Origin of the sequence: Asaia platycodi JCM 25414 (genome assembly GCF_000614545.1) — a bacterium.
GTDB lineage: Bacteria > Pseudomonadota > Alphaproteobacteria > Acetobacterales > Acetobacteraceae > Asaia > Asaia platycodi.
In genome coordinates this window covers 1-56,751 of record NZ_BAKW01000001.1, presented here as the reverse complement: position 1 = coordinate 56,751, position 56,751 = coordinate 1, and the positions used below count along the sequence as shown (strand labels likewise).

The window sequence follows — 56,751 nt, the reverse complement described above, 5'->3', positions numbered from 1 at the left end:
AAGGCTGCTGCCTCGTCCGGCCCCTCGGAACCGGCCTTGTAGAAATATGGTGCTTCAGGAGTCACGATGGCGTCGATTGCCGCCCAGGCCGCCTCGATGGTCTCGGCACTCTGGAAGAGCATCTGATTGCCGCCCATACAATCATGCAGCAGCGCCTCGTAACCGACATTGGGAGCCTTACTGAAGAAATCGTCATAAAGAAACCGACTACTCACCGGCGCAATCTCCTCTGACAGACCGGGCCGCTTGGCGTCGAAATCGATCGAAACACCCCGCACCGGGTCGAGCAGAAAACGGATAACATTGCCGGTACGCGGGTCGTCCATATCCTGATTGAACAGGGCATAAGGTGGCTTTTTAAAGACGACATTGATTTCAGTACGTCGCCCGGACATGCGTTTACCGGTGCGCAGATAGAAAGGTACGCCACCCCAACGCCAGTTATCGATGTAGAGCTTCAGAGCAGCGAAGGTCTCGGTCTGACTCTCTGGCGCGACACCGGGCTCACTGCGATAGCCAGGCACCGATACGCCTTCGATCTGCCCCGCAGCATATTGCCCCGGCACGTAATCCTCTTTCCTTATAGGGCGTATGGCTTGCAGAAGGCGCGTCTTTTCCTGTCGCACGGCGTCAGCCGAGAGCGACGACGGTGGCTCCATCGCGATCAGGCTCAGCAGCACAAACAGATGATTGGGCACCATATCTCGAAGCGCACCCGTATGCTCGTAAAACGCCCCGCGTTGTTCGACGCCGATTGTTTCCGCAGCGGTGATCTGCACATGATCGATATATTCGCGGCGCCAGATCGGCTCGAACAGCACGTTCGAGAAACGGGCGATCATGATGCCCTGATTGGCTTCCTTGCCCAGAAAATGATCGATCCGGTAAATCTGGCTTTCATCGGCCTGAGCACGCAGCACAGCATCCAGCTCGCGCGCCGAGGCAAAATCATGACCGAAGGGCTTCTCGATCACGAGACGTCGAAAACCGCGCCCTTCTTTAAGCAATCCCCCCTGCCCCAGCCCCGTGGCAATGCGGGCGAAAAACCGCGATGCGACAGCAAGATAGAAAATGACATTACCCGCGCCGAGTGCCTCTCTGAGCGTCGTGTAGATATCGGGCTGTGTGAAATCGCCTGAAAGATACTGCGCCTTGGCCGTCACCCGATCCCAGACCGTTCGATCAAGCTGAGGACAGGAGAATTCGGCGGAAGGGTCTTTCGCATCCTGCTCAGCCAGGGAGAACAGGCGCGCCGCCCAATCCTGTCCGGTCTGCTCGGCGCGATCAACCGCGATGATCTGGAAGTCGTCGGGCAACGCTCCCGCCACGGCGAGATCGTAGAGCGAGGGGAGAAGCAGGCGTCGGGTCAGATCGCCGCCCGCGCCGAAAACAACCAGCTTGCAAGGCTGTTGTTCGGCGACGCTTCCCAGAGCATCGCGTAGCTGTTCAGTGGCGATCGACATGATGGTCCTCCCTCTTGCTCAATGAGCAAGAGAGAAAAAGCCTAACACGTCAAATAGATCATCCGATTATTTTATAAAGCTTAAACAATAACGTGATCAGGCGTGACGGGGACTGTCCCCGCCAAGCTGCCGGATTGTTGCATCTTCGGGTTTGTCTTGCGGGAACTGCGTCTCCCATCCACCACCCAGCGCGTTATACAGATGCGCCAGATTGCTCGCGAGTGTTGTGGTGCTATCGGCGAGCTGCAGCTCGGCAGAAAGCAGATCACGCTGCGCTGAAAGTACGTTCAGATAAGTGGTCAGACCGCTGCGATACTGATCCTGCGCCAGATGAAGCGCACGTTGCCCCGAAACCACCGCAGCCTGCAACCCGTCACGACGACGCTGCTCGTCGCGATAGGCGATAAGCGCGTTATCGACATCACGCCAGGCACCCAGCACCGTCTGGCGATAGGTGATGGCGGCAGCTTTCTGAGCATAACGGTTGAGCATCAACTGACCGCGCAGACGCCCGCCCTGAAAGATCGGCAGAGAGATGGACGGGCCGATATTCCATGCACGCGCATTCCAGAAGCCAAGATCGCGGAACGAGAGCGATTGCAGCCCGAAATCGGCGTTGAGCGTGATCTTTGGATAGAACTCGGCCTCGGCCTCACCCACATTGGCCACGGCCGCATGGAGCTGCGCCTCGGCCTGACGGATATCCGGGCGACGCTGCGCCAGTTCGGAAGGCACACCCACCGGCACGCGCGGCGGCACAACCGGGATGCCCGCCGTGCGTGTCAGCTCCTCGTTGAGCGTGCCCGGAGGCGCTCCGAGCAACAGGCTGATGGCGTTGATCTGTTGTTCGATTCGCTGCTCGACCTGAGCGATCTGGGCGGTCGTCGAATCGAGCTGCGTCTCGGCGCTTGTCACGTCGAGTTCGGTCACGAGCCCGGTTTTCTGGCGCTCTCTGGCCAGAGAGAGTGTCTGGGCCTGCGTGTCACGATTGGCCCGAGTGATGCGCAACTGCTCCTGAAGCCCGCGCAGGGTCAGATAGTCATTTGCCATATCGGCCTGCTGCGCGATCAGCACGCCGCGGCGCTCCTCATCGCTCGCCTGCAGGTCGGCCTTGGCTGCCTCATACTGGCGCGCCACGCGTCCCCAGATATCGACTTCATATTGAGCGTCGATCGAATATTTCCACTGGTTCAGCAGAGGAATGGTCGCATCGCCCACGCTCTGGTCGAGCAGCGTGGCGTTCTGCTGCCCCAGTGCCGTGACGTTATCCTTGGCCACGCCGGAAAGGATACGCTGCAGCGACTTGGTGCTGTATTGCGAGCGCGTATAGGACCCACTGGCCGAAAGCCCGGGGAAGCGCTCGGCACCGGCCATCAGCAGCTGCGCACGACTTTGCGCCAGCTGCGCCGCAGCACGCTGGATATCGAGATTCTGCGTTGCCAGACGGGTTTCGAGCGAGGTCAGCGTCGGATCGTTGAAGATCTTCCACCAGTTCGGATCGGGAGCATCCGTCGTGGTCTGGCTGCCAGCCTGACCCGAACGGGCATGCATATCATACTGGCTGGGCGACCAGAGATCGGGCTTCTGATATTTCGGCCCGACACAGCCTGGCAGGGAAAGAGCCATAGCGAGCGAGGCGCCGCTCAGCATCAGAGCGCGCGGGGAACGGCCTGTCTTCAAGGCGTGGCTCCAGAAAGTCGTGAAATTAGTCATTAATGGGCACCTCCGGCCGGGCCCTTCTTGGCCACCGGGGAGAGCAGGAAACAGAATGGCACGACGCAGAACGCCATGATTCCGATCACCATGAAGGTCTGATTATAGGCCACCATGGAGACCTGCTGAAGAAAGCTCTGATAGTAGCTATGCACGGCAAATTGCTGAGCCGCCGCCGAGGTCATGCCGTTATCGACCGCCACCTTGTGCACGGTGTGCAGATAATCCTGCCCGTTGGCTGATAATCCGAAGTCCAATGAGCCATCAGACTTTGTCGAACCTGCTTGGTTTCGGTGATGGCCGCTGTGGCGAGTGAAATCGCGAGCGACCCGATATAATTGCGCGACATGCTGAACATCGCCGACGCGTCAGAATTCAGCTCTTTCGGCAGCGTCGAATAGGCAATCGTCGAAATCGGCACGAAGAGGAAGGCCAGCGCAGAGGTCTGGAAAATACGATACTCGACCAGATGGGCGTAACTGGTGGTCGGCACAAGCTGCGCCGAATAGAACATGGCGAGGCCCATCAGGAAGAATCCGAAAGCAATCAGATTGCGTACCTGCACGAACCCCATGAGTTTGCCGACAAGCGGGATCAGACAGATGATGACGCACCGCCCGGCGCGAGAACCTCGCCGGAAATCGTCGCCGTATAACCCAGAACCTGCTGTGCGAACTGCGGCACGATGATCGCGGAAGCGTAGAGCAGTCCGCCGACCATTGCCATGAGGAACGTGCCGACCGCAAAATTGCGATCCTTGAAGATGGCGAGGTTCAGAAGCGGATTTTTGGCCTTGAGCAGCCAGATAACCGCACCGACCACGCCAGCCACGCCGAGCACGGCCATCGTCACGATAAAGGGCGACCCGAACCAGTCATCATCCTCGCCGCGATCGGCCATGATTTCGAGACAGCCGAGACCGAGCGAAATCAGGCAGATGCCGATCACATCGACCTTCTCGCGCTTCTGCTTCTCCCATGGCGGATCTTCCACCAGAGCGGACACACCGATGAGAGTCAGAATGCCGAACGGCACATTGACGTAAAAAATCCACCGCCAGGAATAGTTATCGACCAGATACCCACCGAGAAGCGGACCGAGAATCGGCGCCACGATGGTCGCAATAGCCGTCAGGCCGAAAGCTGCACCACGTTTTTCCGGCGGGAAGGTGTCAAGAATGATCGATTGCTGATTCGGTTGCAGACCACCACCGAAGAAGCCCTGCATCAAGCGGAAAACAATCAGCATGGGCAGGCTCGTCGACAATCCGCAAAGGAAGGACGAGACCGTGAACATGGCGATGCAGATCAGGAAGTAGCGCTTGCGCCCCAGCAATTTGCCGAACCATGCGGAAATGGTCAGCACGATGCCGTTCGCCACCAGATAGGAGGTGAGCGCCAGGTGGAGTCATCGTAGGAGCTGCCGAGCGCACCCGAAATATGCGGGAGCGCCACGTTGATGATGGTGGTGTCGAGCACCTCCATGAAAGCGCCCAGCGTCACCACCACAGCAATCAGCCAGGGGTTCGCTTTGGGCTTCCAACTGGAGTGGTTTTGATTTTCGCCGGACGCGTCGCTCATGGAATGGTCACCGTCGGCACGACGGACACGCCGAGCGGCAGAGGGACATTTGGATCCAGCCCGCTATCGATCAGGATCTTGACCGGCACGCGCTGGACGATCTTGACGAAATTACCCGTCGCATTTTCGGGCGGGAAGGCACTGAATGCGGCACCGGCCCCTAGCTGGATCGAATCGACATGGCCATGGAGCGTGAGATTTGGGTAGGCATCGACCTCGATCTCGACCTTCTGGCCCGGACGCATCTTGTTGATCTGCGTTTCCTTGTAGTTCGCGACTACCCAGACTTCGGGCTCGACGACGGAAAACAGTTTCTGTCCGGTCTGAACGAAATCGCCCTGCTCGACATTACGCTGCGAAATCCAGCCGTCATGCGGTGCGCGCACTTCTGTCCAGCCAAGATTGAGTTGTGCCTGAACCAGATCTGCCTCGGCAGCCTTGAGCGCAGCATTCTGCTGCTTCATCGTGGCTTCCTGATTTTCGATATTCGGCTGGACAGGTGTCGCCTGCTGCAATTCGCCTTCGGCGCGCATGACTTCGGCATGAGCCTGATCGAGGGCAGCCTTGGAATAATCGATATCCTGCTGCGTTGTCGCAGCACGGGAAACGCTATGCTGGCGGCGGTAATCGGTTTCGGCCTTGAAGAGCTGCGCCTGTGCCGAAGCCAGGGCGCCCTTTGCTGCATTCAGACGACCCGGGAAGTTCTGCTTGGCAACCATGACCATTTGCGTGGCTGCAGCAAAATTTGCCTGCGCCTGAGCGATGCTGGCCTCTGCCTTGTGCAGTGAAGCGAGATAGTCGCGATCATCGATCTTGACCAGTAACTGGCCTGCATGAACGAACTGGTTGTCATTAACCAGAAGCTGCGTGACATAGCCGTTTACATGCGGCGCCACGGCAATTTTGCGCCCTGTCGTATAGGCGTCATCCGTCTCGATCTGATTGCGTGTCAGCAACCAGTATCCCAGCCAGGCAAGCGCAATGACGACGACGACCGCAATGAGAATGAGGCGCTTGAGGGGACTGGCCTTCTTGCCGCCCTTCTTGCTGCCCTGATCGTTCTGCTGTTCGTCATCACCCTGCGATGCGCGATTATCCTGATCGTCGCCCTGCGCCATGTGCATCCTCTCGCCGTCACTCCCTCTCTGCGGGAGCAACTCGGTTTCTGGGTCTCTGAACCCGACGTCTCACTCGCCTGATCTGAAAATGACCGTTCGGTTCGGTCACGGACTAGCATAGCTCTCTGAGTGCTTCAATCATCTGTTTCAGAGAATGTCTGCCCTCTTGAAACCTGCCCGGACGTGCAAATGCTGCCAGGCCTTCAACCGGAAGCTGCCCTTCTCGGTTGCGTGAAAATACGCCTGCCCGAAACCCGTCTGACGGCTGTTACGAAAAAGCCACAACCCGACGCGCTTCAGAACAAATACCCGCTTGATGACAGTCGCATGCCTCTGAAAGACTCCAAAGGCATCGAAGCGGGTCATACATACTCAACCGACCTGCGCCTCGCCCTGCGCGTTCCAGCGGCTGAACCGGGCAAACTTGCCTTTGCGGGCACATATTCAGTTGCCTTGGCATCCTTGCCTCGCCAACAAAGGGTCTCATGAACGAGCTTCTGACCATCGACGCCGCCGAGACCCTGATCGGGGAGGCATTGATTCCTTTTCCAGGCGAGGCGATCCCGCTCGATCAGGCGGCCAATCGCATCCTGCGCCAGAATGTCACCGCAGAGCGGGCTCTACCGCCTTACGATCGCGTCATTCTCGACGGTATCGCAGTGGCCTGGCGTGAGGGCCAGCGTGACTTCCGTGTTGTCGCCACTCAGCCAGCCGGTCGGCCCCCACTTAACATGCAAGGCGGATCCGATCAGGCGATTGCCGTCATGACTGGCTCGGTGTTACCGACCGGCACCGATACGATCATTCCGCGAGAAGATTTCGACACGCAGGACGATCTTGTTACGCTGCACGCTGGCGTCACGCCGCGAAAGGGTCAGCATATCCATCCCAAGGGAGCAGATTGCGCACGCGGTGCAACGCTGCTTACCCCTGGTTTGAGGCTCACACCGCCGGAAATGGCTATTCTGGCGGCCAACGGAATCTCTCATCCCCAGGTCTCGGTCATTCCCTCGATTGCCGTCGTTTCGACTGGCGACGAGCTGGTGGCGCCTGACGCGCCCGTTCAGGAATGGCAAATTCGCCGCTCGAACGAATTCGCGATTGCCGCCTCTCTCTCACGCAAGGGGTTTACCCGTCAGGCCTTTGCCGTGCTGCCAGACGATCTGGCGCTGACAACCGAACATCTTGCGACGCTGCTGGAACGGCACGATGTGCTGGTTCTCAGTGGCGGGGTGTCGATGGGACAATTCGATTTCGTACCTCAGGCGCTCGCGGCACTCGGGATACAGAAAATTTTTCATAAAATCGCCCAGCGTCCCGGCAAACCCTTCTGGTTCGGCCTCTCCCCCAAAGGCCAGCCGGTTTTCGCCCTGCCCGGCAATCCCGTCTCGGCGCTCGCCTGTTGCAGTCGGCATGTCGTGCCCGCACTTTTGCGCGCTCAGGGTCTCAAGCAAGGCGTCGTCTCGGTGCAGCTTGGCGAGACCTTTTCTCCCCTGCCTTCGATGACCCGCCTCGTACCGGTGCAACTCGTGCATGACGCCGATGGCGTCGCCCGGGCAATGCCTCATCCGATGCCTACTTCGGGCGATTTCAACCGCCTCGGCGTCACACAGGGGCTCGTTACCCTCCCTCCTGGCACGACGCCCCTTCCCCCCGGTACGAGCGTTCCCTTCCATGAATGGTGACGATACTGCGCCTCAACGGCCGAAAGATCTGCTGGCGCGGCCCTGGCATGATCTGCGCATTTCGGTCATGGATCGATGCAATTTTCGCTGCCCCTATTGCATGCCGCTATCGGTGTTTCACGACGATTTCGCCTTTCTCGAACCGGCGCAGCGCCTCGACTTCACGACAATCGAGCGTATCGCCCGCATTTCGGCGCGACTTGGCGTCAGCAAGCTGCGCCTGACAGGCGGCGAGCCCTTGTTGCGGCCCCGCCTCGATACGCTCGTGACGCGGCTCGCCTCGCTGCCGGGCATCGACGATGTGGCGCTGACCACTAATGGTGTGCTGCTCGACCGCCATCTGGAGTCGCTCTACCACGCAGGTCTTTCTCGCCTGACGATCAGTCTCGACAGTCTCGACCCCACTGTTTTCAGCCGCATGAGCGGTGGTCGCGACGAACTCGGCACGGTGCTGACCGCCATCGACAACGCTGCCTCACGCGGCTTTCCCGGCGGGATCAAGATCAACACTGTTGTGCAGCGTGGCTTCAACGAGCAGGATATCCTGCCTCTCGTGAGCCGTTTTCGCCACACAGGCATTACCCTTCGCTTCATCGAATATATGGATGTCGGCACACGCAATCACTGGTCCGAAAGTGCTGTCGTGCCTTCTGCCGTGCTTTTGGAACGCATCAACGCCATCTATCCGCTCGAACCGCTTGCCCCCCTCTATCGTGGCGAGGTCGCACAGCGTTACCGCTTTGCCGATGGTGGTGGCGAGATCGGTTTCATTTCCTCGGTCACGGCCCCGTTCTGCGGCGACTGCTCGCGTGCGCGCCTGTCTTCAGAGGGGCAGATTTATACCTGCCTTTTCGCCAAAACCGGCACCGATCTGCGCCCAGCGCTCGCTGATTCCGATGACGCCGCGCTCGAAACGCAGCTCCGTCGCATCTGGCGAGGCCGCGCAGATCGTTATAGTGAAATACGCAATCCCGATCCCCAGCCCGCCTCGGGCGAGCGGATCGAAATGTATTATATCGGAGGCTGAAATGGTGTCGCTGACCCATGTGGATGAAACCGGACAACGCCCCCATATGGTCGAGATCGGCGATAAAAATGTCACCCGTCGCGAAGCCCATGCCCGAGCCACGCTCCGTTTCCCACCCGAAGTTGCCAAAACACTGGCCGATTCGGGCTACATGACCAGCAAGGGCGCCGTGCTGACCGTGGCGCAACTCGCGGGCATCATGGGCACCAAGGCCACCGCACAGCTCATTCCGCTCTGCCATCCATTGTCTCTCACCGGCTGCAAGGTCGAGATTGCCATTGAAGGATGCGACGCGCTCATCGATTGCCGCGTCAAATGCGAAGGCAAAACCGGTGTCGAGATGGAAGCCCTGACCGGCGCTACCGTGGCGGCCCTCACGCTTTATGACATGTGCAAGGCGCTCAGCCATGACATGGTCATTCAGGACGTACGCCTGATGGGCAAGACGGGCGGCAAACGCGATTTCGGCGCGCCCTGACATGCCGCGCCTGACCCTCGAATATTTCGCCCTTCTGCGTGACGAAGCTGGTTGCGTGCAGGAGGAAATCGATACGACAGCAGCCAGCCTTGCCGCGCTTTATCAGGAACTGACAACGCGCCACGGCTTCACCCTGCCCGCATCCCGCCTGCGCGTCGCCGTCAACGCTGCCTTTACCCATTGGGACCGTCGCCCCGCAGAGGGCGATCATGTCGTATTCATCCCTCCGGTATCTGGCGGATGAGCGCTTTCCTTCTGACAGAAGCGTCGATCGACCCGACCGGTTTCGCTACGACCCTGCGTCGTGATGAAGCGGGCGGCTATTGCAGTTTCGAAGGCTGGGTGCGCAACCACAGCGACGGGCAGGCGGTGCTCGGCCTCGATTACCAGGCCTATCCCCCCCTCGCCGAAGCCGAAGCCCTTGCCGTGCTCGCAGAGGCAGAAGATCGCTTCGATATTCTCGCCGCCTCCTGCATTCATCGCATAGGCACGCTCGCCATCGGCGAGATGGCGGTATGGATCGGCGTGTCAGCTCCGCATCGCGACGCCGCCTTTACCGCCTGCCGCTTTGTCATCGACGAAATCAAGCGGCGCGTACCGATCTGGAAACGCGAACGCTATGCCGATGGGCATTCGGAATGGATCGCCTGCCATGAAGTAGCCGAAGACTCCTGAGGGCGTGCAGGGGCTCCGCCCCAAACCCCGCAAAAGGCCGTCGCCCTTTGGAAACCCTTTGCCGGGATGAAAGGGGTAAGCCCCTTTCCGGGGAGCGGGGCAGCGCCCCGCAGCACTTTCAGACCAGACGCCAGCCAACGATGAACAACACAGCGGCCAGAACCGTACGCTGTACGCGCTCATTGACCTGACCGACGCACAGACTACCGAGAATGATGCCGGGGATGGAGCCGCAAAGCAGCGAAACCAGCATCGGAATCTTCACCGCACCAAGATACCAGTGCCCCATACCTGCAATCAGCGTCAGCGGAACGGCATGGGCAATATCCGAGCCGACCAGACGCGCTGTGCTAAGCGAGGGATAGAGCAGGATCAGGACGGTCATACCGATCGCGCCTGCACCTACGGAAGAGAGCGTCACCATTACGCCCAGAACGGCGCCCAGAACGACGGTCAGAATGGCGGCGACACGGGGAGAAAGCTCTCCGGCATGGCGGTGAGACCAAGCTTGCAGTTCTTTACGGAAAAAAACGCTGGGCGCGGTGATCAGAAGGGCAACACCGAGTGCGGTAGAGACCAGTCTGGTCGTGTCATGCGACGGGCTGCCGTACCAGTGCAGGAACAAAAGTGCGATCAGAGTGGCGGGCAGACTGCCTGTCAGCATACGCAGCACCACACGCCATTCAACAGCACCGCGATGACCATGCACCAGCGTACCGACCGATTTGGTGATGGCGGCATAGAGCAGGTCCGTACCGACAGCAGCCTGAGGGTGCACCTTGAACAAAAGGATCAGCAGAGGGGTCATCAGCGACCCGCCACCAACGCCGGTCATGCCGACCAGAAATCCGACTCCGAGACCAGAGAGAACGAACAGCCAATTCAGATCGGCAAGCAGTGACATGTCGGAGCTTGATGCGCTTCTTGGGGAACGAGGCGCGACTAGGCCATACTTCCTAGCACTAATCAACGTTCATAGTGGTTTGAATTAAATGAACGATCATTCGTCGTTATTAATTCTGCCCCGCCTTGCCATCTTCCGACACGATGACGATAGTGTCGCACATTCATAGAATTGACCGGAAAGATCATGCTCGACATCCAGATCCAGGCACCGTTTCCCCTCCTGCAAGGCAAGGGAGCGCCGGAATCGGAGCAGACCCTCGTCCTGCTGACCGGACCGGATTTCGATGTCGCCAACGGCCCGTTTGCTCATCTTGACGCGGCGACAGGCGGGGCGCTGCGCCGCGCCGCCGCCATTTCGCGCTTCAAGGGCCAGCGCGACCAGAGCTGTGTGCTGCTGGCCCCCTGTGCTGCCTTCGCGCGGATTGTCCTGATCGGCTGTGGCCCGGCTGACGAGCTGGACATCCCGACCATGGAAGCCGCTGGCGGACAAGCGGCCAAGGCCGTGCGTGACACGACCCATGCCGATCTCGCCTTTGCCGGACGTTGTGCCGAGTTCGCCGCGCATGCGGCTTATGGGGCGGCCCTCGGTCGCTATAGCTTCGACCTGTATCACACAGACGAACCGGAAAACGCGCCCCAGCTTCAACGCCTGCATCTCGGGGTCGAGAACCCGGACGCTGTGCGATCGGCGTGGGAAGATCTGCGCGCCGTGGCGCAGGGCGTGTTCCGGGCACGCGATCTGGTCAGCGAGCCGCCCAACGTACTGACTCCGCCCGAATTTGCGCGTCGCATCGAGGGACTGCGCGATCTGGGTGTCGAGGTCGAAATTCTCGATGCCGTCAAGTTGACAGAGCTGGGCTTTGGCGCATTGCTCGGCGTGGCGCAGGGCAGCGATCAGGAAGCCCGCGTGGCGATCATGCGCTATCGCGGTTCGGAAGAGGCGCCTCTCGCCTTTATCGGCAAGGGCGTGACATTCGACTCCGGCGGCATCTCCATCAAGCCTGCTGCTGGCATGGATGAAATGAAAACCGATATGGGCGGTGCCGCTGCCGTTGTCGGTGCGATGGAAGCCGTGGCTCGTCGCAAGGCGAAAACCCATGTCATCGGCGTGGTCGGCCTCGTCGAGAACATGCTCTCTGGCAATGCCCAGCGCCCCGGCGACGTGGTGCGCAGCTATGCAGGCAAGACCATCGAGGTGCTGAACACCGATGCGGAGGGACGTCTCGTTCTGGCGGATGTGCTGGCTTATGCCAAGGAGCGTTTCCAGCCCCGTTTGATGGTCGATCTGGCGACGCTGACAGGCGCGATCGTGGTAAGCCTCGGTCATGTACGCGCGGGCCTTTTCAGCAATGACGATGTTCTTGCCGCTGCGCTTTTCGAAGCCGGCGAGCAGACGGGCGAAGCGGTCTGGCGCATGCCCATGGGCAAGGCTTATGACCGTCAACTCCGTTCGGACATTGCCGATATGAAGAATATCACGGGCCGTCCCGGCAGCTCAATCACGGCGGCGCAGTTTCTGGCGCGTTTCGTGGGCGACACACCCTGGGCCCATCTCGATATCGCAGGCGTTGCCTGGCGCTCGGATGCCTCACCGCAATGCCCGAAGGGCGCGACCGGGTTCGGCGTACGACTGCTCGACGCCCTAGTGCGTCATCACGAGCCGGAAAACACCCGCGCCTGATGAGCGAAATCGGCTTCTATCACCTGACGCGCACCACGCTGGAAGACGCCCTGCCCGCACTTCTGGGCCGTACGCTCGATGCGGGGCAGCGCGCCGTCATTCGCTGCCGCGACGCCGCGCAGGTCAAGCAGCTCGACGAGGCGCTCTGGAAGGCAAAAACCCCGCTCTGGCTTCCTCATGGCAGCCAGACCATGGGGCATGGCCCTCGTCAGCCCATCTGGCTGACGAAGGGCGACGACGTACCCAATGGAGCCCGTTTTTTATTCCTGCTCGATGGTGGTGTCGAGCAGGGGCTGGAAGAGTTCGACCGCGTCTTTACCCTGTTCGATGGCAATGATCCGCAGGCCGTCTCACGCGCCCGCACATTCTGGACAACTGTGAAACAGGCAGGGCACAGCCTCGCCTATTGGCAACAGCAGGAACGCGGCTGGAAGAAAGCCGGGTAAAATCCTGCCTTTCGACATAGTATATCGCTCTTATCACAAAACGATCATCCGATAGATCCGGCTCTTTACTGCGACGTTTACTGATCACGCATCAGAACCGCAGCACCTCTAAAAGAAAAGGTGCCGGCTCTCTTCAGGAAAGAGCGATCATGTCACTCAGCGGAAAAGTCATTCTCGTTACTGGCGCGGCACAGGGAATCGGTCGCGGCATCGCACACCGTCTGGCGAAAGACGGCGCTGATATCGCCCTTGTCGATCTCAAGACGGACAAGCTGCACAGCGTGAAGAACGAAATCGAAGCGCTCGGTCGCAAGGCCAGCGTCTTTGCCGCCGATGTGAGCGACCGCGATGCCGTCTATGCCGCGATCGATCATGCCGAGGCCGAACTGGGCGGCTTCGATGTCATGATCAACAATGCGGGTATCGCGCAGGTCAACCCGATTGCCGATGTCATGCCCGAGGAGGTCGAACGCATTCTGCGTATCAATATCCAGAGTGTGCTCTGGGGGATTCAGGCCGCTGCTGCCAAATTCAAGGCGCGCAAGCAGAAGGGCAAGATCATCAACGCCTCTTCCATTGCAGGTCATGACGGGTTTGCGATGCTCGGCGTCTATTCAGCCACGAAATTCGCTGTGCGCGCGCTCACCCAGCTGCTGCCAAGGAATATGCAAGCGCGGGCATTACCGTGAATGCCTACTGCCCCGGCATTGTGGGCACGGATATGTGGGTCGAAATCGATGAGCGCTTTGCCGAGGTGACCGGCTCGAAAAAGGGCGAGACCTACAAGAAATTCGTTGAGGGTATCGCGCTCGGCCGTGCCCAGACGCCCGATGACGTGGCAGCGCTCGTCGCTTTCCTGTCAGGACCCGATTCGGACTACATCACCGGTCAGGCCATCCTGACCGATGGCGGCGTCGTCTATCGCTGATCTTTTACCAAATGCCGCGCAATGGACTTTTCAACATTCCGGTCAGCGCGTTGCTCAGCACTCTGGCAGATTGACAGCAAGGCCACCCAGAGACGTCTCCTTGTAGCGATGGTTCATGTCGCGCCCCGTCTCGGCCATGGTCCGAATGACCTGATCGAGCGAGACCATATGGGCACCATCGCCATTCAGGGCGAGCGATGCGGCATTGATCGCTTTCACAGCCCCGAAAGCATTGCGCTCGATGCAGGGAATCTGCACCAGCCCCGCCACCGGATCGCAGGTCATGCCCAGATGATGCTCCATGCCGATCTCGGCAGCGTCCTCGATCTGCTCCGGCGTGCCGCCCAGAGCCGCTGCCAACCCTGCTGCGGCCATCGAAGAGGCGACGCCCACCTCGCCCTGACAGCCCACTTCGGCCCCGGAAATCGAGGCATTAAGCTTGAAGAGCCCCCCAATGGCGCCAGCGGTAAGCAGAAAATCGCGCATGCCTTGCTGCGCTGTGGCTGGCGGCAAAGGCGGACAATAATCGCGATAATAGCGCAAGACCGAGGGAATGATTCCGGCGGCACCATTGGTAGGAGCCGTCACCACGCGGCCACCGGCGGCATTTTCCTCATTCACCGCGATGGCGAAAAGGCTGATCCAGTCCATGATGCCATGAGCAGAGCGTGTATTCGCGCGCTCTCTCTCCCTGAGTTTCTCATGCAGGGCCTGCGCCCTGCGGCGTACTTTCAAACGCCCCGGCAGGATGCCGCTTTGTTCCATCCCGCGCGCGATGCAGGCCATCATCACGGCGATGATCTCATCCAGATAGGCGACGATCTCGTCTCTGGGGCGAAGGGCGCATTCATTTTCCATGACAAGCGCCGCAATACTCAGATCGTGCAATCTGGCCTGATGCAGCAATTCGGCGCCACTGGTGAATGGATAAGGCACGCTGGGCTGGGCATAGCCTGCCGTCTCGGTCGCTTTCTCAGGCACGATGAAGCCACCGCCCACCGAGCAGAAACGCGCCACCTCCAATGGCTCGCCTTCTGCGTTCAACGCCTCGAATTGCAGTGTGTTGGGATGAACGGGAGGCACACTCTGCTTGTCGAGAACCAGATCGTGAACCGGGTCGAAGGGCAGTACTTTCCCGTCGAAAACGATATGTCTGTTCGCTTCGACCTGCGCCACGATCCCGTCAGCCGCATCCGGGTCGATACTCTGCGGCAATTCTCCGCACAGGCCGAGAATGACCGCCTTGTCCGTGGCATGACCCTGCGCCGTCCATGCCAGAGACCCGTAAAGCGTGACGCGAAGACGCATGATGCTGTCGAAATCGGTGAGCGACGTCATGAAACGCTGCGCCGCGCGCATCGGCCCCACCGTATGCGATGATGACGGACCGATACCGATTTTGAAAAGATCGAACAGGCTGATCATACGCGTCTCGTCGTCACACTCGGGCAGAACCTGAACAGCCCGCCCCTGCCATGGCAGGAAGATTAAAAACTGGTCTCAGAGATCTGAAACGTTTACAACCCGAAAGCAACTCTCACGCGCCTCCATCAGGTAGTGTCGAGAGATCACGAGCGAGAGCGCCTTACAGGCCGGGCACCAGTCTGATGATGGCGCCAACCCTTGCAATTTCGCATAGATCCTTTCCGAATTGGCGGAATTTATGCCGGAATGCGATCACCGCTTCTCGATAACAGATTTTGATCGACCGTCTTCCGGCGCATGGCCAGCTACGTCGTCAGCGCCCGTCGGCGCAACTCAGAGGCTTTCTTCCTCGAATATTTTCTTCACGATCGGCAGCGCCGTCATGGCAGGCGGCCAGCCTGCATAAAAAGCGATCTGGGTAATCGCTTCGACGATCTCCTCTTTCCTGAGGCCGTTCGCGAGCCCTTTTCGAATGTGAAAGGCGAGTTCGTTATGCCGATATCCGGCGATCAGGCAGGTGATGGTGGTGAGGCTGCGATCACGCGGCGAAAGGGCCGTATTCTGCCACACATCACCGAACAGCACCTTGTCGGTAATTTCGGCAAGATGAGAGGCAATATCGCCAAAGGCCTTTCGGGCGTCGGTAGGGTCACTCGACATGGTCTTTTCTCCAGCAACGGAAGGAGACCAGGGTGCTGAGGCAGCCAGCGCCCCAATCACCATGGCCCGTCTGTTTATCGGCAGCATTCCCGCCTCAATGAGCCGTAAAGCCCCCATCGACCGGCAGGGCAACGCCGGTCACGAAGCTGGCGCCGGGGCTGCATAGCCACAGCACAGATTGCGCAATTTCCTCTGCTGTCCCAAGACGGCCTATCGGCTGCTGCTTCAGGAAATCGTCCATGGCCTGTTTTTGCGTCTTGAGCATATCGGCCACCATCGGCGTCTCGATCACGCCAGGGCAGATCGCATTGATACGCACACCACGCGGCGCGTAGTCGAGGGCGGCGCTTTTTGTGAGTCCGATAACGCCATGTTTCGAGGCGTGATACGCGGCACGCTCGGGAAGGCCGACTAGTCCACCCAAAGAAGAGCAATTGACGATCGCGCCGAAACCCTGCTGTCGCATCTGCCTGAGCTCATGCTTCATGCAGGTCCAGATTCCCCGCAGATTAACGGCCTGAACCCTGTCGAAGGCCTCAGCTGTTTCATCGGCGGCATCTGTAGGCGGGGCCTGGATACCGGCGTTGTTATAGGCGAAATCGAGCCGACCGAAGCGTGAAACGGCAAGCGCCACAAGGCCTGCCGCCTGTGCTTCGTCCGACACGTCACACGCCATACCCACCGCCCGATATCCTGCCGCGTTTAGCCGGGCTGCCGCTTCCTGAATCGCGACTTCATCGAGATCGCCCAAAACAATTGCTGCGCCGCTTCTGGCAAAGGCCTCTGCCGTAGCGAAGCCCATGCCGCCCTTGGCACCTGTTACGACAGCGACCTTGTCTGCGAAATCATAGCTTGGGTTCATGTCCCTCTCTCCAGATCGTGCCACGAGGCGCATGGCGTTTGATGAGGCAGGAAATGCGCGGATTATTTACCGACAGAAATGTCTCATTGACCCCGCGCGCCGCTCACAGCGTCATGGTGCCGGCCAGATGAAATGGCAGGCTTTTTCACGACCTGTGATTTCCAGAAATTTGCCTCGATTACACGACGGCCCGTGCCGCCTTCAAAAATTACTTTAGGCCTGCCAGAGCGATCGTAATATCCGGCTTCGTGTTGATACCCTGTTGAGTGACGCTCAACATCGAGCTGACTGTACTCAGAGTCCCAGCGGCTTAAGTTCACGCAGCAGCGCGATCAGAAGGCGCAGCCCTGTCGGCACCTGACGTCGACTGGCGTAATAGATGTAAAACCCGTCTCCCATCGGCGCCCAGTCTTCCAGGACGGAGCGAACCCTGCCTTCGGCAATCAGCGGTGCGACCAGAGGTTCGGGCGCATACATCAGGCCTGCGCCCCCCAGAAGAGCGGAGAGGATGGCCCGGCTGTCATCGAAAGTGAGCGATCCCGGCACTGCAACCGCCATGTTCTCCGATTGGCGTTCGAACTCCCAGCGATAGAGCGTGTCGTCGCCAAGGCGGAAGCGCAGGCAGCGATGCGCTGCGAGATCGTGCGGGTGCAGTGGGACACCATGACGTTCGAGATAGGCGACAGACCCCACGACCACCCCAGCGTATATCGGCCGACAGACGTTGGGCGATCATATCCTCGGGAACAGTGCCGCCATAACGGATACCAGCGTCGAACCCGCCATCGATCACATCCACGAGCTGATTACTGACCGCCAGATCGAGTGCGATATCCGGGTAGCGTTCGACGAAATGGGGAAGTGCCGGACCAAGCAGCAAACTCGCGGCGTCGCTGGGCACGTTCAGCCTGATACGCCCTTTGGGCACGTCGCGGAAACGGTTGAGGCTGTCGACAGCCTGCTCGATACGGTCGAACGGATCGCTGATCGCCGCCTGCAATTCCTCACCGGCAGCGGTGAGCGTGACACTGCGGTTGGTACGATTGATCAGCCTGATGCCAATACGGGTCTCCAGCCCCTTGAGCGAATGGCTCAGGGCAGAAGTGCTCACGCCCAGCTCGACACCCGCGCGCCTGAAGTTGCGGTGGCGGGCGATAGCCAGAAAATAGCTGTAATCGGCGAGATCGATCCGGTTAACGGGCATGGCCGAGCATGACTCACTCTTTTTCGAAGGGCAATCGGCCGCTCTTATTCGGAAGGCCCCTTGAACTGGACATCAGAGACTTTTTCCGCCCAGTCGACAGCATGGCCGCCGAGCGTTTCGGTGACCGACAGATGGGTCATTGATGTCGTATCCGTTGCGCCGTGCCAGTGACGAATGCCGGGCGGCACATAGACTGTGTCGCCTTTGCAGATACGCTGCACGGGGCCGCCTTCGCGCTGCGTCCAGCCACATCCTTGCGTCACATACAAAGTCTGTCCGGCAGGATGCGTATGCCAGTGGCTGCGTGCCCCGGCCTGAAAGGTTACCAGCCCCACGCCGGCACGCCCCGATGATACCGGTCTGACAAGCTCCAAAACCGTCACCTTGCCGGTGAAGAATGTCGCTGGGCCGGGTTTGGCGGCAATCGCTCCCGGTTTGATGACGTCCGATTGCTGATTGGGCAGCTGATGAACGAGCGCTGTCTGCGCAAAAGCGAGGCCGGTCCCGCACCACAGAAGCATAATGACACCGGCATATCTGGAAAAGAGCATCGTCGTTTTCTTTCGTTAGCGGGAGAATTCTTTCGGCAACGCATAGGCAACGAGCCGCGCACCTTGTGTTGTCTTGAGCGTTGGCTTGCCCCCTGTGGCAATGACCACGATCTGTCGACCGCTATGCGGCGCCCGATAGGTCATGGGCGTCGCCTGCCCTCCGGCAGGGAGGCGGACTTTCCACAACTCCTTGCCATTGAACAGGTCATAGGCACGGATAGCCTGCTCCATCGACGCCGCGATGAAAATCAGACCGCCGCGCGTCGTGATGCCCCCGCCTGAAAAAGGCACACCCATGGTAGAGGAACATGCGTGTGAAACCCAAGTGGTCCCGTATCGGCGCTCGTGCCGAACGGCTTTGTCCAGATCAGCCGCCCAGTGTGAAGATCGACGGCAGCCAGAGAGCCGTAAGGCGGCGATGTGCAGGGCACGCCGAGAAAAGACTGAAAAGGCCCGTTGATCGCACCATAGGGCGTGTTTGCCATGGGATTTTGGGTGTTGACCGGACCATGTGTCGGCCCGAGCACATTGCCAATCCGATTGGCCTGCTCGCGCGGAATGAGCTGCGACCGTGTCGGCAGGTTCATCCATGGCACAACCATGATGCCGCGCTCGGGATCGAGAGAAACGCTCCCCCAATTGACCCCGCCGCCATAACCCGGATGCACGATGGTCGGTCGATCGAGACCGATAGGTGTCAGGGGGCCTTCATAGCGCGCCTGTCTGAACCTGATGCGACAGAACATCTGGTCGATAGGCGTCAGCCCCCACATGTCGCGCTCTCGCAGCGTGGCGCCACGAAACGATGGCATCGCGACCGAAAACGGCTGGGTCGCCGACAGCCGGTCACCGGGGCCGCCGCCACCCTGAGGCACAGCCAACTCGCGTACCTCCCTGATCGGCTCGCCCGTGGCGCGGTCGAGCACGAAGATCTCACCGCGTTTGGTCGGCATGATCAGCCCGGCCCTCAGCCCTTTCGCGGTAGGTATATTGGCAAGGCTCGGCTGCGAAGGAATATCGTAATCCCACAAATCATGATGGGTCGTCTGAAATTTCCAGCGCGGGGTGCCTGTCTCAGCATCGATCGCGATCACAGCGCTGCTATTCTCGTCGTCGAAGGAGCGACGCTGCGCGCCATAAAGATCGGGCGTCGAATTGCCCATAGGCAGATAGACGAGACCGAGCTTCTCATCGGCACTGAGAGGCGCCCAGCTATTGGGCGTCGAGCGTGTATAGCTCTGGCCCGGAGGCGGCTCCCCCTTGCGGTCGGGATGACCCACATCGAACGCCCAGGAAAGCTTGCCCGAAATGGCATCGAAGGCGCGCACGACGCCCGACGGTGCCCCCCAGAACTGGTTGTCCAGAATGCTGCCCCCCACGACGAGCTTTCCACGTATGAGCTGGGGCGCAGAACTGACGTAATAGATGCCAAAAGGCGCAGCACTCATGCCCCGTCTGAGATCATAGCGACCCGCAACCGCAAAATCGTGACAGAGCTGCCCCGTATGCGCATCCAGTGCCACGAGATCGGGAAGCTGGCTGACTGCATAGAGACGCTCCGCGCAGGGCCCTGTTGCACCGGGAACGCGATAATAGGTAACGCCCCGGCAGGGCTTGCCGGAGCGGGAATCGCTCATCTGAAACGTCCAGCGTCGCTTGCCCGTCTCGGCGTCATACGCGACGACCGCATCATAATTATTGCAGATATAAAGACTATCACCGATCATGATCGGCGTTACTTCAAGTCCCGCCGTATAGGCATTATCCGGCCTGGGGCCGGTGTCGGCTTCCCAGATTTTTTCGAGCTTGCCTACATTGCCGGTATTGATCTGATCGAGCGGACTGAAGCGTGAACCGCCCTGATCGTTACCATAGACTGGCCATTGGTCAGTCGCCTCTGACTTTACTTGCGCCAGACGACCGGGAGCCTCGATGGGGCTGCCCGTCTGCCAGGCAGGATCTGGTGGAGCGCTCGAACCTGTTACATGCAACAAAACCCCGAATAGTGCGAAGGCCACCAGAACCAGGCCAAAACGAGACAGGCCCCACAAAGAGTGTCGTGCCGGTCCAGGCATGACGCCTGGCAGGAACAGCCCCAGACCAAGCACGCATGGCGCCACCAGACGCGGGACGAGTTGCCAGACATGTCCGCCGACCTCCCAGATCGACCAGGCAAGCGTGAGCGCGAGCATCGCAGCGTATACCCCCGCGCCACGCCGATCTGCCCGCCAGATCATGGCCGCACTTGAAAGCATCATCACCCCGGCAATGAGGTAGTAATACGAACCGCCTGCCTGAATGAGGATCGCCCCCCCTGCTATCAGGGTCGCGCCAAGAAGTGCCAGCAACGTGGCATAGAGACAGGCGAGCCAGCCATTCCGGCGCATGATCCTCTTTGAGATAGCCATGAGTTACCTTTTGCTGCCGCAATACCGTCACTGAAAATAATATGACGGAGATAACCCATCGAGCGCCCTTTTGATGTTGAGCGTCTTTCAATGCGGGTAGAGGAAAATTTCAGCACTCCTACGGCGGTCTTTTCCCCCGCTCGTCGAGGGGAACGCCCAACTGCACGCGGCCATCCGTGACGATCGCGGTTCACAAGCCGGGTTCGTTCCTGATCGCACCTTCTTCGGGTTCATTCAGAGAGGAAAAAGCCCCCCTCGATGGGCGCTCCTGCTTCCCGATCAAATACCAGGCCCGGAGCCCTGCATCAGAGCAGACACCTACTTGTCCGGAAGGTCAGAATAATGACGCATCGACCTGACTCAAACCTCAGGAATGACCAGTTTTCAGAGGCGGGAGAGGCTCGAAATCATGGCCACATCCACACACAGATGAGCGGCAATGAGCTCTGGAGACGATGCGGCGAGCCACTGAGAGAGGGATAGGTCGTGATAATGGTCCGACCTGAAGATCTCGAGCATCCTCAGCGGCGCATTGCCGTCATTGCGGATGAAATAGCCTTCTGCCCTAGGCACATGGCCGATCATGCCGGTGCAGAGCCTCTTCTCCTGCTGGGCTGCGCCCGCCGGAACACAGGTGACAGCGCCTGCACCGTCGAGGCATATCTGCCAGACAGAAGTATTGAGATGCCAGTGAAGATCGGTGCAGCAGCCGGGGCTGATCTCGACGAGTGCGGCAGAGAGCGCCTCGGGGTCACCAAAGGCGTCGGCTTCGAGCACGCGTATACTGCCCCACTGCGTCGTCTCGGCGGTCTGATCGAATAGTGCGTGGTGAAACGGGCCGTGCGCGGGTTGCGTATCGACCAGCACCAGTCGTCGCCCGTCTCGCCAGATCCGTTCTCTCTGCCACCCAAAAACATTACGACGCTGGCACGCTCATTATCACAGCAATGCAGCCAGGCTGAGGCGGAGGAAGGCACACTCCACACATCCCCTTCGCGCAGGACATCATGATAGAGCGTCGCGCCTGTTTCAGAGCACATTTCAAGTCTGGCGCACCCCGAAACGACCATGCCCCAGCCTGTGGCATCGCAGCGTACAACGCCGCCGCGTGACCCTTCGCCGAGATCATGGCGCCTGACCTCCACCTCTCTGCAATGCCGAGCCCCGCGCCGCGCCGGCCATGCGTCATCGGCTTCGTACGCGCCGGGCGCCCGTCGGGCCCGCAATCTTGAGGCCCAGCCGGAAGCCCCTTCGCGCCGCCTCATAGAAGACCCGGACGTTCCCGTTCCGCCGAAAAGGCGCTGGAAAACGCGATGATCAAAAGACACCATTTTCGGCCTCCTCTTTGAAAGCAGAAGCTGCCCCGAAAGCTCGTGCGACCAGCCTAACGCCGCACAGTCCATAGGGAGTCACTTCTCACGTATTCGTGATTAACGACTTGCCATCCTTATCGAACGCAAACCCAGATCTGACGCTTCGGCCTGAAGATTGAAAAGGAAGTTTCATGAAAAAGGTCAGTTTTCGTGACGGCACGTCCGTTCCGGCATTGGGCATGGGAAGCTGGAATATCGGAGATTCAACGGCGACACGTGCGAGGAGATCGCCAGTCTTCGGGCTGGACTCGATGCCGGCCTCAGCGTGATCGACACGGCGGAAATGTACGGCAGCGGTCGCTCCGAACGTCTCGTCGGTGAGGCTATACGCGGTCGACGCGACGAGGTCTTCCTGATCAGCAAGGTGCTCCCGTCGAATGCCAGCTATGAAAAGACCCTGCGCAGTTGCGAAGCCTCTCTAGACAGGCTCGGCACGGATCGGCTCGATCTTTATTTGCTCCACTGGCGCGGCGGCGTTCCGTTGGAGGAAACGGTCGAGGCGCTCACCCATCTGCAAACTCAGGGTATGATCCGTCGCTGGGGTGTTTCCAATTTCGATACCGAAGACATGCAGGAACTGGACGTACTGGGCGCTGACTGTGCCGCTAATCAGATTCTGTACAATCTCGAAGCACGCGGCGTGGAATTCGACCTGCTGGCGCATGACAGAGCCGAAGGCATCGTCTCCATTGCCTATTCACCCCTTGGCCAGGGCGGCGCGCTGCTGGGTGACGATATTCTGGCCGATATCGCCAAAAACCATGAAACGTCCAGCGGTCCCGCTAGCCCGGCCAGATCGCCCTTGCCTGGACACTTCGCCAGCCCAACCTGCTCGCCATTCCCAAGGCTGGCTCCCGGGCTCACATGTGCGAAAATATCGCCGCCCTCGATCTGGTCCTGCGTGACGAAGATCAGGCGCGTCTCGATGCGCGTTTTGCACCACCACACCGCAAAACCCCACTCGAAATGATTTGAGAACTGGCGCGCATTGAGGGGAACAGCCACAGCCCCCTAGTATCATCTCTCCTATACGCGGAGCCTACACGCTGAAATAACCACAGAACTTTCCAGAAAATAATGTTGAATTGGTAAGAAATACCATTTTTGTGTCAATATAAATCAACAGTCATACAAGTTATAATTTTACCGATAACTGGATCTATCATGACCCGTGCCGAGTTCGAGCGCTATCTCGCCGATCACCCGCATCTGTTGACCTCTTTCGCCCAGGAGCGCCAGATCTGGGTCTCGCATCTTCCGAGCGTCCAGATAAGAAGCTTCACCGCTCATCTGAGCGAGGCTGTCGGATGTTTTCTGGTCTGCACCCAGATGGAGCCGGAACTCGAACTCGTTTTCTACGACCCGCAAGCCCAGGGTAACAGCGAAAACGAGCTGGTCGAACTGGCCCTTGAACGCGCCGGAAACCTGGACCGCCATCGCCAGTCACCGACAATATAAAGATTCCTGCACTCATTCGGGCCCAAAAGCCCGGCAAGGGGAATTGGGCCGGGCCTGAAACTGCGGTAAGGAAAAAGCCTTAGCCGCTTACGCCATGTCAGGATGACTCCCTGTTTTCAGCTCTTCCCCTTGCCCTGCTGCTGAGCTGCCTCGTGCTGCGCCTTGCGACATCCTGGCGCTGCGGGCCGATCATGCCCTTGCTGCGCGTGGCCTTGCTGGGAATTCAGGGCGCGCTGGCTGCTGGGGTGCATTGGGGGCACATGAATCCCGGCTTGGTCCGATAGTGCTTGACCCGCTCAGCGCGTGCTGGATCGTGCTCTGGACCCTGTCGCTCGTCACGCCTCGTCGCCATCCGGGGCCGGTAGGTGAGGCACTGGGCGGCCTTGGCCTTCTCTGTCATGACGCGGCGCTTGCCCTGTTCTGTTTTCTCCCCTGCCTGGCCGAGGCCGCCCAGCACGCAAAGGCAAGCCGCGACGGGCAAACGCGTCAAGCCTGGCGACTGGGTCTTCTCGCCCCAGCGGGGTGCGCGCTCGCCATTCTGCCCGGTTTCCCCGCGCTCTCCTTTCTCGCGCCTGCGGCAGGTCTGGCAACCCTGCCCGCCTTTGCGGAGATGCCGCTCCTCGCCTATGCGCTTTTCGTGCCATCACTCCTGCAGGCGCAAGGCTCTTTCTGGCCGGTCGGCCTCGTTCTGCTGGGGGCGGCGCTCTGTCTTTGCCTGCGCATCGAAAAGGCCCTGAACTACTGGCCGCTCCTGTTGCTTGGGCTGACCCTCTGCGCCAGGCAAGGCGGACTGGCCGATACGGCTCTGGCGGGCAGTGAGGCGACAATCCTTGCCCTGGCCCTGCAAGGGCTCGGCAGCAGGGCCTTTCTGTTTCAGACACCTTTGCCGCCTCTGGCCGGGTTCCTGCCTTTCTGGCTCGGACTGCATGTGGTCAACGGCCTCAGCGGCTTTCACCCGCCTGGACTGCGGGCGCCGTGATGCTGAGCCTACTGATCGGCGTGCTGATGGTGCGAGGCTGGCTGGCCTCCTGGCGTTCCCTGGCCGGGGCTTTCGCATTCCATCATCGCGGGTTGGCGACTGCGCTCACCCTTGGCCTCTGTCTGTCGATATGCCCGGGCCTGCTGCTTGGTCTCCTGCATGTTTCTGCGCTTGATCTGGCGGGGGCGGGTCAGGAGATCTGGCGCACCTGGCCGATCTGGTCCGTTGCAGGCGGGGATGGCGCCTTCTGGTATCCGGCGCTGATTTTCCTGATCCCGGCGCTCATCATTCCCGCAGTCATGACCCATCTGCCGTCGATGGCAAACGCCTTGCCGAACTGGCCATCGCCCGAACTCAGGCTGCGCCTGCCCTGGGGGGCGAGGCGGACTCTCGCCCTGCTGCGCGCACGCTGGCATGCACTGCGCGGCGGATGGCATCATCTCACGACAGAGACTTCCTGGAACCGGACACCCCTCTCCCGCAGAGCTGGCTCTGCCTTGGCACGCCAGACATTGTCTCTCTGGCTGTTTCTGCTTGCCGCCGCTCTGGTCTGGCTTGGCTGGTCCGCATGATCGGGTTATTCGCCATTGCCCTGGCCGTAACCTTCGGCCAGATGCTCTGCCTCGCCGTGATCGCCCCTTTTCTGACCGATCTCGAACGGGGATTGCAGGGTCTTGGCGCAGGGTGCAGCGGCATCGCTCCCGGATGGCGCTGGAGCCAGATCCGCCGTGGCTGGGCGCAGCGCCGCCCCGTCCCTGCCCTGTGCTGGCTTGGCCTGTGCGCTGTCTTTCTTGCCATGACCGGCATTCCCTATGCCAATGCACGATCGCTGTTCGGTTTTCTCTCCGAGCCGCTCGCCTGCGGAGTGCTATTGATCCTCTCCTGCATGCCCGCCTGGGTACAGGCCCTGCAAAAACCGCCTACCCGGTTGATCGCCCTGCGCCTGCGCGCTTCTCTGGGCAGGCTTGGGCGCGATTTGCTGTTTCTGGTGCCACTACTCGCCCTGACAGGCACACTTATCACCATTGGCCTTCCCGGTGCCGGAACGCTTGTCGGCCTGTTGCAACAGCGGCTCCTGCAACCGGCCCCGACATTGATTGGCGGGCTGGTTTTCATTGCAGCCGCCCTGTTGCTGGTGCTGAACCGGCGCTTTCTGTCCGATAGCTGGCATGAGGAACTGATCGCCTCGGCTGAGGGTCGCCACCGCGCCCTGCTGCGCTACAGCCACGATCTTTCTGCCTGTTGCTGGTATCTGCTGATTGCCGATCTGGTATGGCCGGATTCCATTGCAGCGGGGACACGCCCTTTGGGCACATTGATCGTGCTCTGGTGTATCGCAGCGCCTGCCAAGCTGGCCCTGATGGTGACACTGGCAGCAGGATGGCGCGCCTGCCGGCCTATGCCTGCGGCTCGCCTCGCTCTGGTCCTGAGCGGGGCGGCAATCCTGCTCGTTCTTGCGGGGAGATTGGCGGCATGACCGTATTGCTTGGCCTTGCCCTGCTGATCGCTCTCGGTGCGATCGGGCGTGACGGACGTATCCTGCCTTTTCACGGCACCTGTGCCGCCGCCTGCGTGTCGGTCATTGGCCATGGCGCGCCTGCCATGGCCACGCTCATCCTGCTCCCCGTGCTCAATGGCGCAGGATGGATCGTGCTGCGCGCCCATGTTGCCTGGCGATCGGGCGATCTCCGCGAGCGGCGCGCCACCCAACAGGCTACAGGCTTGCGCTGTGCGCCGCTATCGGGCTCCTGCTACTCACAGCGCTCGCCGCCACACCGGGTCTGCCAGTGCTGATCTGTATCGGTATCGTTCTTTCGGGACTCTGCGCCGCCGCCTTGCCAGTGCCGCTGCTCCAGCTGGTCGGGTTACTCTGTGCGCTGAACGGCCTGCTGCTGCTCGGCGGCTATAGCGGAAGCTGGCCCCTCCTTCTGGGGGCGGCGCTTGTCTGGGTCGGCTTGCTTGCTCTGGGAGGCTGGCTGATGCCGAGACTCGCCTGGCTCCGTCTGGAAGGGCCGCGCAATGGCTGAGACCCTGCACCAGATTGCCAGATTTCTGGTTCCGACATGGCCGCTTCTGGCAGCCTGCCTTATCGCCCTCATGCCCGAGGCGCAGGCCGGGCGTTCCGCTCGGCTCTTCGCGATGGCAGGGCTCGTGCTGACTGCCATACTGGACCCTTTTCTCTCCGGGCAGGATATTCTGGCGCGCTGGGCCTGTCTTCTGGCTGGCTGTGTGCCTTTTCTCTCCTGGCAGGCGCGCGAAAAACGCCTTGCCTCTGTCTCAGTTTTCTGGCGAGTTCCGCGATCATGCTGGCCCTCAGCGTGCATACGCTGCTGCCCGTCACATGCCTGACCGCCAGCGGCACGCTGATTCTCGCGCTGCGCGAACCCTGGTCACGCCGCGCGCAAAACAGGCCTGGGAGTCGATGCGCCTGCGGCTTGCGGGGGTGGTTCTGGCCCTGCTCGGCACGAGCCTGACGACATTGACCCCTGACCCCGCCACGCTCCGCCTCGGCGACCTGTTTCTTTCTGTCGGATTGTGCCTCATGGCCGGTCTCGGCCCCCCCCTGACGACATACGCCCATGACACAACGGAAGGGCAGGGCACGGCTCTTCTGGACATGCTCCTCTGTCTGAGTGTCGTCACACTGATGCTTCGGCTGCCCGAACGCGACATTACCCATATGGTGCTGATTCTCGCCGGTCTGGCCGGGCTCTGGTTTTGCGTACTGACCCGACAGGACAATCCCCGCCCGATGGTGGCGCTGGCAATTCTTGCTGCCGCCCTGCCCCATGGCGTTGTACCGGCGCTGCTTCTTCTGAGTAGTGGACTGGCTCTGGCTACCGCTCCGGCGATCGACAGATCTGCTCGTTTCTGGATTTTTGGCAGCCTGCCGCCCTGGCCGGGCTTCGCAGCCGGTTTCGGCATCGTGGCCGGGCTGGCGACAATCGGCGCAATTCCAGCCGCGCTATGCCTTCTGGCCTTGGCCTGATGGCGAGCCGCGCGCGTCTGGGCCTGATCCTGCCTGCAACTTGGCAGGACAGGGCCGTTCTGGGAGCTGCTCGCTCTGGGGCTGGCCTCGCCTTTTCTCATGACCCTGCCTGACTCTGTCTGGGCTCTGTATTGGAGAGCCCCATGAGCATGGCGCAGCATATAAGGCGAGGCGACCGTCTTGCGCCCTATCACTACGCGCTGGACGAGCCACAATGGCGCTCCATGATCGAGGCCATACCGGGCTGGTTCATCGCGCATTGGTGCGATGACTGCCGCGCCTATGCGCTGTTTCTGGATCAGGAAACGCCGCTCATGGCCAGTACGCCGCTCATAGATGGGCGGTATTTCGCCCTCTCTGCCTCGGTACCAGCCGCCTCATGGCCAGAGCGCATCGCACAGGATCTCTGGGGCTGCCTGCCTCTGGGGGCCGCCGATACCGAACCGGCACTCGATCACGGCGGCTGGGCAAGTGTCTCGCCACTGTCGCAACGCTCCGTTTCTTCAGATCATGCCCCGCCCGATGCCGGTTTTCGTGAGGCACTCCATGCCGACATGACGCCTTTCACCTGGGGCAGCAGACAGATCACACCGGGGGTGGCGCATATCGGACTCATGCAACAGCTCCAGGGCAGCAAGCCAGAAGAGGCATTGCGTCTGATCGGGCGCAGCGTCTCGGCAGGCTTTGTGGCCGCGCCTCTGGCCTATTCGCGCGCTGTCGAACAGGCGCTGGGGCTCGTGCCCTCAGACGCCGTGCGCGATGCCCGTACGCTTCTGGCTGAAGTCGAACGTGTTGCCGTGCATTGTCGCGATATCGCGCAGATGGCCCGTCTGACCGGGTTTGCGCTTCTCGCCACCCATGCCGCCCTTGCCGAAGATCTCTGTGCCGCACTCTGTGCCCAGCACGGCGCCTCGCGACGACTGATCGATGCGATCGCACCAGACGGGATCGCTGCCGGAATCGATATCTGCACGCTGGCCCATGCGGTTCATGACGCATTGATGCCACGTCTGCCGGTTCTGGAGGGATTGCATGACCAGATGGCAGAGGTGCTCGAAGGGCTTGGTGTCATCACGGCCTCGACGGCCGAGCGCTTTTGTCTTGGTGGACTGATCGGTCGCGCCTCGGGACGCTCATTCGATCTGCGCCAGCTTGAGGACGACATGCGCCATGTGCCTGGTCGCGCCGGTTCGCGCCTTGCCGGAGATGGCTGGGCGCGCCAGTGCCTGCGCCTTGATGAAATACGCGACGCCCTGCGCCGCATCGACCGTATCGCAACGCAATTTGGCGCCCCCCTGCCCATGCCGCCGCCCGTCCCGACCGGCTCGGGTGAGGGCATTGGCGCCGCCGAAGGGCCGCATGGCGATCTGTGGTGCTGGGTGAGGCTCAAGGAATCCCGCCTCGACGGCATCATGCTGCGCGATCCGGCGCTGAGCACCCTCTCTGTTCTGCCGTCGCTCATGCATGATCGCTGGGAAGACAGGCTCGTTCTGACGTCTCTGGGGTTCGATCCGGGCGGGGCAGAGCAATAGGGCCGAAAAATCAGGCCTCGGCGGGAAGCTCGCTTTCGGACGGCGCGCCAGTCTGTTCGACGGCTGGGGCTCTGGGGGCGTCTTTTGCCGGGCGCAGCGAGCAGATTATCGCGCGCCAGAGCCGTGTGACGAACATGATGAAACTGCTGAACACGGTCGCGTAGCAGGCTCCCTTGAGCGACCACGTCGCCGTCAGACCGTAAAGCACCGGAAAATAGGCGAGTGTGATCCAGGTACGGTTGGCCATCAGAAAGCCGATCTGCCCCATGACTGTCAGCAGCGGCTCAAGCGGGACGATGAGCAGGGTCAGCACCGCCGAGACCAGCATGATCGAGATGTAATAGGTGGTGCCATGCAAATGGATATGCAGCATGAGCGCAAAGATGCGCCCGCCGAAAAAGGCCGAGACGAGCAGAAGCGCCACTGAAACGCCACAGAGCATGGCGAAGATCTTCCAGGTCAGGCGCTTGAGGCCCCGCCAGTCCTGACGGTCACGCATCTTGACCAGCTCGGGATAAAGCACGGGCGACAACATCTGGGCTGGCGTGACGATACCATCGGCAATCTGCCGGCAGATGCGAAACACCGCAGCTCGGCGGACCCAAGAAGCGAGCCGACGACCAGCGTGCTGATATGGCCCGAAACCGCCCCGAGCGTCTGGTTGATGCTGGTCGAGCGCGTGAAAGCCCACATTCCCGGCGATTGCCAGCGCCACTGGGTCAGGACGTCTCGCCAGCGCAAACGCAGCCCGATTTTCCGACGCAAGGTCGTGAGAGCAAAAAACAGGAACAGCCCGTAATCGAGCAATACCGCCCCAGCCCAGATCAGCACAAAAAACCCGAGATTGAGGTGCAGAGCAAAACCCAGCGCCGTGCCCGCCGTGCGGAAAATGGCCGTCGCCGTATCGCTGATCGGCACGAGGTGGAAACGATCTGTCAGACGCAGAACCCCGTTGCTCCAACCCGTGTACATGAACGGACTGATCAGCGCATAGCCATAGGCCAGCGACGTGACCCAAGGGGTCCACTGCGCAATGTGGCTGTAAAGCGCAACGCTGATTACCCCTATCGACACAGCAACGACTGCCGAAAGCAGGTCGAGCCTTATGCAGAACCCCAGGATCTGACGCAGCAGGTCCAGATCACGGCGGGCATAGGGCTCGTTACCGAACCGGATGAGCGTCTGCCATGACTGCATGCGCGAAAAGGTCGATGCCATGATACCGAGAGAATGGATCAGGATCAGCAGACCGAACTGGCCCAGCCCCAGCGCCCGCACCGCAAAAGCGATATAGGCGAAACTGCAAAGCGCCGTCGCGATACGCCCCAATGTCAGGAAGCTGACATTATGGGCAATCCGTCTGGCGGCTGAGGGGTGTTTCGACATGAAGGGGTTTTGGACGTCCGGCCCCGAAATGGAAAGGGAAAGGGCAAAAAAACTTGCCTGCTTTCTGACAGGCCTGATCTTGCGGCTCGGCGGGCGGACGTTATCTCTGAGTAACGAGAGCGTCCATTTTGCTTTTCTGACCGCCCTGTTCGGCCTGCACCCAAGAGGTATCATGCATCTTCCCCTCCGCCGCGCGCCTTTTCCGGCTTCCATGGCTGTCGAGGTGAACCCTGCCTCTTTCGCGGCCCCGCGCCTCGTAGCCCTGAATGCCCCCCTGGCAGAAACGCTCGGTTTCTCACCCGAATGGCTGAAATCTCCCGAGGGCATCGCCCTGCTGAGCGGACAGGCCCGTATCGATGGGGTGCCTGCATTGGCACAGGCTTATGCCGGGCACCAATTCGGTCAGTTCGTGCCGCAGCTCGGTGATGGACGCGCCCATCTTCTCGGAATTGTGACCGACGACCGCGGTCAGCTGCGCGACGTGCAACTCAAGGGATCGGGGCCGACCCCCTTTTCGCGACGCGGCGACGGATTGGCGGCACTCGGCCCGGTGCTGCGCGAATATCTGGTGAGCGAAGCCATGTCAGCACTCGGCGTGCCCACCACGCGTGCGCTCGCCGCTGTCACGACCGGCGAGACGATCTGGCGCGACCGCCCACAACCCGGCGCTATTCTGACACGTGTCGCTGCGAGCCATCTGCGGGTCGGCACGTTCCAGTATTTTGCAGCGCGCGAAGATCGCGAGGCGCTGGCTTTTCTTTGTGATCTTGCCATCGACCGTCACGTACCTGAGGCGCGTGAGGCCGAAAACCCGGTGCGAGCACTTTATGAGACAGTCGTGGCGAGGCAGGCCCGGCTCGTCGCGCACTGGATGAGCCTCGGCTTCGTGCATGGGGTAATGAATACGGACAACATGACGTTGTCGGGCGAGACCATCGATTACGGCCCCTGTGCCTTTCTCGACACCTATCGCCATGACAAGGTGTTCAGCTCGATCGATCGCAACGGACGCTATGCCTATGGCAACCAGCCGCGTCTGGCCGGATGGAACCTCGCCCGCCTGGCAGAGACGCTTCTGCCTTTTTCGACCCGGACGAAGACCGCGCGCTTGCCTGGGCGCGAGAGGCGATCAGCCGCTTTCAAAGCCTCCATGAGGAGGCCTGGCTGGCTCGAATGCGCCCCAAGCTGGGTTTGACCACGCCTGAGAAGCAGGACAGGGCGCTGGTTGAGGCCCTGCTGCAGGTGATGGAAAACGACGCGCTGGACTGGACACTCAGCTTCCGTCGTCTCGCCAGAAGCGAACCGCTGATTGCAGCGCCGCCTTCCGAAGCGCTTGAGCGCTGGATGACTGAGTGGAAGGCACGTCGCGCTCTGGAACCCGTTGCCGCGGAAACGCAGGAAGCCCTTATGCGCAGCAGCAACCCGGCCGTGATTGCCCGCAATCACCGCGTTGCCGAAGCCATCGCCGCCGCCGAAACAGGGAATTTCACGGTTTTCGAGGCTCTTCTGCAGCGCCTGCAGCAACCCTTTGAAGACGATGCCGCCTACGAAATGCCTCCATCGCCTGAGCAGATCGTTTACGCGACCTTCTGCGGTACTTGATGACGCAACGACAAGAAGGGCACTGACCTGAAAGCTACGCTCGACGCGTCATTGCGAGCGTGCTGGCGCGCGATCAACGCTCAGAACTCAGACAAGGACGCGCTCTGTCCTTATCCGGCGACGAGGCCTTTTGTCCTGCGTCGCAATTCTCCCCGGAAACGAAAAACGGCAATCGAACGGGCAGACCGCCTGATCCCCGTCATGACCTGAAACCGTACACGGTTTTTCGTCGATTACTGCGTTATAGCTGCCTTCCTCGCAGTCACATGCCCGCCAACGACAAAATGCCATGCGGCTTGCGCCCGAGAAGACCTCGCACGCCTAAACTGCCTTCACGCTACTTTGAACGGCGAAGCCATCGTCAAAATACCCCGGCTCCGTATGATGCGGTATCGAAATGGAGTCTTCATTTGATGCCGCTTCTTCGTGAACACTGGCGCTATCTTTACGGATTATTGTCTTACGCTTTCCTGTTTCTCTGGTTTTCGGAAATAATTCCAACATCGTCTCCGCCAATGGCGCGCTTCTGGCTTGTCTGCTTATGGATTGGCACGCTCCTGACGAGTTTTAACTGCTGCTACCGTCTACGGTCGCTCAGACAGGGACTGATGCGCGGCGTGTCGCTGGGCGGCTCGACGCTATGGCTGGCGCAAACCACCTTGCCCGGTATGTCATCCGAATTTCCGGGTCGTGCGGGTTGGCTGCGTGCATTGGGCATCAGCCTTTTATTGTTCTGCGAAGGCGCCGCATTGATTGCGCTTCTGCGCGTGATCTTCGATCGTGGATGCGATCCACGTTTTCTGGAGGCCCGGGGAATTCCGCCGGTCGTGACGCGGCTGATGCTGGACGAAGCCCACTTCTGGCGCCGCGTACTGGACTTTCTGACCGGTCGTTAGGATGCCCTCTTTTCACGATTCCGAAAACAAGAGGAATGCATGACCCGAAGACGCCTCTTTTCAGCTCTGCTGATCGCCTTACTCTTCGTCACCCCCTCAGCCTTGCGGGCCGCGAGCGACACAGCCACGCAGCAGAACGCACAGCCTTTCTCGGTCGTGATCGAGGGCAGCGGACCGGATGTTGTTCTGATACCGGGCCTTGCCTCGCCACGCTCTGTCTGGAACGGACTGGCAGCGCGGCTCAAAGCACATTATCGGCTGCATCTGGTGCAGATTGCCGGATTTGCGGGTGAGCCGGCACAGAAAACCGCCCCCGATCAGGTCATGCAGCCGGTCGCTTCTGCTTTGTCTCGCTACATCGAAACGGCGCATCTCAACAGACCGACACTGATAGGGCATTCGATTGGAGGTGAACTCGCTCTCATGGTGGCCAGCGACACCCCCGATCGTGTGGGAGCCGTCATCGTCGTCGACGCCCTACCCTTTTATCCGCTTGTTTTCAATCCGTTCGCCACGCGCGAAACGGTGCAACCACAGGCTGAGGCCTTTAGGCGGTCGCTTTTGCAGGAACAGCCACAGCGCCAGATCCGGACGAGCCAGGAACAGACCATCGCAAGAATGGTCAAAACCGAATCAGCCCGCCCCGGCCTCGTGGAAGCCGGGTTGAAATCGGACAAGAAGACAGTTGCCAACGCGATTTACGACGACATGACGACCGATCTGCGCTCTGCATTACCGAAAATCACAGCTCCAGTGACCGTGATCTACGCCTATGATCCGGTCTATGGTGTTCCCGCAGCCATGATCGACGCGCTCTATCGAACCAGCTATGCCGCGACGCCTCATGTGCAGTTCCAGCGGATCGATGACAGCTATCATTTCGTCATGATCGACCAGCCGGAGAAATTCGATGGGGCCGTCGAGGCCGCCCTCCGACCCCACTCCTGAGACAGGAACCCGATCAGCCGGAACCGGGTCAGGCAGCTATATCAGCCCAGCCCCAGACGCTTGCGCAGCTTGCGGACTTCGCGTCCCGCCTCGATCATCAGACCATGCGGAGAGAGCACTGTCTTCTTTATATCGAAAAGCGTGATATCGCCCGCTGCCGAGAGCGTGTGCATACCTTCGGTGAACGGCGCAAAACGGGGCGCAATTGGCAAAGCCGGGCCGACATGGGTTGTCACGCCTTCAGGCGTCAGCCTGTCGAACCAGAGCGGGCGCACCGCACCGCCATAAGTATGGGCGCAATCCTGCACCGGAAGCATGAGTTTACCATCGATCTCGAGCGGTGTGCCCCCGGCTCGAGCGCTTGACGGGTCGAGACGGATCGGGTTCTGCCTGTGACGCGTCCAGGGGCCGTGCAGGGTCTGGGCAAAGGCCAGATGAAGACGGCTTGGCGCCTTTTTGGCCGCCTCGACCGGCGTATAGATCAGCCACCATAACCCGTCGCGAAAACAGAGCGTGGCATCGACGGCAATCTCGCCACCCAGATCGATCTGACAGACAGGCACCCAGCGATCGGGAAAGCGTTCCGCGCGATAGAGTGTCTGTGTGCCAGAGCGATGCGCCTCGGGCAGCATCCAGAAAGAGCCCTCGGCCTCGACGATCTGCGGATAGGACAGGTGCCAGGGCTCACGCAGCACGATCTCGTTTCTGATCAGTCGCCACTCGCGGTCGTAAACGAACAGCTCGATCTCGCCGATACGATTGCGATAATCGTAGATCTCGAGAAAGACGTGCAGCCTGCCCTCGTGCCAGACCCCGAACGTCGGCACGAAACTGGAAATCACGCGGCATATCGGGCAGGAAACGGCACGGGACCTGCGACCAGTCAGGTTTTTGCAGCAGGCTGGCCAGAGGCGCATCAAGAATGCCCGTTCGCCATATATCCTTGCGCAAGCTCATGATGCCCTCCCCCCTTCAAGACGGCGCAGGGCTTAGCACCTCCACCCGCTTTCCCAAACAGCGCACGCGACGAAACTGCGCCGGGAGCCAGTGGCACCCGGACGCTGCGCGCAGCATTGATCAGCGCAGATCGATACGGATCCGCCCCTTTGGCGAAGACGGATCGGTTTTGGCTTCAATCTGCACCTGATTGACCGGCGCGCCAGACGCGACGATCTGGTCTGCCACGGCCTTGCCATCCTGCTCGGTGAGGGTTTCGAGAGCCTTCACCTGTGCAGCAGGGCTGCTAGTCTCAGGCGAGAGCACGGAAACGATAAAGATGATCGTCGGCCTGCGCGACAAGGCAAGTTTGGTGCTTCGTTCGACGGCAGACGCCCACTGATCCCTGGGGGTCCCTGCCACAATCTGCAGAAAGGGCGCCGGCGGCGGCTTGGATGGCGCTGCCGGGGGAATGTAAGGCTTAGGGGGCTTGCCTGCATCGGGGTTGAACAGACGCTGGTCGGGCGGCGTGCAAGCCGCGAGCGCCCCGGAAATCAGGCATAAGCCGATACCTGCCAAAGAGCGAAACTTCAGGTAACCACAATTTGTAGCATTCGTCATCGTCATGACCTTGAGAACTTGCAGGTAGAGCGGACACAAGCAAGAGAGCGGGAACAGAAAGACCAGTTTTCACGAAAATATCGGTAAGTTTTTTGAGCGCCCCCTCTCGTCTCGTCTTCCAAGGGTGCTATGGTTTCGCCTCTTATAACGAAACCGCCTACTGGCCGGGAGACTACAATGGCTGTGAAAATCGCGATCAACGGTTTTGGACGTATCGGACGTCTGGTGCTGCGTGGAATCATCGAGAGCGGACGTACGGATGTCGTGCCTGTCGCCATCAATGACCTCGGCTCGGTCGAAGAAAGCGCCCATCTGTTCGCCTATGACAGCGTCCACGGTCGTTTCCCCGGCACGGTACGCGTCGATGGCAGCAATCTGATCATCGAGCCAATGGCCGCACCTATGGGCCGATCCGCGTGTCTGCAGAGCGTGACCCGACCAAGGTGCCGTTCGAAGGCGTCGATGTTGCCATGGAATGCACGGGCCTGTTCACCAGCAAGGAGAAGGCTTCGGCTCTGATCACGGCTGGTGCGCGCAAGGTTCTGATTTCCGCTCCGGGCACCGATGTCGATGCCACCATCGTCTATGGCGTGAACAATGCCATGCTGACGAAGGACATGACGGTCATTTCCAACGCGTCCTGCACCACCAACTGTCTGGCGCCCGTCGCCCAGGTACTGGACGAAGCTTTGGCATCGATTGCGGCTACATGGTCACGATCCACTCCTATACGGGTGACCAGCGCACGGTCGACACCCATCACCGCGACCCGCGCCGCGCCCGCGCCGCTGCCCTGAACATGATCCCGACCTCGACGGGTGCTGCCAAGGCCATCGGCCTGGTTCTGCCGCATCTCAAGGGCCGTCTGGACGGCACCTCGATCCGCGTGCCGACGCCGAACGTCTCGGTCGTCTCGCTCGATTTCATCCCGGCCCGCGCACCCGCCTCGGTCCAGGCCGTCAACGACGCCCTGCGCGCTGCAGCAGCAGGCCCGCTGAAGGGCGTGCTCGACTATAACGAAGCACCGCTGGTCAGCACCGATTTCAACCACTCCTATGCCTCGTCCACCTTCGACGCCACCCAGACGGCGGTGATCAATGGCGGCAAGATGGTGCGCGTTTGCGCCTGGTACGACAATGAATGGGGCTTCTCGAACCGTATGTCCGACACGGCAGCCCTTTTCGGCAGCCTGTAAGAAACAAGAAAAACGGGAGAAAAGGGCATGGCCAGTTTCCAAACGCTCGAAGACCTGTCTCCTGAGGGTAAGCGCGTTCTTCTGCGCGCCGACCTCAACGTGCCGGTGCGCGACGGCGCCATTACAGACACGACGCGCATCGATCGCGTCATCCCCACGATCTGCGAACTCGCCGACAAGGGCGCACGCGTGATCATTCTGAGCCATTTCGACCGCCCCAAGGGTCAGGTCGTACCCAGCATGTCGCTCGCCCCTGTCGCCGAAATGCTGGAATCGAAAATTCAGCACAAGGTGCATTTCGCTTCCGACTGCATCGGGCCGAAGGCAGAAGAGGCCGTCGCCAAGCTCAAGAACGGCGAGATCTGCGTGCTTGAAAACACGCGCTTCCACGCTGGTGAAGAGAAGAACGACCCGGCTTTCACCGACATGCTCGCCCGTCTGGGCGATGTGTATGTGAATGACGCGTTCTCGGCGGCCCATCGTGCCCATGCGTCGACCGAAGGTCTGGCCCATCATCTTCCGGCCTATGCCGGTCGTCTGATGGAAGCCGAGCTGAACGCGCTAACGGCAGCTCTCGAACTGCCGGAACGCCCCGTCGGCGCTCTGATCGGCGGCGCAAAGATCTCGACCAAGCTCGATCTTATCGGGAATGTGCTGGGCAAGGTCGATGTGCTGTTCATCGGCGGCGCCATGGCCAATACCTTCCTCGCGGCTCAGGGCGTCTCTGTCGGCAAGTCGCTGCAGGAAGCCGAGATGCACGAGACGGCGCGCAAGATTCTCGCCCAGGCCAATGACGGCAAATGCGAGATCATTCTGCCGGTCGATGCGGTGATTGCCCGCGAATTCCGCGAAGGGGCCCCTTCGGAAGTCTGCGACATTCATCAGGTGCCTGATGATGCAATGATTCTCGATGCAGGTCCGAAGACGATCGCGCTTATCGAGGCCAAGCTCGAGGGCTTGAAGACGCTGGTCTGGAACGGGCCATTGGGTGCGTTCGAGATCAAGCCTTTCGACACGGCAACGGTTGCGGTGGCACAGAAGGCTGGCGCGCTGACAAAAGCAGGCAAGCTGAAGACCATTGCCGGTGGCGGCGACACGGTCTCTGCGCTGCGTCATGCGCAGGCGGCCGATGAGATGAGCTATGTGTCAACGGCTGGCGGGGCTTTCCTCGAATGGCTTGAAGGCAAGCTTCTGCCCGGGATCGCAGTGCTGACAGATGCTGCGCATAACGCCTTCCCGATCTGATAGGGCCGTACGGGCCGGTTGCATCACGTTTCGTATCGGCGTGATACAATCGGTCCGTCAGGGTTGCATTCCCTTTTTCCGGATGGATACAGTCTTCGCAGCCGGTAACGAGTCCGGTTCTTGCTGCATCCCCACTTGAACCGGAAAAGGGAGCGTTCCCTTGCGCGCCTGTCTTTCTCTTGCCCTGCTTGCCAGTATTGGCCTGAATACTGCTCACGCTTCTGACAACACTACTGCGACGCGTGGCACGGCTCGACATACGCCCTCCGCCTCATCCGGCTGGATGCCACCTCTTCCTACTCTCTCGAACCGACCACCGGCGAGGAACCGCTTATCCGTCAGGCATCCCTGACCGTGAGAGCGCCTGTTTCCATCAGCAAGGATGGTTTCACTCAAGCCCCCCTTCCCGATGACGACCTTGAAGCACCGAAGTCACGCAACAGCGATGACGACGCGAGCCTGCGGGCCGATTTCTTTCAACGTAACCACCATCAGGTTGGCGATGCGCTGACGGGAGGCGCCGGCGCGAATGATCAGAGACGTGGACATGGGTCGATGGCAGCGGGTGTCGCAGTTGCCATCCCGATGAACTGATCGCTCGAAGCGCTTTTTCAGAAACCTGCGATCACATTGAAATCGCAGAACACACCCTTGCTCCCCCGACTGGCAGCCCTTCTGAGGCGCCAGCCCGCATCGACCGTCACATTGAGCGCCCGGTTGATCTTGCTATTCAGATCCGCCCCCACGCTCGCCAGCGTCACGACACGCGGGCCTACTCCCGCAGGATGAACCTGCGAATTATCGCCCCAGTCCCAGAACGCCCCGGCCGTATTGGTGTCCTCAAGCGTGCCGAAACCGAGCGTTTTGCCGAGAGAGAAGCCCGGCGTCGTCACTTCTTCGCTGAAGGTAAAAGCGCGGCTACCGAAAGACGTGTTGACGTAGTAGCCGCGTACAGTGCCCATACCGCCAATCATGAGCTGCTCGCTGTAGAGCAGATTATGGGTCGCGCCCTGCCATGACAGCTTGGTATTTGCCTTGAACTTGCCGGGCAGAGAAAACGCGCGGTTCACCATAAGTCGGTCATAAACGTAATTCGGCTTGGCATTGGGGAAAATCGTCTCGTACCAGCCACGCTTGTTGTAAGCCGATATTCCGGGAGGGCCGTAGACGATCTGATTATTGATCTCGGTCTTGCCCCACGGGTCCTGCAACGAGCCGATAAAGCCCAGTACGAACTGATTGGTCTCGGCATTGGCCAGAATGAGCGGAACCGCCGCGCTGAACTGGTCCGAGATCGTCGATTTCCAGTCGAATCCCGCTTGCACTGTGCCATCGACCCCAAAGCGCGACCCAATTGCCCAATGAGGCAACATGTGCAGCCAGCGGAGCGAAGCCTGCCCCGATACGCCTTTATTGGTCAGGGGCTGATCGGCGACCGGATAGGACACTGAATAACTGCCATAGATCAGCAGCGCATCGCGCGACGTCAGGGGAATTTCCCAGCTCGCATTATGCCCGGTGAAGCGCCCTGAAACGCTGCGCTGAAGCTGATAGGTGAGGATATGCCCGAGATTGAAACCGTTGCCCCATGACACCCCAAGATCCCAGTTGAGGCGCCCGAGTGTCGGATCGAGCTGGTTGTTATAGGCGCCGTAAACGTAAAGCGGCAGACGATCGGCCACTTTCAGATCGACATCGGTAAGGCCGGATACCTGACCGGGGCGATAGACCATATCGACGGTCCGAAACGGATTGGTGTTCAGCCAGCTCAGATCGGTTTGCAGGGAGTCGAGCGAGAGTGTCTGGCCCGGCGCCAGGCCGCTCTGGTTCCGTATAGTTCGCGCAGAGAACCAACGATTGCCCACAACATGAATCGCCCCGACACGGTATTCCATTACGTCCAGATGCAACACGCCCTGATGCACGCGCTGGGGCGGCACACTGACCGTCACGAAAGCATGACCCTTCATGCGATAATAACCGACAACCCGATCGACCAGCGCCTGCATCTGACCGAAACTCAATTCATGACCGATGAACGGCAGAACTCGACGGGTGAAAGCCGGGTCATCGAGCAAGGGCAAGCCCTTTGTGCTCAGTACGCGCGCCTCCGTCTGGCTGGCGATTGTGCCGGCGGGCTGAAGCACAACGGCGCGAAGCAAAGGTACGACCTGCGTTGTCGATTGCAGGGCTTTAGGCGCGAGCCGGGTGTTTTCACCCCAGGGGCAGCACGATCAGGAAGACCGGCGACACCGCTTCCGGCTCCGGGCTCAAGAAGCGATTGCGCTTTTGCACTGAGCGGGAAAACGGCGAGGATAGCGCAGCAGACAAAACGCCTCATCGCGCTTTGCTCTCGCCATCAACCGCTTGCGAAGTCAGGCTTGGCTCGGCGTGGTCGGGCTGCGCGACGGTGAGCACGATATCGCCATCCGCCAGAGGAGTGACCTGATTCGCCTCCCGCAGCCCGTCGCGATTACCTGCCAGCGCGAACGCATTACCACCGGCAGAAGCCAGGGTCGCCGCCGCGTCACGGATCATGGCGCGCTTGTCGGTGCCACTCACCCGGCAGGGAACAGGCAGCACATAAACGCCTGAAGGACCGAAAGAAGCATTCATCGTGGCAGCAGGACGCAGAACAGGGGACTCACCGGCCTCGTTTACGTCAGCCGGACGCTGGGCACTGACCCCGATCATGACCGTTTCACTCTTGGAGGCACCTGATCCAGCGCCTGCGCTGCCATTCAGCGCTGGCTCAGCTGGGGCGCCGCCCGCCACGAACTGCCCCGCCGTGACAGAAGCAGGCGCAGGGCAGCCACCAGAAACAGCCTGTCCATCAGGCCGATAACCACAGCCTGCGGCGTCACGCGATAGACAACACCGCCCAGCCCCAGCTCCTTCTTCACGGGAGAGGGACGGTTGCCCACTACACTATCGAGAGTCGCGTTCGCCGAAGCCGACGCGCGCGCACCTGGCGCAAAGCCACCAGCCGCCTGCGCATTTTCTGCCCGTTGGGCCAGACAAGACGACATTATCGATGGGGCAGAAAGCACCATCGAGACGAGCAGGCATGTCGATACAAGAAGACGAGAACAGAGAGGCAGCTGCATAACACCGGAGAAAACAGGGACAGATCACAACCACGTATCACCAAATAGTGATTCTGTCGTTTCTTTCACCGGCTTCGCGGACCATATGATGATCTCCCTGCGATTCTGGCACAGGCTTATGGGCTACGTTCTTTCAGACAGAGCGCATCGAACACCATCGTTCACGCTTGATCATTTATATCAAACTGTCCGGTGTCCCTGATCCAATGCAGTGTTGCGGGTCCAAGAGCAGTCTGACCCAACGATACGAAGTCGCAACCAAATCCGTTTTATACAAAACTGGAAACTTGCGCGCTTACGAACAGAATTTGAGAATGCGTAGAAATTGTCGCCTATGAAAGGCAGATCCTTCTTCGGGATCTCCGACAAGAACGCCTTTTGTCTTATCAGGCAGGTCTTTTTGCCAAGACAGAGTGAGATGGGGACAAATCTGAGCGAATCAGGCGCGCAGGCAAGCTGCTGCAACACCGTCAGGCACGAACCCACGGAACAGCCATATCGTCTGCTCATACCTCACGTCAGAAACAGGGCGCGTCATGATTACCTCCCTTCATCGACAGAGGCTGATCCCTGTCGAGGGATCAGTTGCTTTCCGTTGCCGATCAGCAGCGCGACAAACGCGGATATCCCGACACTCGCCCAAAAGGGCGCAGTAATTGAAAACCGGTCGAGCAGTATCCCGCCGATGAGGGAGCCTGACAGAATGGAGCCTGAATGGCCGCGACCATGAGGCTTCCTGCCTCTTCGGAGTAATCCTGAACGGCATCGGCAAGCCAGCTCATCCACAAAACGGACATGGCCGTATTCATGCCTCCCCAGACAAGCAGACAGATTGCCGTGAAAACGGGCGATGCCCCAGACGTCAGCAAGGCCAGCGTGCTGGTCCCCATGACGAGCGTGGGAAGAAAGAGCAGGCCGTGCACACGCACATACCGCACCAGACGCCCTGCTGCCCAGCTTCCCGGAAATCCGGCCAGGCCGAGGGCCAGAAACAATAGGGTCAGAAGGACGGAATCGGCATGATTGCGCCACTCAAGAAAAGGTCTGAGATAGGTGAACATGGTGAAAGCCGCTCCCCATGAAAGCATGACCGCTACAAGACCTTCTCTGAAAAAAGGCCTGCCGAGCACAACTCCAAGGGCGACGCCATGACGCTCGGCGCGGACAGGTAGAGAAGGCAGGACACGCCATTGCCAGACGAGTGTTGCCACGATCAGCGGAACAAGAAGCCAGAACACCGCTCTCCAGCCCATCAGGCCACCCAGCAAGGCACCGGCAGGAGCACCGAGCGCCGCCGCAATAGCCTGACCGCCATACAGAATTCCCAGTGCTTTCGGAATATCGGGAGCCGGGACCAGCCGCATGATAACGGTGGTCGCCAAAGACCAGAATCCGCCTACACAAACCCCGAGCAAGGCCCGTGCCAACAAAAGAACAATAAATCCCTGTGCGACCGCCATGAGAAACTGGGACAGCAACAAGCAGACCGTCAGCCCCAGCAGAATCTTTCTTCTATCGATACGACCGATCAGAATAGTGAGAGCCAGACTTGCGCCTACGGCAAAGAAACCGCTCAACGATACAGACTGCCCTGTCATGCCATTCTTTGCATGCAACGTCTGCGCGATAGGCGTGAGCAGGCTGACCAGCATGAATTCAGCCATGATCAGCAAAGCAACGCAGGCAGCCAAAGCGTAAACAGCACTGCCAGTCTTGGGTGAAGAGGATATTTCACTCATCGGGCTTCTCCTTGCACAGGCAGGATAGAAGAAGCTCATTGATGCGATTATCATGAATAATCGGCATGCTGTGATCGTCAGCGTCGATTAATTACAACGTCCAGCGATTGGGGTCTCCCAGATGCAACAGATCGATTTGGCTCGTCTTATCTGGCTGCGTCTGATCGTAACGACAGGAAATTTCACGCGAGCCGCCGCCCAGGCAGGGGTCGCGCAATCAACCTTGAGCCATGGCATAAGTCAGCTTGAAGAACGGCTCGGCGCCCGCCTTCTGACACGCCCAACGCGCCATGTGGCTCTGACCGAGACCGGAGCCCGGTTTCTGACCCGTATTACGCCCCATCTCGAAGGACTTGAGACGGAAATCGCTACAACGCGTCAATTACGAGACCAGCCATCCGGGTCCTTTCGTCTCACTCTCTCCCAACATGCCTATGAAACCGTTGTCTGGCCGAAGCTCTGTGCGTTTTTGAAGGCCCAGCCTGGCATCCGGCTCGAGTTTTCAATCGATGATGGCTTTCGCAATCTTGTCACAGATCGTTTCGACGCCGGCATCCGCCTAGGGGAAAGCGTTGAAAAGGATATGATTGCCGTCCGCATTGGGCCTGACTGGCGGATGATCGCAGTCGCCTCACCCAGCTATCTTGCCCATCATGGGGCCCCCAATCACCCTCATGACCTCTTGCGTCATGACTGCATCAATATGCGCCAGCAATATTCTGGCGGACTTTATGGATGGGAATTTGAGAGGAACAAAAAATCAATCACGTCACGCGTCGATGGCCAGCTGACTTTCAACTCGTCCTATCCAATGATCGAGGCTGCCGCCGAAGGGCTCGGTATTGCTTATGTGCCCGAAAACGTGGCCTTGCCTGCGCTCTTAAACGGCACGCTTGTTCAGGTACTTGATGAATGGTGTCCATTTTTTGACGGATATTTTCTTTATTATCCGTCGCGCCGGCAGCAAATACCGGCGTTCCGGTTGCTGGTCGAGGCGCTTCGTGAAAAGCGCCCCTGACCTGCTCCATGACAATGATCAGAAGCTTATACCGGCCTGCAGGAAGGCATAGCGGCCGACAATCAGGCTGCCGTACTGATAGATATTGGTGTTGGTCGCAGCATCCATCACGAAAGGCGGCTTCTTGTCGAAGAGGTTGCTGACACCGGCTTCGAAATTCCAGCGGTTCAGGCGATAGCCCAGCGTAATATCATGGGTGAAGATACCAGGCGTCTTGTACTGGCCAGCCGTTTTCGCCGTCAGATCGGTCACGCCGTTATTCCACACCATGCCGCCGATATAGCGCATCATGTAAGTAAAGCTGAAATCGTCATGCTGCCACGTCGCCTGGGCGTAATCACTTACCCGCGGCTGACCGCTGCCACCAGCATAGAACAGGCGTCCGGTGTAGTTATACCACTGACCATTCGGCACGTTCTGCTGCAGATAGCTGACAAGCTGCTGCATGTTGTTCGACACATTCAGGGAGTCATGCGGCGTCAGGCGCACATGATAGTCGAGATCGAAATCGATACCGCTCGTGCGGATCCCGCCCAGATTCTGATAAAAGGCATTGACCGAAGTGAGCTGCTGCGATGTGGAACGCGCGGCAATCGCGCCGCAATTGCTGGTATCAGCACCCGTATAGCACTGATCGAGAATATACTGCGTGCCGAGCGTGCTGATCGTGTTGTTCAGCGAATAATGCCAGTAGGTCACGGAAGCCGACAGACCCGGCACCCAGCGCGGCGTTACAACCGTTCCGATCGTATAAGTGCGCCCGCTTTCGGGCTGCAGCTTGGCATTGCCGCCAGAGATGGTCGGCACCTGTCCGGTGTTCTGTGGTACGAAGGTCGCCGTATTGATGCCTTCACCGGCACAACGTGCCTGCACCGCAGCGGCCTGTGCACCATAGCTCGAAACCGCGCTGCACGGATCGTAAGCCGAGGGATAGCCAAGGCTCTGGCCGCCATAAAGCTCGTACACGTTCGGCTGACGATAGGACGTGCCCAGCGTGGCGCGGAAGCGGATATCGCGCACCGGTGCCCAGTTGATCGATACCTTCCAGTTCTTCGTTGAACCGAACGTGTTGTAATCGGACCAGCGGCCCTGTCCGTCGATCGTCAGATCCTTGGCGAGAAACGCATTCTGAAGCAGCGGAATCTGCCCTTCGGCATAGACTTCGTTCACGTTGAAGCCGCCGCCGCTATAGCTCGAAGCGTTGCCCGTCGAGTCACCGCTCACCACGATCGGATCGGGCTTGCTGCTCAGCTGCTCGCTGCGATGCTCCATGCCGAAGGCCACGCCGACATTGCCACCATGCTCGTAGGGCATCTTGACCAGTTCGCTATTATTGATGCGCAGATTGAAGTCGCGCAGCTGATATTCAGCGTGGTCGTGCTGGGTGAACTTGCCGTAGGCCGCAGCCTCGGGCGAAAGTGGGGCCAGCGGGTTGGACAGCACACAGCCGGGCTGGCTGGTGCAGACCGTCGGATCATAGACGATCTTGCTGCCCGGATTAGTGGGGTCGAGCTGGCGCACACCTGTCATCTGCAGCAGATGGCGATAATTGCCCATGTTCTGCGTATTGGCGGTCCAGCGGCTCTGACCGTAGGTCATGGAGGCGTCATATTCCCAGCCACGCCAGATCTTGCCCCTGGCGCCACCGATAACGGTCCAGGTATCCGTCGCGTAATCCATTTTACGCGGGCCGAAATCATTCATGCGACGCGACATGACCGCGTCCTTGCCCCAGATGTTGTAAGGGCTGCCCGCCGGAATGGTCCATGACGAGAGAAGCGGCGAAGGCTTGATACCGCCCGACACAGGGGACGCCGCCATCTGGCGCGCTGTGGTCGTGTGGCTGTAACGCACATTGGCGTAAGGCTTGAAATGACTGTCGACGTCGTAATGCGCATCGCCTGACAGCGCCGAATTCTGGTTATAATTCTGCACCATCGTGTCTTTGGCAAAATTATAGCGATCGGCATTACTGTAGCGATGGAACGTACCATCGCCGTTAGATACCAGATTGGTGCCGGTAACCGGATTGGTCACGCGGCCAGCCGGAACGATCGACGACCCATAGAGAGGTGTGCCGGTAACCGGGTTGCTCTGCTGCGGGTTGGCTGCCCAGGCACGATCCTGGCTCATGATACCGCCGGACGTGTTGTACTGGCCGAACAGGGTGACGTTGCCGCGACCATGGTCGAAATTGAAGCCCTTCATGGCCGAAAGCAGGCCGGTCTTGGCATCGCCGTATTGCGAGATGCCACCACGCATGGTGATCGTGGCTTTGGTCACATCATGACGCAGCTTGATGTTGATCACGCCGGAGACGGCATCTGCACCGTAAAGCTCCGAACCGCCATCCTTGAGCATTTCGACGCTGGCGATTTCCTCGATGGGGATCGTATTGAGATCGACGCAGGACGTTGCCGCGTTAATGGCCGTTCGCTTGCCGTCAATCAGGATGAGGACGCGCTTGGAGCCGAAATTGCGGATATCCGTGCAGCTCACGCCACCGCCGCCATTGGTCTGCTGATTGGGCGTGCCCGACGAGCCGACAGAAGGCAGGCGCTGCAGGTAATCACCCAGCGACGTCGCTGAAGTCTGCTGTATCTGCTTGGCAGTAATGACCTGAACCGGGTTAGCCGAGCTGTTGTTCGAGCTACGCAGATACGAGCCCGTTACCATAATCGTCTCAGACTTGGGCGAAGCTGCTTTGTCTTGACCAGGGTCTTCTTCTTCGTGGCAGTGGCGTCCACAGGAACATCCGCGGCCAGAGCGCCAGAGGCGGAAAGACCGGCCACGGCTGTAAACGTCAAAAGGAAAGATCTGCGCAGGCTCAACGCCATCGTCTACAAGCTCCATACGTAACGACAATCAATCGAAACGTAACGCTTACATAACGATGAAAAGATGAGTGCGACGAAAGATGTCTGGTTTGTATCGAAACTTAAAACTTATTTGAAATCAGCATTTTTCGTTAATTATACGTTATAGAACCCAGCATGTGGCCTATACTCGTTGCGAAAAAGACACGATTTCCGGATTCTGTAACGAGAATCATGCTAGGCGTTTTACGCTCTAGCGTGCTGCAAGGGTGACTAGGATTTCGCCCGAACGGATGCAAAAAAAGCGCCAGAAACAAACTCTGCCGCCTTGCAGGAAACAACGTCGACCAGGCCGCCCCCGACATGCGAGCCGGGACAGGAGGCGAAGGGCGCGAAACTCATTCCTGCGGGCCTTCGACAAGATGACTGGCCAGATCGGCACCAGCACCTCCGACCAGCCCGCGCGCATAATCCTGTGCCGAGAACGGTCGCAGATCCTCGACCTGCTCGCCAACACCGACCAGATGCACGGGTAGCTTGAACGCATCAGCGAGCGCCACCACGATGCCACCACGCGCCGAGCCATCGAGCTTGGTCACGATAAGCCCGGTGACATTGACGAGTTCACGAAAGACTCTCACCTGCTCCATCGCGTTCTGCCCGGTCGTGGCATCGAGCACGAGAAGCACCGAATGCGGCGCCGTTTCGTCGAATTTCTTCATCACGCGGATGATCTTGGCGAGCTCTTCCATGAGCGCGCCCTTGTTGTGCAGACGCCCTGCCGTATCGACAAAAAGCAGATCCGTACCCGCCTCGCGCGCCTGCTTGATGCCCTCATAGGCAAGACCGGCTGCATCTCCGCCAGGTTTACCCGCAATGACCGGCGCACCAGTGCGCTCACCCCAGACCTGCAACTGCTCGACCGCGGCAGCGCGAAACGTGTCGCCCGCCACCATCATGACCGAGCGCCCCTGATCGCGGAACCATTTGGCCATCTTGCCGATGGTGGTGGTCTTGCCGACGCCATTGACGCCAACCACAAGCACGACATGCGGCTTGTGCTCTGTCTTGAGTTCGAAAGGCTGGGCGACAGGCTCAAGCACATTGGCGATCTCTGTCGCCAGCGCCTCCTGGATCTCCTCAGTCGTCACATTGCGTCCGAAGCGCGAATTGCGAAACTCCTCGATCACGCGTCCCGCCACGGCAGGGCCGAGATCGGCGGCGATCAATTCGTCTTCGAGTTCCTCCAGCGCCGTCTCATCGAGATAGCGATGGGTAAGAGCCGCGTTGAGCTTCTGCGTCGAGCGCGTCAGCCCCTGTTTGAGACGTGAGAAAAATCCAGCCATGTCAGTTGATCTCTGCTACCAGCCCGGCTTCGTCAAGGGTATGGGCCCTCAGGGTGAGGCGTGTGCCCCGCTCAGCCTGCCCGCCCTCGACACGCACCGGCACGAAATGGGCCGAATGTCCGCGCTCCGGCCCTTCCATCAGAACATCGAGATCGCGCCCGATCATGCCCTGCCAATAGGCGCGACGATTGGTCTCGCCTGCCTCACGTAATGCCGCCGCCCGCGCCTGACGCTGCGCATTCGGCACGCTGGGCATGCGCGCTGCCGGAGTGCCGGGGCGCTCGCTATACGGAAAAACATGCAGGTAAGGCAGCTTGTGACGGGTGACGAAATCGAGCGTTTCCTGCGCCTGTGCCTCGGTTTCGGTCGGGAACCCGGCAATCAGATCGGCGCCGATCGCGATATCGGGGCGCAGCACGCGCGCTTTCTCAATCAGTGACGCCGCATCCTGCACCGAATGCCTGCGCTTCATACGCTTGAGCACCATATCGCTCGCCGCCTGAAGGGAGAGATGCAGATGAGGCATAAAGCGCGGCTCTTCGGCGAGCAGAAACCACAAATCGCGATCGACCGAGGCCGGATCGAGGGAAGAAAGACGCAGGCGCGGCAGGTCCGGCACCGCCTCGAGTACGGCGCGACAGAGCGTGCCCAGAGCAGGCGCGCCATCAAGGTCACGCCCCCAGGAAGCAATATCCACGCCTGTCAGGACGATTTCATGATGCCCTGCCGCGACGAGCTGACGTGCACGGGCAATGACCTCGTCTACAGGCACCGAGCGCGAGGCGCCGCGCCCATAAGGAATAATGCAGAACGTGCAGCGATGATCGCAGCCCTGCTGCACCTGAAGCAGGGCACGCACATGACCGCCCGTCTCGGCAACGGGCGATGCCGGAGCGGGCGGCGCCGAAAGAATATCGGCAACCCTGCTTTCCTGCTTCAACGCGTGCTCAGACCAGCTTGCCGCCTCGAGCTTTTCAGCATTGCCCATGACCTGAGCCACACCCGGCAGGCTCCGCCAGTTATGCGGGGCAATCTGGGCTGCACAACCCGTCACGACAATACGCCGCGACGGGTCTTCACGATGCGCCCGCCTGATGGCCTGACGCGCCTGACGCTCTGCGCTTGTCGTGACGGCGCAGGTATTGACTACCACCACATCGTCCAGATGGCCGGTCAGGGCCTGCATGCGTTCACTTTCATGCAGGTTGAGACGACAACCGAAAGTCAGAAGCTTCGCACCGCTCATGCGGGAAACTGCCCCTCGAAGACATGCGTAGCGGGGCCGATCATCAGCACATGATCGTCTTCCTCTCGCCAATGGATATACAGCTGCCGCCATCCATCGTCACCTTGCAATGTCGATCCAGCAGACCGCGACGCACGCCATTGACCACGGCAGCGCAAGCACCGGACCCGCAGGCGAGTGTCAGCCCGGCGCCACGCTCCCAGACGCGCAGGGTGATGGCATTACGCGCGGTGATTTCCGCGCAGCCGATATTGGCCCGTTCGGGAAAAAGCGGATTGCGCTCGAGGGCGGCGCCGTCGCGCCCTGCGCGCTCAACACCATCGAAAAAGGTCGCATGGGGATTGCCCATCGAGCAGGCGGCTGGTCCACCGGGCAAAGGCAGTTCAAGCGTGTCCATCTCGCTCGCCAGCGGCACGTTCTGCCAGTCGAGAACGGGGCGCCCCATATCGACGCCGATTTCGCCTTCTGCCGTCACGAAACTCGGCAACAGACCGGCGCGGGTCTGAAGCACGGGCGCGCCACCCACCAGAGCAGCGACGCAGCGCGAGGCATTGCCGCAAGCCCCGGCCTCGGATCCGTCGGGATTGAAAAACCGCACCATCACGTCAGCGCCCTCGCGGTCAGGGGCATCGAGCAGCACAAGCTGATCGCAGCCGACGCCAAAGCGTCTGTCACAGATCTGCGACATAGTATGTAATGTCGCATCGAAAGGACCGTGGCGTCTGTCGATAATGACGAAGTCATTACCCAGGCCCTGCATCTTATGGAACCGGATCATCATGGCCGCTGTTATAGAGGGTCCGCGCCGTTCCGGCACGGGGAAACCTCCGGTTTCATATCGTAAATTTTCATACCGACGCGTCGCCTGAGGCGGCGCAGGAATTCAAGATCCATGTTCATCGCGCCCTATGATACGCCCGCCATTGCACGTCACCTGCGTCTGATCTGGTCGTGTCTGGGCATGAGTCGCGAGGAACTCGGAACCTGCCTGTCGCAAATTCCATCCGGGTCCAATCTGCTTGTCGGTCAGGCAGATATCGACTGGCTGCGCCTAAACGCTCCGCGTCATAATCTTCTGTGCAAGACCGAAGCCGGTATCGATCGTCTGCGCCCGGATGGCAGCGTGGCCGAGACGATGGCGCTTTACGAGCATTGCCTTCCTTCGCAGATTGCCGATCATCCAGCTCGATCCGTCGTGGCTCTCGATATCGTTCTCCACGAGAACACGGAAGAAGCGTGGGAAGATGCCGAAACGCTGATCGCGGATGGGCTGCCATCTCAGATCGCCGCATCGGCGCTGATCGGTACGCCGCAGGAAATCGCCCTTCGTCTGAACGATTATCGCAAGCTTGGCCTCTATGATGTCATCCTGACGGCCCCCGCTATCCGTGCGCCCTACAGGGCAGTGAGCGAAATCCTGTTGCCGCTTCTGCGTCAGCAGGCCATTCCGATGGACACCCATGCCCGCGTCGCAGGCATTTCGAACGGCCCGTTCGAGTGGCACGGCGCTGCTCTCTGACACCCGCCTGACTTGACGACAAGGGATGAGGGTTGCATCCCCAGCATCATCCCTCGTTGAGACAGACAGGACATTATCCATGGCTGACACGCCTTCGGGGCTGCATCCTGCGGCCTTTACCCGCGCCAATAGCGATCCCGATCGTCTGTTCTACGCAGGCAGGAGCGATTCGACCCAGATGGATGCTGGCGCCCGTACCGCCGTGACTGCGCTCTACCAAACCACGCTACCGGCCTCGGGAATCATTCTCGACCTCATGGCGGGCGCGCTCAGCCATATTCCGCCAGAGGCCAGCCATGAGACGGTGATCGGTCTCGACGTGAACAAGGCCGCGCTCGACAGCAACACGGCGCTGACCCAGCGCCTGGAGCAGGATCTCAACGAGACACCGCAGATCGACCTCCCCGATGAGTCGCTCGATGCCATCTGCCTGTGCGACGGCTTTGCCTATCTTACCGATCCTCTGGTCGTGCTGAAGGAGCTCAACCGCCTTCTCCGCCCTGGCGCGCCGATCATCATCACCTTCTCGGATAATTTCATCCCGCAAAAGGCTGTCGCGCTCTGGCAGGCGCTCGACGCCGCAGATCGCACGAGGCTGATCACACTTCTGCTGGACCGTGCGGGCTTCGGTGAGCTCGACACAGGCGAGGTCGTTCCGCCCGAAGACCTGACAGCCTGGAACGACACGGTCCACGCCGTCATCGCCCGCAAAAAGCTCGCAGCCTGAATACATCAGGGCTGGTTGACTGCGTTCGATTTCACCCGCTCGGCTGGGTAGAGACTCAATCGAGCGGGGAGCGTCTCCCTCCCCGCTCGCATCAGAACCCGGTCAGCATTCAGCCTGGATGAAACCGCCCAGAGCAACGGGCATGATCTCGCGAAGCAGGGTGACGGATTTGGTCAGGCCCTCGATCGGGTCGAGAAGCGGGTCTTCATGTTCGATGGAGAGCCACCCATCATAACCGACCATGCGCAGACGATAGCAGAATTGCCGCCACCAGAGCGTGTCATGGCCATAACCGAGCGTCAGATATGACCAGGCCCGGTCGGACGGATGGCCCAAGGGCCCGTTTTCGAGATTTGTAGTCGCGCCGCGCCGTGCCTCATTAAATCCGGCATCCTTGGCGTGAACATGACAAATCGCCTCACCGAGGGCGTCGATCGCCGCAATCGGGTCCCCGCCCATCCAGAACATATGGGAAGGATCGAGATTAGCACCGATCATCGGCCCGAGCGCTTCACGCAAGCGAAGGAAATTCGGCACGTTATAGGCCCATTGCCCCCCATGCAGCTCGAGCGCAAATTGTGTCACGCCGCATTGCGGGGCCATGTCGAGCAGCTTTTCCCAATAAGGCAGAAGCCGTTCCCTGAACTGCCACTCTTTGGCAATTTGTCCCTCAGGCGGCCAGGAACTGACCACCCAGTTGGGCAGACGGTCGCCCTCCTGCCCCTCGGGCAAGCCCGACATGGTGCAGATTTTTGTAATGCCCAGATCGCCAGCCAGCCTCACCGTCTCATGAAGCTCTTCGCTCTGCCTGCGATCGACGGGGTGAAGCGGATTGCCGTTGACGTTGAGCGCAATGATCTCGAGCCCGCGGCTCTCGAAAGCTTGCAGAAAGCTTCGGCGGGCGGCAGGCTCTGCCTGAGCTGAGGCAGATCGATATGGGGAGCCTGTGACCAGCCCCCCGTATTGATCTCTACCCCCGAAACGCCCAGCGCTGCGGCCTGATCGAGCATCTGGTCAAAAGAGAGAGCCCCGAGACTGTCAGAAACAAATCCGATCTTCATGACGCGGTCACCATTCCTGTGAAAGCGGGCCGCCCTGCGGGCAGCACCGTGCAACACGGGAATTTATATTCTCATTCGAGACAAGAATCGGAACATTAATTCGTTATTTTCCTATCATATGGCTGTGATCCCTCTGTTATTACCGGTGTCTTTCAGTTTTGCCGGGCGCGCGCCTGTTGCAGGGCATGACGAAAATGCCTGTCATCCAGCCATAACTGGTTGCCCGCCCATTCATGCTGAACGACCATCAGACTTCCCAGCGCTTCCGAATAGGTCGGGTGGTCTGTGACATCGGCAGCGCCTGCTTGTTCTCGCAAGGTCGCAATGGCCATCTCCAGCCTCGCGGCAAATGCTGCCTCCTCCATCGTCGGGGTACGCAAGAGATGCGGTCCGAGCCCCCTGAAGAAATTTGCGAGAATGACCGACAACCCGGCGGGCAGGCCAGGGCGCAGGGCGAAGCGGCGCAGAAACAGGAGATTGCGCCCCAACGTCATGACCGATAGCAGGCCGTGGAGATTGAGTTCCATGAACGGTGTCAGCTGCGTGCCCGCATAGCGGATGACCCTTTCCATGCCCTGCGTGATCAGGCCGATCCAGCGGTTCTCCGCTGGCAGACGGCGCCCGGGGGCGCAGATGCGCTGCACGCCATGCAGGGCACGCCTCCTGAGCAGCACGCAGACCTGATGAATATTGAATGGCAGAATGCAGCGAAACACGAGCACACCGGCCCCGAGCCCGAGTAGCAGGGCAATGGTGGCATTGAACCAGGTCAGCTCATCCATACGGCTGTGATTATCGAGGCCGATAAGCGCGGGCAGAAATGTATTATAGGCACCCGCCGCCGTGGCGGTCGCCGGATTACGCGCAGCAAGACCACCGATAAACATCAGCGGCGCGAGGGCCACAATCAGCGCCTCGAACCCCGAACCTGTGGGAATCAGGAAGAAAACGGGCAGGATCGACGCCACAGCAGCCAGACAGGCGCCGTAAAAGAACCGGTTGCTGACCAGAACCGTATTGTCGGTCTCGCAAAGCGCCCGACTACCACTGCAATGAAGGAGATGAACGACGCCCCCTGCGGCCAGGCCGTCACCTCCCAGACAAGGCCGGCCAGACAGATGGCAGCTGCCGAGCGCATGGCGTTATGAAAGGCCGCGTGGAAATGCATTACACGGCGTAGCCTGAAGCGCGACGGTGTGACGGCCTCGGTCGGACGCGCTTCGAAATAGATCAGAAGAGTCTCGTATTCTTCCAGAATGAGGCGGAGTCCGTGCAGGATGATGCCGTCATCCGGGGTGAAACTGCCGCCGCCTTCCGGATCCGTTTCTGATTGTCGGTAGAGAATGTCGTAGCGCGACTGGAGCGCCGCCAGATCCTGCCTGAGAGCGGCAAGCGCACCCGCATTGTCGAGACGTTCTGTCAGTCCCTTGATGAAACCCGCCACCTCATGCAAGGCGGTACGGGCTTTGTCTGAAACGACGAGCGTCGTTGAAAGCCGCGCCTGCATGCCCAGTCCGCGCGAGACGATTTTCGACAGAATGCCGATGGTCGCATAGGCACAGGCCACGGCGTGATCGCTTCGACCGACCTCCACCACCGTAAATTCGAGCTGCTCATTGAGATTGAGCGTGCGACTGAATACCGCACGGATGGCCTTTTCGGACGGCGCGGCACCATCGAGCACGTCGCTGATCACCAGAGAGGCCGCACCGATGCCCTCGATCAGCCAGCCCCGCATGGCGCGACGCGCCTTGACGGCGAGGGATGCGGAAAAGACCAGCCCCGCCACCATCTCGCACACCACGCCCAGCACAATATAGGTACCGCGCGCCATGGCGATCTCGAACACATGGTCCGGTGCGCTCGAAGCACTTGTAGCGATAATGGCGCAGGTATAGGCGGCGAGAACGAAGGCGTAGGCGCGGAAGTCTGCAGAAGCGTCGCAAGACCTGTGCAGATGCCCGCCCAGAGAGCGAGGGCCGGAATGAACAGCCAGGGAGCCTGCGGAAAAGCCGAAACCAGCGCCACCGCTCCGATCATACCGAGCAGCGTGCCGACCAGCCGCCACCGCCCCTTGGAAAGGCTTTCGCCGCGTGAGCCCTGCGCCGTGATCCAGACCGTCATGGCGGCCCATTGCGGCTCGCCAAGTTCCATCCAGAAGGCGATACCGAGGGCGAAAAGGGACGCAATCGTGTTGCGCAGGGCGAATTCGAACGCATTTCCGCTGGGGGCGAAAAGCCACTTCAACGGCCAGGAGCGCCCCCGCAGGCGTGCAAGCGCGTCATTCTGACGAGCGAGGAAATCGGCGATCATGCCGGGCGTCTTACCCGAATTTTAGACTTGGTATGAAGGCAATCGCTTCAAATCGTCTCTGCTTTCCCATATATTAGGTAAATACCGGGTCACATCTCGAAGAGAAGCGTTTTCAGCCTCGCTGCCGTTTAATCCTAGATTTAAGCCCGCATATTCTCTATTGACCGCCTTCCTAACGCCGCGAGCCACGCTTGTAACAGCGCAGCCCCGTAACGGCGTTCTCTCTTCGCAAGATCCTGATCGAGTCCGAACCGCATGCCTTTTCCCGATACCGTCCCGTCTCTCAGTCGCGCTCTGGCGGCACGCGGATATGAAACGCCGACCGCCGTGCAGGAAGCCGTGCTGCAGCCGGGCCTCGAAACACGGGATCTGCTCGTTTCCGCACAGACAGGATCCGGCAAGACGGTGGCCTTCGGCCTCGCCTTCGCTCCGACGCTCATTCCTGAAGGTAGCGAACGCCTGCCGCCCGTCAACAGCCCGATGGCGCTGGTGATCGCACCGACGCGCGAACTGGCCCTTCAGGTGCAGAGCGAGCTTCAATGGCTCTATGCAGAGACTGGCGCCCGTATCGTCAGCTGCATTGGCGGCACCGATGCCCGTCGTGAAGCGCGCAACCTGTCGAATGGCGCCCATATCGTTGTCGGCACGCCGGGCCGTCTGTGCGATCATCTGTCGCGCGGCGCTCTGAACCTGGCCGATCTGCGCGTCATCGTGATGGACGAAGCTGACGAAATGCTCGATCTGGGCTTTCGTGACGAGCTGGAACAACTTCTCGACGCTGCTCCGGTCGAGCGCCGCACGCTGCTTTTCTCGGCGACAATCGCCAAGGAAATCGCCAATCTGGCGCGCCGCTTCCAGAAGAATGCCGAGCGGATCAATACCGTCTCGACCTCTAAGCAGCATGACGACATCACCTATAAATGCGTGCTGACGTCACCGAACGATATCGGTCGTGGCATCGTCAACGTGCTGCGTTTCTACGAGAGCCCGACAGCCATGCTGTTCTGCAACACCCGTGCCATGGTCGCACAGGTGCAGGCCGCTCTGGTCGAGCGTGGCTTTGCTTCGGTCGCCATTTCAGGCGAAATGGGTCAGAACGAACGTTCGCGCGCTATCGAGGCCCTGCGCTCGGGCGTGGCCCGCGTCTGCGTGGCTACTGACGTCGCTGCGCGCGGCATCGACGTTCCGGCGCTGTCTCTCGTCATTCACGCCAACATGCCAAGCGAAGCCGCAACCCTGCTGCATCGCTCGGGCCGTACCGGCCGAGCAGGCCGCAAGGGTACCTGCGTGGTCATGGTGCCGCTGAGCCAGCGCCGCAAGGCCGAACGTCTGCTCACCATGGCCAAGATCAGCAACGCTGAATGGGAGAGCGTCCCCTCGGCCGATGCGATTCTCGAGCAGGACGCCAAGCGCCTGATGGAAGACCAGACGCTGTTCGCACCGTCAGAAGCCGTCGAAGACGTGCTGGCCGCACAGCTCGCCAATGCCCACGACTCGCATCAGCTCGCGACCGCTCTCGTGCGCCTCTACAAGAGCCGTCTGCCGAGCGTCGAGAATATCCGCCCCGTCAACGTCGAAGCCCCGGCGCGCGGCATGCGTGACGATCGCGCCCCGCGTGAATTCACTGGCCGCGTCGATCGCATGGGTGGCGAGTGGTTCAGCCTGGCCATCGGACGCACTGAGCGCGCGACCCGAAATGGCTGGTGCCGCTGATCTGCCGCCTGGGCGGCGTGACCAAGAGCGAGATCGGCGCGATCCATATCGATACGGATCACACCCTCTTCGAAATCGCGCCCGACAGCGCCGAGCGTTTCCGCTCCTGCGTTGCCGGTGCCGATGCCGACGAAGCCAAGATCGAGCCTGCTTCGGCCCCGACCGGCCCGTCTGCC

General features: G+C 60.1%; 51 protein-coding genes and 9 pseudogenes (1 of these 60 only partly in view). 30 read left to right on the top strand and 30 right to left on the bottom strand.

Annotated elements, in window-relative coordinates; genetic code table 11:
- The 4 genes and pseudogenes from zwf to JCM25414_RS00255 all read right to left on the bottom strand — a co-directional run.
- On the bottom strand, positions 1-1,463 hold the 5' portion of the coding sequence (zwf, locus tag JCM25414_RS00270; protein WP_025840341.1) for a glucose-6-phosphate dehydrogenase. The gene continues 40 nt to the left of window position 1, outside the view; the window shows 1,463 of its 1,503 coding nt (coding positions 1-1,463); the start codon lies at positions 1,461-1,463; its stop codon lies beyond the left edge, outside the window.
- A gap of 96 nt (positions 1,464-1,559) precedes the next feature.
- The gene (locus tag JCM25414_RS00265) at positions 1,560-3,113 is read right to left on the bottom strand and encodes an efflux transporter outer membrane subunit (protein ID WP_051535625.1); all 1,554 of its coding nucleotides are present in this window, start codon (positions 3,111-3,113) and stop codon (positions 1,560-1,562) included.
- Between the two features lie 62 nt (positions 3,114-3,175).
- Positions 3,176-4,756 (bottom strand): annotated as a pseudogene (locus tag JCM25414_RS15370) (DHA2 family efflux MFS transporter permease subunit).
- Positions 4,753-5,874, bottom strand: a complete 1,122-nt coding sequence (locus JCM25414_RS00255) for an HlyD family secretion protein (RefSeq protein ID WP_025840339.1) — start codon at positions 5,872-5,874, stop codon at positions 4,753-4,755. The pseudogene JCM25414_RS15370 and the gene JCM25414_RS00255 overlap by 4 nt, the downstream one beginning before the upstream one ends.
- 485 nt (positions 5,875-6,359) lie before the next feature.
- Between JCM25414_RS00255 and JCM25414_RS00245 the strand changes: the two genes are divergently transcribed.
- The 5 genes from JCM25414_RS00245 to JCM25414_RS00225 are packed head-to-tail and all read left to right on the top strand — an operon-like array spanning position 6,360 to position 9,739.
- Complete coding sequence (locus tag JCM25414_RS00245) at positions 6,360-7,559, top strand: molybdopterin molybdotransferase MoeA (RefSeq protein WP_025840337.1); 1,200 nt, start codon at positions 6,360-6,362, stop codon at positions 7,557-7,559.
- Positions 7,549-8,586 (top strand): GTP 3',8-cyclase MoaA, encoded by a 1,038-nt coding sequence (moaA, locus tag JCM25414_RS00240; RefSeq protein WP_025840336.1) that lies wholly within the window; start codon positions 7,549-7,551, stop codon positions 8,584-8,586. Before JCM25414_RS00245 ends, moaA begins: the two co-directional genes overlap by 11 nt.
- 1 nt (position 8,587) lies before the next feature.
- Positions 8,588-9,064 carry a cyclic pyranopterin monophosphate synthase MoaC gene (moaC, locus tag JCM25414_RS00235; protein WP_025840335.1) on the top strand — a complete coding sequence of 159 codons (477 nt, stop codon included), beginning with the start codon at positions 8,588-8,590 and terminating at the stop codon, positions 9,062-9,064.
- A 1-nt stretch (position 9,065) separates the two neighbouring features.
- The gene (locus JCM25414_RS00230; RefSeq protein WP_025840334.1) at positions 9,066-9,308 is read left to right on the top strand and encodes a MoaD/ThiS family protein; all 243 of its coding nucleotides are present in this window, start codon (positions 9,066-9,068) and stop codon (positions 9,306-9,308) included.
- The gene (locus JCM25414_RS00225) at positions 9,305-9,739 is read left to right on the top strand and encodes a molybdenum cofactor biosynthesis protein MoaE (protein ID WP_025840333.1); all 435 of its coding nucleotides are present in this window, start codon (positions 9,305-9,307) and stop codon (positions 9,737-9,739) included. Before JCM25414_RS00230 ends, JCM25414_RS00225 begins: the two co-directional genes overlap by 4 nt.
- Before the next feature lie 118 nt (positions 9,740-9,857).
- On the opposite strand, the gene JCM25414_RS00220 is transcribed toward JCM25414_RS00225, so the two are convergent.
- Complete coding sequence (locus tag JCM25414_RS00220) at positions 9,858-10,643, bottom strand: sulfite exporter TauE/SafE family protein (RefSeq protein WP_025840332.1); 786 nt, start codon at positions 10,641-10,643, stop codon at positions 9,858-9,860.
- A 186-nt stretch (positions 10,644-10,829) separates the two neighbouring features.
- Here JCM25414_RS00220 and JCM25414_RS00215 point away from each other — a divergent pair, with 186 nt between their 5' ends.
- The 3 genes and pseudogenes from JCM25414_RS00215 to JCM25414_RS15365 all read left to right on the top strand — a co-directional run bounded on the left by JCM25414_RS00215 (position 10,830) and on the right by JCM25414_RS15365 (position 13,700).
- Positions 10,830-12,326 (top strand): leucyl aminopeptidase, encoded by a 1,497-nt coding sequence (locus JCM25414_RS00215; protein WP_025840331.1) that lies wholly within the window; start codon positions 10,830-10,832, stop codon positions 12,324-12,326.
- Positions 12,326-12,772, top strand: coding sequence for a DNA polymerase III subunit chi (locus JCM25414_RS00210; protein WP_025840330.1), 447 nt, complete (start codon positions 12,326-12,328; stop codon positions 12,770-12,772). The genes JCM25414_RS00215 and JCM25414_RS00210 overlap by 1 nt, the downstream gene beginning before the upstream one ends.
- Before the next feature lie 149 nt (positions 12,773-12,921).
- Positions 12,922-13,700, top strand: a pseudogene (locus JCM25414_RS15365) (acetoin reductase).
- A 54-nt stretch (positions 13,701-13,754) separates the two neighbouring features.
- Here JCM25414_RS15365 and JCM25414_RS00200 read toward each other — a convergent pair.
- The 10 genes and pseudogenes from JCM25414_RS00200 to JCM25414_RS26225 all read right to left on the bottom strand — a co-directional run.
- Positions 13,755-15,125: an L-serine ammonia-lyase gene (locus JCM25414_RS00200; protein ID WP_025840329.1), complete on the bottom strand. Its 1,371-nt coding sequence runs from the start codon at positions 15,123-15,125 to the stop codon at positions 13,755-13,757.
- A gap of 333 nt (positions 15,126-15,458) precedes the next feature.
- Positions 15,459-15,785, bottom strand: coding sequence for a carboxymuconolactone decarboxylase family protein (locus tag JCM25414_RS00195; RefSeq protein ID WP_025840328.1), 327 nt, complete (start codon positions 15,783-15,785; stop codon positions 15,459-15,461).
- 94 nt (positions 15,786-15,879) lie between these two features.
- Entirely contained in the window at positions 15,880-16,647 is a 768-nt protein-coding gene (locus tag JCM25414_RS00190) for an SDR family NAD(P)-dependent oxidoreductase (protein ID WP_025840327.1), read from the bottom strand.
- 294 nt (positions 16,648-16,941) lie between these two features.
- Positions 16,942-17,340 (bottom strand): LysR substrate-binding domain-containing protein, encoded by a 399-nt coding sequence (locus tag JCM25414_RS25560; protein ID WP_277910895.1) that lies wholly within the window; start codon positions 17,338-17,340, stop codon positions 16,942-16,944.
- A gap of 82 nt (positions 17,341-17,422) precedes the next feature.
- Positions 17,423-17,851: pseudogene (locus tag JCM25414_RS25555) on the bottom strand (LysR family transcriptional regulator); the annotation flags it as partial.
- A gap of 44 nt (positions 17,852-17,895) precedes the next feature.
- Entirely contained in the window at positions 17,896-18,402 is a 507-nt protein-coding gene (locus JCM25414_RS00180; protein WP_025840326.1) for a (R)-mandelonitrile lyase, read from the bottom strand.
- A 15-nt stretch (positions 18,403-18,417) separates the two neighbouring features.
- A complete protein-coding gene (locus JCM25414_RS23495) occupies positions 18,418-18,768 on the bottom strand; it encodes a hypothetical protein (RefSeq protein WP_456303446.1) in 351 nt (116 codons plus the stop codon).
- On the bottom strand, positions 18,651-20,810 hold the full coding sequence (locus JCM25414_RS15355; RefSeq protein ID WP_199897548.1) for an outer membrane protein assembly factor BamB family protein: 2,160 nt from the start codon (positions 20,808-20,810) through the stop codon (positions 18,651-18,653). Before JCM25414_RS15355 ends, JCM25414_RS23495 begins: the two co-directional genes overlap by 118 nt.
- Positions 20,811-21,194: 384 nt before the next feature.
- Complete coding sequence (locus JCM25414_RS23905; RefSeq protein WP_025840325.1) at positions 21,195-21,677, bottom strand: cupin domain-containing protein; 483 nt, start codon at positions 21,675-21,677, stop codon at positions 21,195-21,197.
- 29 nt (positions 21,678-21,706) lie between these two features.
- Positions 21,707-22,075, bottom strand: a pseudogene (locus JCM25414_RS26225) (cupin domain-containing protein); the annotation flags it as partial.
- A gap of 239 nt (positions 22,076-22,314) precedes the next feature.
- Here JCM25414_RS26225 and JCM25414_RS15350 point away from each other — a divergent pair.
- From JCM25414_RS15350 to JCM25414_RS00125, 11 genes and pseudogenes are all read left to right on the top strand, one after another.
- Positions 22,315-23,158: pseudogene (locus JCM25414_RS15350) on the top strand (aldo/keto reductase).
- Positions 23,159-23,347: 189 nt separating this feature from the next.
- Positions 23,348-23,641, top strand: coding sequence for a hypothetical protein (locus JCM25414_RS00160; protein ID WP_025840324.1), 294 nt, complete (start codon positions 23,348-23,350; stop codon positions 23,639-23,641).
- Positions 23,642-23,793: 152 nt separating this feature from the next.
- Complete coding sequence (locus tag JCM25414_RS25550; RefSeq protein ID WP_277910894.1) at positions 23,794-23,925, top strand: hypothetical protein; 132 nt, start codon at positions 23,794-23,796, stop codon at positions 23,923-23,925.
- On the top strand, positions 23,925-24,620 hold the full coding sequence (locus tag JCM25414_RS00155; RefSeq protein ID WP_025840323.1) for a hypothetical protein: 696 nt from the start codon (positions 23,925-23,927) through the stop codon (positions 24,618-24,620). The genes JCM25414_RS25550 and JCM25414_RS00155 overlap by 1 nt, the downstream gene beginning before the upstream one ends.
- The gene (locus tag JCM25414_RS00150; protein WP_025840322.1) at positions 24,620-25,192 is read left to right on the top strand and encodes a hypothetical protein; all 573 of its coding nucleotides are present in this window, start codon (positions 24,620-24,622) and stop codon (positions 25,190-25,192) included. The genes JCM25414_RS00155 and JCM25414_RS00150 overlap by 1 nt, the downstream gene beginning before the upstream one ends.
- Positions 25,189-26,097, top strand: a complete 909-nt coding sequence (locus JCM25414_RS00145) for a hypothetical protein (protein ID WP_025840321.1) — start codon at positions 25,189-25,191, stop codon at positions 26,095-26,097. Before JCM25414_RS00150 ends, JCM25414_RS00145 begins: the two co-directional genes overlap by 4 nt.
- Complete coding sequence (locus JCM25414_RS21045; RefSeq protein WP_051535574.1) at positions 26,094-26,414, top strand: hypothetical protein; 321 nt, start codon at positions 26,094-26,096, stop codon at positions 26,412-26,414. Before JCM25414_RS00145 ends, JCM25414_RS21045 begins: the two co-directional genes overlap by 4 nt.
- Positions 26,408-26,647 carry a hypothetical protein gene (locus JCM25414_RS21040; RefSeq protein ID WP_051535573.1) on the top strand — a complete coding sequence of 80 codons (240 nt, stop codon included), beginning with the start codon at positions 26,408-26,410 and terminating at the stop codon, positions 26,645-26,647. Before JCM25414_RS21045 ends, JCM25414_RS21040 begins: the two co-directional genes overlap by 7 nt.
- Positions 26,640-26,969: a hypothetical protein gene (locus JCM25414_RS00135; RefSeq protein ID WP_025840320.1), complete on the top strand. Its 330-nt coding sequence runs from the start codon at positions 26,640-26,642 to the stop codon at positions 26,967-26,969. Before JCM25414_RS21040 ends, JCM25414_RS00135 begins: the two co-directional genes overlap by 8 nt.
- 73 nt (positions 26,970-27,042) lie before the next feature.
- A complete protein-coding gene (locus JCM25414_RS00130; protein ID WP_148300857.1) occupies positions 27,043-27,609 on the top strand; it encodes a hypothetical protein in 567 nt (188 codons plus the stop codon).
- Between the two features lie 143 nt (positions 27,610-27,752).
- Positions 27,753-29,141 carry an NADH-quinone oxidoreductase subunit D-related protein gene (locus JCM25414_RS00125; RefSeq protein WP_025840318.1) on the top strand — a complete coding sequence of 463 codons (1,389 nt, stop codon included), beginning with the start codon at positions 27,753-27,755 and terminating at the stop codon, positions 29,139-29,141.
- A 10-nt stretch (positions 29,142-29,151) separates the two neighbouring features.
- On the opposite strand, the gene JCM25414_RS23490 is transcribed toward JCM25414_RS00125, so the two are convergent.
- On the bottom strand, positions 29,152-29,640 hold the full coding sequence (locus JCM25414_RS23490; RefSeq protein WP_199897547.1) for a lipopolysaccharide biosynthesis protein: 489 nt from the start codon (positions 29,638-29,640) through the stop codon (positions 29,152-29,154).
- Positions 29,601-30,527 carry a lipopolysaccharide biosynthesis protein gene (locus JCM25414_RS15340; RefSeq protein WP_199897546.1) on the bottom strand — a complete coding sequence of 309 codons (927 nt, stop codon included), beginning with the start codon at positions 30,525-30,527 and terminating at the stop codon, positions 29,601-29,603. The genes JCM25414_RS23490 and JCM25414_RS15340 overlap by 40 nt, the downstream gene beginning before the upstream one ends.
- Positions 30,528-30,699: 172 nt before the next feature.
- On the opposite strand from JCM25414_RS15340, the gene JCM25414_RS15335 reads away from it, so the two are divergent.
- From JCM25414_RS15335 to JCM25414_RS00105, 4 genes are all read left to right on the top strand, one after another.
- The gene (locus tag JCM25414_RS15335) at positions 30,700-31,722 is read left to right on the top strand and encodes a protein adenylyltransferase SelO (RefSeq protein WP_277910893.1); all 1,023 of its coding nucleotides are present in this window, start codon (positions 30,700-30,702) and stop codon (positions 31,720-31,722) included.
- Positions 31,701-32,129: a protein adenylyltransferase SelO family protein gene (locus tag JCM25414_RS25545; RefSeq protein WP_277910892.1), complete on the top strand. Its 429-nt coding sequence runs from the start codon at positions 31,701-31,703 to the stop codon at positions 32,127-32,129. Before JCM25414_RS15335 ends, JCM25414_RS25545 begins: the two co-directional genes overlap by 22 nt.
- A gap of 413 nt (positions 32,130-32,542) precedes the next feature.
- Positions 32,543-33,025 (top strand): hypothetical protein, encoded by a 483-nt coding sequence (locus JCM25414_RS22700; protein WP_159101668.1) that lies wholly within the window; start codon positions 32,543-32,545, stop codon positions 33,023-33,025.
- Positions 33,026-33,064: 39 nt separating this feature from the next.
- Positions 33,065-33,973: an alpha/beta fold hydrolase gene (locus tag JCM25414_RS00105; RefSeq protein WP_025840316.1), complete on the top strand. Its 909-nt coding sequence runs from the start codon at positions 33,065-33,067 to the stop codon at positions 33,971-33,973.
- A gap of 41 nt (positions 33,974-34,014) precedes the next feature.
- Here JCM25414_RS00105 and JCM25414_RS15330 read toward each other — a convergent pair whose 3' ends face one another.
- Both JCM25414_RS15330 and JCM25414_RS00095 read right to left on the bottom strand, forming a co-directional pair.
- Complete coding sequence (locus JCM25414_RS15330; protein ID WP_148300855.1) at positions 34,015-34,815, bottom strand: glucosamine inositolphosphorylceramide transferase family protein; 801 nt, start codon at positions 34,813-34,815, stop codon at positions 34,015-34,017.
- 235 nt (positions 34,816-35,050) lie between these two features.
- Positions 35,051-35,536 carry a hypothetical protein gene (locus JCM25414_RS00095; protein ID WP_035442403.1) on the bottom strand — a complete coding sequence of 162 codons (486 nt, stop codon included), beginning with the start codon at positions 35,534-35,536 and terminating at the stop codon, positions 35,051-35,053.
- A gap of 171 nt (positions 35,537-35,707) precedes the next feature.
- Here JCM25414_RS00095 and gap point away from each other — a divergent pair.
- The 3 genes and pseudogenes from gap to JCM25414_RS00080 all read left to right on the top strand — a co-directional run bounded on the left by gap (position 35,708) and on the right by JCM25414_RS00080 (position 38,564).
- A pseudogene (gene gap, locus JCM25414_RS15325) lies at positions 35,708-36,725 on the top strand (type I glyceraldehyde-3-phosphate dehydrogenase).
- A 27-nt stretch (positions 36,726-36,752) separates the two neighbouring features.
- Positions 36,753-37,970 (top strand): phosphoglycerate kinase, encoded by a 1,218-nt coding sequence (locus tag JCM25414_RS00085; protein WP_025840314.1) that lies wholly within the window; start codon positions 36,753-36,755, stop codon positions 37,968-37,970.
- A 354-nt stretch (positions 37,971-38,324) separates the two neighbouring features.
- Positions 38,325-38,564: a hypothetical protein gene (locus JCM25414_RS00080; protein ID WP_025840312.1), complete on the top strand. Its 240-nt coding sequence runs from the start codon at positions 38,325-38,327 to the stop codon at positions 38,562-38,564.
- Between the two features lie 17 nt (positions 38,565-38,581).
- Here the strand turns inward: JCM25414_RS00080 and JCM25414_RS00075 are convergent, their stop codons facing one another.
- The 4 genes from JCM25414_RS00075 to JCM25414_RS15320 all read right to left on the bottom strand — a co-directional run bounded on the left by JCM25414_RS00075 (position 38,582) and on the right by JCM25414_RS15320 (position 42,816).
- Positions 38,582-40,132 (bottom strand): ShlB/FhaC/HecB family hemolysin secretion/activation protein, encoded by a 1,551-nt coding sequence (locus tag JCM25414_RS00075; RefSeq protein ID WP_025840311.1) that lies wholly within the window; start codon positions 40,130-40,132, stop codon positions 38,582-38,584.
- A gap of 175 nt (positions 40,133-40,307) precedes the next feature.
- A complete protein-coding gene (locus tag JCM25414_RS00070; protein ID WP_025840310.1) occupies positions 40,308-40,664 on the bottom strand; it encodes a hypothetical protein in 357 nt (118 codons plus the stop codon).
- Between the two features lie 47 nt (positions 40,665-40,711).
- Positions 40,712-40,999 carry a hypothetical protein gene (locus JCM25414_RS00065; protein ID WP_148300854.1) on the bottom strand — a complete coding sequence of 96 codons (288 nt, stop codon included), beginning with the start codon at positions 40,997-40,999 and terminating at the stop codon, positions 40,712-40,714.
- Between the two features lie 680 nt (positions 41,000-41,679).
- Positions 41,680-42,816: an MFS transporter gene (locus tag JCM25414_RS15320; RefSeq protein WP_051535571.1), complete on the bottom strand. Its 1,137-nt coding sequence runs from the start codon at positions 42,814-42,816 to the stop codon at positions 41,680-41,682.
- A gap of 136 nt (positions 42,817-42,952) precedes the next feature.
- Between JCM25414_RS15320 and JCM25414_RS00055 the strand changes: the two genes are divergently transcribed.
- Positions 42,953-43,834, top strand: coding sequence for a LysR family transcriptional regulator (locus JCM25414_RS00055; protein WP_242403185.1), 882 nt, complete (start codon positions 42,953-42,955; stop codon positions 43,832-43,834).
- Between the two features lie 18 nt (positions 43,835-43,852).
- Here the strand turns inward: JCM25414_RS00055 and JCM25414_RS00050 are convergent, their stop codons facing one another.
- From JCM25414_RS00050 to dapF, 4 genes and pseudogenes are all read right to left on the bottom strand, one after another.
- Positions 43,853-46,510 carry a TonB-dependent receptor domain-containing protein gene (locus tag JCM25414_RS00050; protein WP_242403184.1) on the bottom strand — a complete coding sequence of 886 codons (2,658 nt, stop codon included), beginning with the start codon at positions 46,508-46,510 and terminating at the stop codon, positions 43,853-43,855.
- Between the two features lie 538 nt (positions 46,511-47,048).
- Positions 47,049-47,996, bottom strand: coding sequence for a signal recognition particle-docking protein FtsY (ftsY, locus tag JCM25414_RS00040; RefSeq protein ID WP_025840306.1), 948 nt, complete (start codon positions 47,994-47,996; stop codon positions 47,049-47,051).
- Position 47,997: 1 nt separating this feature from the next.
- Positions 47,998-49,242 (bottom strand): tRNA (N(6)-L-threonylcarbamoyladenosine(37)-C(2))-methylthiotransferase MtaB, encoded by a 1,245-nt coding sequence (mtaB, locus tag JCM25414_RS00035; protein ID WP_025840305.1) that lies wholly within the window; start codon positions 49,240-49,242, stop codon positions 47,998-48,000.
- Positions 49,239-50,023 (bottom strand): annotated as a pseudogene (gene dapF / locus JCM25414_RS15315) (diaminopimelate epimerase). The gene mtaB and the pseudogene dapF overlap by 4 nt, the downstream one beginning before the upstream one ends.
- Before the next feature lie 111 nt (positions 50,024-50,134).
- Here dapF and JCM25414_RS00025 point away from each other — a divergent pair.
- Together JCM25414_RS00025 and JCM25414_RS00020 are read left to right on the top strand one after the other, a co-directional pair.
- Positions 50,135-50,761 (top strand): hypothetical protein, encoded by a 627-nt coding sequence (locus tag JCM25414_RS00025; RefSeq protein ID WP_025840304.1) that lies wholly within the window; start codon positions 50,135-50,137, stop codon positions 50,759-50,761.
- Positions 50,762-50,840: 79 nt separating this feature from the next.
- Entirely contained in the window at positions 50,841-51,488 is a 648-nt protein-coding gene (locus JCM25414_RS00020) for a class I SAM-dependent methyltransferase (protein WP_025840303.1), read from the top strand.
- A 102-nt stretch (positions 51,489-51,590) separates the two neighbouring features.
- On the opposite strand, the gene JCM25414_RS15310 is transcribed toward JCM25414_RS00020, so the two are convergent.
- From JCM25414_RS15310 to JCM25414_RS23900, 3 genes and pseudogenes are all read right to left on the bottom strand, one after another.
- Positions 51,591-52,376, bottom strand: coding sequence for a sugar phosphate isomerase/epimerase family protein (locus JCM25414_RS15310; protein ID WP_242403256.1), 786 nt, complete (start codon positions 52,374-52,376; stop codon positions 51,591-51,593).
- Entirely contained in the window at positions 52,268-52,549 is a 282-nt protein-coding gene (locus JCM25414_RS23485; RefSeq protein ID WP_199897544.1) for a hypothetical protein, read from the bottom strand. The genes JCM25414_RS15310 and JCM25414_RS23485 overlap by 109 nt, the downstream gene beginning before the upstream one ends.
- A gap of 152 nt (positions 52,550-52,701) precedes the next feature.
- A pseudogene (locus JCM25414_RS23900) lies at positions 52,702-54,862 on the bottom strand (FUSC family protein).
- Positions 54,863-55,117: 255 nt separating this feature from the next.
- Between JCM25414_RS23900 and JCM25414_RS15300 the strand changes: the two are divergent.
- Positions 55,118-56,751 (top strand): annotated as a pseudogene (locus JCM25414_RS15300) (DEAD/DEAH box helicase); the annotation flags it as partial.

Bases quoted from the DNA above. Each gene is read 5' to 3' on its own strand.
- JCM25414_RS00265 (WP_051535625.1), bottom strand. From the start codon at position 3,113: ATGCTGAGCGGCGCCTCGCTCGCTATGGCTCTTTCCCTGCCAGGCTGT.
- JCM25414_RS00255 (WP_025840339.1), bottom strand. From the start codon at position 5,874: ATGGCGCAGGGCGACGATCAGGATAATCGCGCATCGCAGGGTGATGAC.
- JCM25414_RS00245 (WP_025840337.1), top strand. From the start codon at position 6,360: ATGAACGAGCTTCTGACCATCGACGCCGCCGAGACCCTGATCGGGGAG.
- moaA (WP_025840336.1), top strand. From the start codon at position 7,549: ATGAATGGTGACGATACTGCGCCTCAACGGCCGAAAGATCTGCTGGCG.
- moaC (WP_025840335.1), top strand. From the start codon at position 8,588: ATGGTGTCGCTGACCCATGTGGATGAAACCGGACAACGCCCCCATATG.
- JCM25414_RS00230 (WP_025840334.1), top strand. From the start codon at position 9,066: ATGCCGCGCCTGACCCTCGAATATTTCGCCCTTCTGCGTGACGAAGCT.
- JCM25414_RS00225 (WP_025840333.1), top strand. From the start codon at position 9,305: ATGAGCGCTTTCCTTCTGACAGAAGCGTCGATCGACCCGACCGGTTTC.
- JCM25414_RS00220 (WP_025840332.1), bottom strand. From the start codon at position 10,643: ATGTCACTGCTTGCCGATCTGAATTGGCTGTTCGTTCTCTCTGGTCTC.
- JCM25414_RS00215 (WP_025840331.1), top strand. From the start codon at position 10,830: ATGCTCGACATCCAGATCCAGGCACCGTTTCCCCTCCTGCAAGGCAAG.
- JCM25414_RS00210 (WP_025840330.1), top strand. From the start codon at position 12,326: ATGAGCGAAATCGGCTTCTATCACCTGACGCGCACCACGCTGGAAGAC.
- JCM25414_RS00200 (WP_025840329.1), bottom strand. From the start codon at position 15,125: ATGATCAGCCTGTTCGATCTTTTCAAAATCGGTATCGGTCCGTCATCA.
- JCM25414_RS00195 (WP_025840328.1), bottom strand. From the start codon at position 15,785: ATGTCGAGTGACCCTACCGACGCCCGAAAGGCCTTTGGCGATATTGCC.
- JCM25414_RS00190 (WP_025840327.1), bottom strand. From the start codon at position 16,647: ATGAACCCAAGCTATGATTTCGCAGACAAGGTCGCTGTCGTAACAGGT.
- JCM25414_RS00180 (WP_025840326.1), bottom strand. From the start codon at position 18,402: ATGCTCTTTTCCAGATATGCCGGTGTCATTATGCTTCTGTGGTGCGGG.
- JCM25414_RS15355 (WP_199897548.1), bottom strand. From the start codon at position 20,810: ATGGCTATCTCAAAGAGGATCATGCGCCGGAATGGCTGGCTCGCCTGT.
- JCM25414_RS00160 (WP_025840324.1), top strand. From the start codon at position 23,348: ATGACCCGTGCCGAGTTCGAGCGCTATCTCGCCGATCACCCGCATCTG.
- JCM25414_RS00150 (WP_025840322.1), top strand. From the start codon at position 24,620: ATGCTGAGCCTACTGATCGGCGTGCTGATGGTGCGAGGCTGGCTGGCC.
- JCM25414_RS00145 (WP_025840321.1), top strand. From the start codon at position 25,189: ATGATCGGGTTATTCGCCATTGCCCTGGCCGTAACCTTCGGCCAGATG.
- JCM25414_RS21045 (WP_051535574.1), top strand. From the start codon at position 26,094: ATGACCGTATTGCTTGGCCTTGCCCTGCTGATCGCTCTCGGTGCGATC.
- JCM25414_RS00135 (WP_025840320.1), top strand. From the start codon at position 26,640: ATGGCTGAGACCCTGCACCAGATTGCCAGATTTCTGGTTCCGACATGG.
- JCM25414_RS00130 (WP_148300857.1), top strand. From the start codon at position 27,043: ATGCGCCTGCGGCTTGCGGGGGTGGTTCTGGCCCTGCTCGGCACGAGC.
- JCM25414_RS00125 (WP_025840318.1), top strand. From the start codon at position 27,753: ATGAGCATGGCGCAGCATATAAGGCGAGGCGACCGTCTTGCGCCCTAT.
- JCM25414_RS23490 (WP_199897547.1), bottom strand. From the start codon at position 29,640: ATGCGTGACCGTCAGGACTGGCGGGGCCTCAAGCGCCTGACCTGGAAG.
- JCM25414_RS15340 (WP_199897546.1), bottom strand. From the start codon at position 30,527: ATGTCGAAACACCCCTCAGCCGCCAGACGGATTGCCCATAATGTCAGC.
- JCM25414_RS15335 (WP_277910893.1), top strand. From the start codon at position 30,700: ATGCATCTTCCCCTCCGCCGCGCGCCTTTTCCGGCTTCCATGGCTGTC.
- JCM25414_RS25545 (WP_277910892.1), top strand. From the start codon at position 31,701: ATGCGCCCCAAGCTGGGTTTGACCACGCCTGAGAAGCAGGACAGGGCG.
- JCM25414_RS22700 (WP_159101668.1), top strand. From the start codon at position 32,543: ATGCCGCTTCTTCGTGAACACTGGCGCTATCTTTACGGATTATTGTCT.
- JCM25414_RS00105 (WP_025840316.1), top strand. From the start codon at position 33,065: ATGACCCGAAGACGCCTCTTTTCAGCTCTGCTGATCGCCTTACTCTTC.
- JCM25414_RS00095 (WP_035442403.1), bottom strand. From the start codon at position 35,536: ATGACGATGACGAATGCTACAAATTGTGGTTACCTGAAGTTTCGCTCT.
- JCM25414_RS00085 (WP_025840314.1), top strand. From the start codon at position 36,753: ATGGCCAGTTTCCAAACGCTCGAAGACCTGTCTCCTGAGGGTAAGCGC.
- JCM25414_RS00070 (WP_025840310.1), bottom strand. From the start codon at position 40,664: ATGATCGGGGTCAGTGCCCAGCGTCCGGCTGACGTAAACGAGGCCGGT.
- JCM25414_RS00065 (WP_148300854.1), bottom strand. From the start codon at position 40,999: ATGTCGTCTTGTCTGGCCCAACGGGCAGAAAATGCGCAGGCGGCTGGT.
- JCM25414_RS15320 (WP_051535571.1), bottom strand. From the start codon at position 42,816: ATGAGTGAAATATCCTCTTCACCCAAGACTGGCAGTGCTGTTTACGCT.
- JCM25414_RS00050 (WP_242403184.1), bottom strand. From the start codon at position 46,510: ATGGTAACGGGCTCGTATCTGCGTAGCTCGAACAACAGCTCGGCTAAC.
- ftsY (WP_025840306.1), bottom strand. From the start codon at position 47,996: ATGGCTGGATTTTTCTCACGTCTCAAACAGGGGCTGACGCGCTCGACG.
- mtaB (WP_025840305.1), bottom strand. From the start codon at position 49,242: ATGAGCGGTGCGAAGCTTCTGACTTTCGGTTGTCGTCTCAACCTGCAT.
- JCM25414_RS00025 (WP_025840304.1), top strand. From the start codon at position 50,135: ATGTTCATCGCGCCCTATGATACGCCCGCCATTGCACGTCACCTGCGT.
- JCM25414_RS00020 (WP_025840303.1), top strand. From the start codon at position 50,841: ATGGCTGACACGCCTTCGGGGCTGCATCCTGCGGCCTTTACCCGCGCC.
- JCM25414_RS23485 (WP_199897544.1), bottom strand. From the start codon at position 52,549: ATGAAGATCGGATTTGTTTCTGACAGTCTCGGGGCTCTCTCTTTTGAC.